Origin of the sequence: Burkholderia sp. BCC1644 (genome assembly GCF_902833225.1) — a bacterium.
GTDB lineage: Bacteria > Pseudomonadota > Gammaproteobacteria > Burkholderiales > Burkholderiaceae > Burkholderia.
In genome coordinates, this window is record NZ_CADFEI010000002.1 from 1 (window position 1) to 57671 (window position 57671).

Sequence of the window (57671 nt, forward strand, 5' to 3'; positions counted from 1 at the left end):
CCGGCCTCGGCCGTGATCAGCGCCGCGATCTCCGCCGTGCGCGAGCGCACGATGTCGGCCGCGCGGCGCAGGATCGCCGCGCGATCGTGGCGCGTGAGCGTCGGCCGGTAGGCACGCGCGACCGCTAACGCGCGGCGCACGTCGTCCAGCGTCGCCTTCGGCACGGTACCGACCAGCGAGCCGTCGTACGGGTTGCGTACGTCGATGACGGCATCGTGCCACACGCGCTGCCCGTCGATGCGCAACGCTTCGTGCCGCACGCCGGATGCGGGAACCGGCTTCAGGACCGTACTCATGTCGTCTCCGTCTTGGTGTTGCGTGATCGTGGCCACGCAATCGGGTGTCGCGGCGCGCACTAGCGCATCACGACCAGCCCTTCGTATTCGAGGCAGCGGCACAGCGTCGCCCATGCCGGCGAGTCGGGCCATTCACGCGCGCCTGCGTCGATGCGGATCGGTCGCCCGAACTCGCGCGACGCACACGCCAGCAGCGTGTGCGCGATACCGCTGCGCCGGTAGGCGGGTTCGACGTACAGCCGCGTGAGCGACGGCGATCGCGCGGCACCGCCGCCGTCGTCGATGCCGAGTTCGCCGATCGCCTGGTCGTCGCGATACGCGACCGCCGTCGCGCGTGCGTCGTCGAACACGATGCGAATCACGCGCTCGCAGCGATCCCTGAACACGACGACGTGCATGGCGCCCCTCCTTCGCGTCACGATGCCGGCGAACGCGATGCGCGCACGCCCTCCTGCGCCCGCGTACCGGGGAGTTATCCGGATCGTCCAGGGGCGACGAGTTGAGTATCGTCTTGCCACGTCGGCACGCAGTAGTGCCAGACGACACCTTTCATTGAGTCCACATCCGCGGCGCGACGCGCGTATTCTCGCGACACCGCGCCTCTCGCGGGCCTGCGCCCCCACCGCGCGCACCGCCTCGCGTTTCCCGTACCGATCACAGGAGGAAGCATGCCGAGTCGTACCCCGACCGCCTTATGGGCCCAGCAGTTCCGGCGGTCGTCGGCGTCGAGCCTGCAGGACCAGATCCGGCGCATGCTGGTGGCCGCGATCCTCGACGGCCAGCTCGCGCCCGATGCCGCGCTGCCGTCGAGCCGCGAGCTCGCCGACCAGCTCGGCGTCGCGCGCAACACCGTCGTGCTCGCGTACCAGATGCTCGTCGAAGAGGGCTACCTGATCTCGCGCGAACGCAGCGGGCACTTCGTGAACCCTAAGATGCTCGAAGGCGTGCCCGGCTTCGCAACCGCCAGGCCCGGCGAGAAGCCGCACGACAACGACATGCCGGACCGTCCCGCGTGGGAGAAGCGCATCGCGCATCCGCCGTCGAGGCAGCGCAACATCGTGAAGCCCGCGAACTGGCAGCACTATGAGTTCCCGTTCATCTACGGGCAGTTCGACCAGTCGCTGTTCCCGACCAACGACTGGCGCGAATGCTGCCTGAAGGCGCTGTCGGTGATGGAGATCCGCAACTGGGCGCCCGACCTGATCGAGCGCGACGACGAATCGCTGATCCAGCAGATCCGCACGCGCGTGCTGCCGCGACGCGGCGTGTTCGCGATGCCCGACGAGATCGTCGTCACGAACGGCTGCCAGCAGGCGCTGTACCTGATCGCGGACCTGCTGTGCGGCAAGCACACGACGGTCGGCTTCGAGAACCCCGGTTATCCCGACGCGCGCAACATTTTCGAGAACCGCAACGCACGGCTGCTGCCGCTGCCCGTCGACGGCCACGGGATCGCGCCCGATGCGCTCGGCGACACGCTGTCGCGCTGCGACTACGTGTACGTGACGCCGAGCCACCAGTGCCCGACCACCGTGACGATGCCGGTCGAGCGCCGCCGCGCGCTGCTCGATTGCGCGCAGCAGCACGACTTCGTGATCATCGAGGACGACTACGAGAGCGAGAACACGTTCTCCGGCACGCCGCATCCGGCGCTGAAGAGCCTCGATACGGCCGACCGCGTGATCTACGTCGGCAGCCTGTCGAAGACGTTCGCGCCGGGCCTGCGGCTCGGCTACGTGGTCGGGCCGCGCGAGCTGATCCGCGAGTTGCGCGCGCTGCGGCGGCTGATGGTCCGCCATCCGGTCGCGTACATCCAGCGCGCGTTCGCGACCTTTCTCGCGCTCGGCCATCACGACGCGCTGCTGCGCCGGCTTGCCCATGCGTACAGCGAGCGCTCGCAGGCGCTGATGGCCGCGCTCGATGCGCATCTGCCGGAAGCGCGCTACGTGCCCGTGACGGGTGGCGCGTCGTGCTGGGTCGAGGGGCCGCCGTGGCTCGACGCCACGCGCCTCGCGACCGACGCGCAGGAAGCCGGCATCCTCATCGAGCCAGGGAACGTGTTCTTCATGGACGACGCGGGCGACGCGCGCCGCTGCTTCCGGATGGGCTTCTCCGCGATTCCGCTCGAGCGGATCGAGCCCGGCGTGCGGGCGCTGGCGGAATGCATGCGGTTGCAAAAGCCGGGCGCCTGACCGGATGCGGACAGGTGTCGCGCAACGGATCGCGCGACGTCCCGCTCTCATCGACCACAATCACTCATCCGGCAACGATCTCGACTTTCGTTGCGCCGGAAGCATGACATCGGTGCCGCGCGCGTCGCTCCCATGCGACGCGCACGGATGCCCGTCGTAACGATCGATCGCGCTACCCGGAAGGACACGCCTGCGGGCCTCCGTTCAAGTACCCGCCGCCTTCACGCACGCAACACGCATCGACTCGATCGGCACGTTGTTGCCCGCGTTGTCGCAGGGCACTGCGTTCGCCACTCGCGCTCCGAATCCGTTTCACCCGCCGATACCACGCCGCTGCCCGTCATCGTTTCCATTCGTTTAGTAAATCTAATAAAAACATTACAAATCCGTTATTCGGATTGACAGCGAATTCATACGAATCCTAGTGTTACGACGCAACAAGACGGCAACAACCCACAGCGATTCCGGGATTCGATCGTCGGGATCGTCAAGGCAAAAAATGCATCTCCAACTGGAGGGGGCGATCATGAATCGATTCACGACGCTTGCGGCGTTGCTCGCCGCGGCGTGCGCGTTGAGCGGGTGCGGTGGCGGTGACGGCAGCGACGGAACAGCGGCGTCGATACTGGCCGCGCATCCGGCGGAATCCTCGGCCGATGCGGCCGACACGACGAATCTCGACGACAACCGCGGCCTGTCGCTGACGCAGTATGTCGACCCGCTGATCGGCACACTCGCGAGCAATTCGCCGAACCCGGTGCCGGCGGGACAGGCCGGCAGCGTCGTGCCGGCCGCCGGGCTGCCGTCGGGCATGGTGCAATGGGCGCCCGACACCAACACCACGCCGGCGCCGAACGACAGCCAGGAACCGAACTCGCCCGCCGGCTACTACTACGACATTCATTCGATCCAGGGTTTCAGCGTCACGCACATGCCGGGCGCCGGCTGCAGCGGCAACAACGGCGAATTCCCGGTCATGCCGACCACCGACGCGACGCAGCTCGCACCGACCTTCAGTCATGCGAACGAAACGGCACGCCCGGGCTACTATTCGGTCCTGCTCGATTCGCAGATCAAGGTGGAACTGACCGCCACCCTGCGCACCGGCTTCGGCCGGTTCACCTACCCGGCCGGCCAACCCGCGCTGCTGGTGCTCGACGCGACGCGCACCAATACCAAGACCTCGACCACCGGCGCGATCACGCAGGTTTCCGGCAGCGCGATCTCCGGCAGCACGATCGGCGGCGGCTTCTGCGGCAACTCGGTGCCGGTACCCGTCTACTTCTATGCCGCGTTCGACCAGGCCTTCACGTCGGCGTCGATTTCGCACGGCGTGGCGCAACTCGGCTTCCGCCCCGGCCAGGCGGTCGGGATGAAGATCGGCATTTCGTACGTCAGCGTCGCCAACGCAAAGGCCAACCTCGACGCGGAAAATCGCGGCTGGGATTTCGAAGGCGTGCGCACGCAGGCGGACCGCACGTGGAACGACCGCCTCAACGCGATCCGCGTGGCGGGCGGCACGCTCGACGCGAAGAAGAAGTTCTACACGGCGCTCTATCACGCGCTGTGGGCGCCCAGTACCTTCAGCGACGTGAACGGCCAGTACATCGGCTTCGACAACACCGTGCACCAGGTCGCCAAAGGCCAGAAGGCGCAGTATTCGTCGTTCTCGGGCTGGGACATCTACCGCTCGCTGATCCAGCTCAAGTCGATCCTCAACCCGTCCGAGACCAGCGACATGATCCAGTCGCTGGTCAACGACGCCGATCAGTGCGGCGCGATTCCGCACTGGGTCAACGACAACGTCGAGGACGGCGTGATGCCGGGCGATGCCGGCTCGCTGATCGTCGCGAGCGCCCATGCCTTCGGCGCACGGCGCTTCGATACCCGGTCCGCGCTGCAGCACATGGTGAAGATGGCGAACATCCCCGGCACCGCCTGCAACAACGTGACCACCAACGGCGGCCGCGCGAGCTACCTGCAGGGCGGCTACATCACCGGCGGCGAGTGGGGACAGGCTTCGTCGACGCTCGAATACACGAGCAGCGACTTCGCGATCTCGCGCTTTGCCGGCGCACTCGGCGATACCGCCACGCAGCGCATGCTGTTGAGCCGCTCGGCGTACTGGCAGAACCTGCTCAATACGGCGCTGACGCCGCCGCTGATCGCGGCGCGGCAATCGAACGGCGCATGGATACCCGAAACGCCGAGCAGCGGCGACAACTACGTGGAGGGCAACGCCGAACAGTACACGTGGATGGTGCCGTACAACGCGGCCGGCCTGTTCGCGCAACTGGGCGGCAATACAGCCGTGACGTCGCGGCTCGACCAGTTCTTCACGGTGCTCAATGCCGGCCTGAGCCTGCCGAATTTCTACATGGGCAACGAGCCGACCTTCGAGGTGCCGTGGCTCTACAACTGGGCCGCGCAACCGTCGGGCACGCAACGCGTGGTGCAGCAGATCATGGGCAGCGCGTTCGGCACCGGCCCCGACGGCCTGCCGGGCAACGACGACCTCGGCGCCGTGTCGGGCTGGTATGTGTGGGGCGCGCTGGGCCTGTACCCGCAGATTCCCGGCGTGGCGGGCCTGGCGATCGGCAGCCCGCAGTTCCCGCAGATCGACGTGCGGCTCGGCAACGGCCACACCTGGCGGATCCGCGCCGCAGGCGCGCCGGCCTCGAGCTATGTGCAGTCGCTGTCGATCAACGGCCGCGCCCACCCTGCCGCATGGGTCGCGTACGACGACATCGCCAACGGCGCGACGCTGCACTTCGCGATGGGCAGTGCGCCGTCGCAATGGGGCGCGCAGACGCAGCCGCCGTCGTTCGGCGTGCCGGTGGCGGTCAACGCGGCCGACAGCTACAACAACCGCGGCTTCAGCGTGGATGGCGCGACCAATACCGACGGCCAGGGCGCGGACTTCGACGGCAGCCTGTTCAGCTACTCGATCAATGCGCTGGGCGCGGCGGGCGTGCAGCCGGGCAAGCCGTTCGCGGTGGCCGGCGCCAGCGTGACGGTGGCGGGCGGGCCGCTCTCGCTCGACAACACCGTGACCGTCGGCCAGACCGTGATGCTGCCGCCGGGGTCGGCCGGCACCGGCGTCGTGGTGCTCGGTTCGGCCAACAACGGCCCGAGCAGCGGCACCGCGCAGCTGAACTTCGCGGACGGGTCGAGTCAGGCCGTCACACTGGCCTTCGACGACTGGACGCTGAACGGCGGCAGTGCGAGCCCGAACTCGACGGTGGCCGTTACGATGACCTACCGCAATGCCGGCAACGGTCAGCAGGACAACGTCAAGACCTACATCTTCGCGCAGAAGATTCCGGTGCCGCCCGGCAAGGCAGTGACGAGCATCGTGCTGCCGCGGCAGGTCAGCGCCGGCAAGATGCACGTGTTCGGCATCGGCATGACGGCTTCCTGATGCCCGCCTGACCCACGGGGGCGCATCGCACGCGACGATGCGCCCCCGGCTCCTCCTGCTTGCCCGCGTCGCGCGACGTGAAAACCGCCGGTTCGAAGCGGGTTCACTCCCGATGCCGGTCGAATCCCCCTTCCGTCACCGTCCGCGTACACCACGCGCTCCGACCTGATTCGCCGTCGCGTCATGCGAGACGGCACGAAATCGGATCAAGCTGCGCGTCCCGCCTCGTCGGGAAGGCCATGAACGGGCGAACGTGCCCCGCGTCCGCCGCTGGCCCAACCGAAACCCCCGAACTGGCGCTACCGCCAAAAACGAGCGCTCACTAACGTGTCGATACCGCGTGCCGCATGCGCGCCAGCGCCTTGCACACCGCCCACCATTCGACAGGAGACACGTTATGTCCGACACGCTCACCGCCCCCGCCACGGCCGCCACGCTCGCGGCGTTTTCCGACGCCTTCAACCGGCACGACGCCAATGCGCTGATGGGCTTCATGACCGAGGACTGCGTGTTCGACGCGGCCGGCGGCCCCGACATCCACGGTACGCGCTTTGTCGGTCGCGACGCCGTGCGCGCCGCGTTCGAGGCCGTGTTCAAGACCTTCCCCGACGCGCATTGGGGCCATGGCCGTCACTACGTCGCCAGCGAGCGCGGCGTATCCGAGTGGGTGTTCACGGGCACGCATGCCGAAGGCTGGCGCATCGAGGCCGAAGGCTGCGATCTCTTCGAATTCCGCGACGGGCTGATCGCCGTCAAGCGCGCCTTCCGCAAGGAACGGCCGAAGCAGCCGGCCTGAGCGCGCCCCTCGCGCGCCAATCACGTCACCCTGCCCGGCGCGCGTTTTGAAACGAATCGATTCATTTCATTCCACATTCCCCAACGACAGGCGGAATGGCTTGACCGGCTTTCCCCAGCAAATAGCATCTGGAACAAGACGTTCCATTAATTGAACAATCGGAGACAACCCATGAGCGAACAATCCACTTCCCTGCGTGCATCGACCAGCGGCCCGCAGGACATGACGCCGTCCGAAGCCTTCGTCGAGACCCTCGCGGCCAACGGCGTGACCGACATGTTCGGCATCATGGGCTCCGCGTTCATGGACGCGATGGACATCTTCGCGCCGGCCGGCATCCGCCTGATCCCGGTCGTGCACGAACAGGGCGCGGGCCACATGGCCGACGGTTATGCCCGCGTGTCGGGCCGCCACGGTGTCGTGATCGGCCAGAACGGCCCCGGCATCAGCAACTGCGTGACGGCCATCGCGGCCGCTTACTGGGCGCACAGCCCGGTCGTGATCGTCACGCCCGAAGCCGGCACGATGGGCATCGGCCTCGGCGGCTTCCAGGAAGCGAACCAGTTGCCGATGTTCCAGGAATTCACGAAGTACCAGGGCCACGTCACGCACCCGGCGCGGATGGCCGAATTCACCGCGCGCTGCTTCGACCGCGCGCAGGCCGAGATGGGCCCGACGCAGTTGAACATCCCGCGCGACTACTTCTACGGCAAGGTGAAGGTCGAGATCCCGCAACCGCGCCGGCTCGATCGCGGCGCCGGCGGCGAACAGAGCCTCGACGATGCGGCCGAACTGATCGCGCAGGCGAAGTTCCCGGTGATCATCTCGGGCGGCGGCGTCGTGATGGCCGACGCGATCGAGGAATGCAAGGCGCTCGCCGAGCGGCTCGGCGCGCCGGTCGTCAACAGCTACCTGCACAACGATTCGTTCCCGGCGAACCACCCGCTGTGGTGCGGCCCGCTCGGCTACCAGGGCTCGAAGGCCGCGATGAAGCTGCTGTCGCGCGCCGACGTCGTGATCGCGCTCGGCTCGCGCCTCGGGCCGTTCGGCACGCTGCCGCAGCACGGGATGGATTACTGGCCGAAGGACGCGAAGATTATCCAGATCGACGCGGACCACAAGATGCTCGGCCTCGTGAAGAAGATCTCGGTCGGCATCTGCGGCGACGCGAAGGCCGCGGCCGTCGCACTCACGCAGCGCCTCGAAGGCCGCACGCTCGCGAGCGACGGCTCGCGCGGCGACCGCGCCGACCAGATCGCGACCGAAAAGGCCGCATGGGAAAAGGAACTCGACGACTGGACGCACGAGCGCGACGCGTACAGCCTCGACATGATCGACGAGCAGAAGAACGAACAGACCTTCAACGGCGGCCGCTACCTGCATCCGCGCCAGGTGCTGCGCGAGCTTGAAAAAGCGATGCCCGAGGACGTGATGGTGTCGACCGACATCGGCAACATCAACTCGGTCGCGAACAGCTACCTGCGCTTCAACAAGCCGCGCAGCTTCTTCGCGGCGATGAGCTGGGGCAATTGCGGTTACGCGTTCCCGACCATCATCGGCGCGAAGGTCGCCGCACCGCACCGCCCGGCCGTGTCGTATGCGGGCGACGGCGCGTGGGGCATGAGCCTGATGGAGACGATGACCTGCGTGCGCCACAACATCCCGGTCACGGCCGTCGTGTTCCACAACCGCCAGTGGGGCGCGGAGAAGAAGAACCAGGTCGACTTCTATAACCGACGCTTCGTCGCCGGTGAACTCGACAACCAGAGCTTCGCGGCGATCGCGCGGGCGATGGGCGCCGAAGGCATTACGGTCGACCGTCTGGAGGATGTCGGCCCCGCGCTCAAGCGCGCGATCGACATGCAGATGAACGAAGGCAAGACGACCATCATCGAGATCATGTGCACGCGCGAGCTCGGCGATCCGTTCCGCCGCGATGCGCTGTCGAAGCCGGTGCGCATGCTCGACAAGTACAAGGACTACGTGTGATGCCGCGTCGCTGACGCAAGCGCTTCCGGCCGTGCCCTTCCCGCACGGCCGGCCCCCGGCCGGACGCCGTGCCCCGTGCGGGCCGCCGCATCCGGCCTTTTTTACTTCGAATTCCCGATGAAAGCCCTCGACCGCATTCTCGAATCCGCGCGCCGCCAGCCGATGCGCATCGCGCTGTGCGAAGCCGGCGATCCGCGTGTCCTGCAAGCCGCCGCACGCGCGACGCGCGACGGCATCGCCCGCATCGTGCTCGTCGGCGACCGTGCGGCCATCCACGCGGCGGCCGCGCGCGACGCGATCGACCTCGACGGCATGACGCTCGTCGATCCGGCCACCGCGCCGCAACGCGATGCGTATGCCGACGCGCTGCATGCGCTGCGCGCCAAAAAAGGCATGACCGCCGACGCGGCACGCGACGCAGTGCGCGACCCGTTGACCTGCGCGAACCTGATGGTACGGCTCGGCGACGCGGACGGTTCGGTCGCGGGCGCCGTGCATGCGACCGCCGACGTCGTGCGCGCGGCGATCCAGCTGATCGGCGTCGATCCGGCGTTCCGGATCGTGTCGAGCTTCTTCCTGATGATGCTGTGCGAGCCGTTCCATACGATCAAGGGCGGGCTGATCTTCTCCGACTGCGCGCTCGTCGTCGATCCGGATGCCGACCAGCTCGCCGAGATCGCGATGGCCGCCGCCGACAGCGCGCACGCGCTGCTCGGCGAGGCGCCGCGCGTCGCGATGCTGTCGTTCTCGACGAGCGGCAGCGCGCATCATGCGGCCGTCGACAAGGTGACGGCCGCGACGGCGCGCGTGCGCGCACTGCGCCCCGCCCTCGCGATCGACGGCGACGTGCAGCTCGACGCGGCGATCGTCGCCGAGATCGCCGAGCGCAAGATCGCGCATTCGCAGGTAGGCGGCCACGCGAACGTGCTCGTGTTCCCGAGCCTCGAAGCCGGCAACATCGGCTACAAGCTCGCCGAACGGATCGGCCGCGCGAAGGCCGTCGGGCCGCTGCTGCAGGGGTTGCGCCGGCCCGCGAACGACCTGTCGCGCGGCTGCGGCGCCGACGACGTGTATCGCGTGATCGCGGCGACCACCGTGCAGGCGCAGGCGGCCGCGCAACGCGCCGCGACCGGCGAGGCCGCGCACGCATGACGGCCGACAAACTGGCGATCCTGATCGCGGTGATCGGCGCCGGCAGCTATTTCCAGACCGTCACGGGCTTCGGCCTCGGAATGATCGTGATGGGCGTGACGAGCGGGTTCGGGCTCGCGCCGCTCGCCACCGTCGCCACGCTGATGAGCGTCGTGTCGCTCGCGAACGGTGCGACCGCGCTGCCCGGCCGGCTGCATCACATCGACTGGCGCGCGGTCGGCGCGGCGACGCTCGGCATCCTGCCGTCGGTCGTCGCCGGCGTGCTGCTGCTCGAATGCCTGAGCCGCTCGGCGGCCGACCTGCTGCAACTGATCCTCGGCGCGGTCGTGCTGTACGGCGGCCTGAGCGCGGCGCTGCGCCCGACGCCGCTCACGGCGCGTTCGGACAACCGCAGCTTCTTCGTCAGCGGCCTGTTCGGCGGGCTGCTGAGCGGGATGTTCGGCGTGTCGGGGCCGCCGCTGATCTTCCAGTTCTACCGGCAGCCCCTGACGCTCGTGCAGATCCGCTGCGCGCTGATCGTGCTGTTCACGACGACCTCGGCCACACGCGTGCTGTACAGCGCATGCGAAGGCCAGCTCGATCGCGACATCTGGCTGCTGGCCGCATTCGCGACGCCGGTCGTGATGCTGATGACGGTCGCCGGCCGCCATTACCCGCCGCCGCTGTCGCCGGTCGCGCTGCGCCGGCTCGCGTTCGGCGTGCTGATGGCGATCGGCGTCGGGCTGATCGCGACGTCGCTGCCTGCGCTGTTGCGCGGCGTGTAGTGCCGCGTGGTGCGCGCCGCATCGAACGGCCCGACGCGCGGCATCCGGCCGCGACGCGGACATGCTGCCCGCTTCACCGCCGCGCGCCGATCCAGCGCGCGATCTCGACGAGCCGTTTCATGTCGGGTGCCGACGCGAGGTCGATCGCGAGCCGGTGCCGGTAGTACGGGCCGAGATCGAGCCCGACGCCAAGCCCGAGGACTCCGACGCGGCCGGCCGCCTCCTGGCGCGCGACCACCTGTTTCAGATGGTTGTCGAGATAGAACGGATCGTTCGCGAGCGCCGTCGCGCCGTCCATCGGGCTGCCGTCCGAGATCACGACGAGGATCTTGCGCGCCTCCGGCCGCGCCGCAAGCCGCGCGCCGGCCCATTCGACCGCTTCGCCGTCGACGCCCTCACGGAACAGGTCGGCCTTGAACAGCGCGGCAATGCCCGTGCGCGCATGCCGCCAGCGCGTGTCCGCGTCCTTGAACACCAGGTGGCCGGTTTCGTTGAGCCTGCCCGGATGGCGCGGCTTGCCGCGTGCGAGCCAGTCCTGCCGCGCGCGGCCGCCGTTCCACGCGAGCGTCGTGAAACCGAGCACTTCGGTCGCGAGACCCGCGGCGTCGCCCGCGCGCGCCAGCGTGTCGACCATCAGCGCGACGCCGTCGATCCACGCCTTCATCGAACCCGAGCAGTCGATCAGGAACGTGAGCGCGCAATCGGCATGCGGCCGCACGCGTTCGAGCCGGAACAGCCGCCGTTCGGCCGGCGAGCTGACGAGCTGCGCGAGCCGGCGGCCATCGAGGCGGCCCTGCTCCTCGCCGAACGACCAGCCGTCGGCCTGCGGCACGACGAGCGCCGCGCGCAGCACGCGTGCGAGCCGCGTGACGTTGATCCGCTGCGCGGCGACCTGCGCATCGAGCCGCTCGCGGTACTCGCGCAGCAATGCCGCGCGGATCTGCGTGGCCGGCCGCCACTCGCGGTCGTAGCGCGTCGTGTACGCACGATAGATCGCGCCGCCGCCGTGCAGCACGACGCTGTCGCCCGTCTCCACCATTGCCGGCAGGTCGACGCCCGTCTCGTCGAAATCGACCCACAGCGAAAAATTCGTCAGCGCATCGTCCTGCTCGCGTGCGTCGTCCGTCTCCGTGTCGACGACAGCCGCGCGCGCGGCGCGGATCATCGACGCAATGCGTCGCGCCAGCGCCAGCGCATGTTCCGAGAATTCGCGCTGATCGTGCCGGCACCGCTTGAGCCCCGCGAGCGGCACGCCGATCTCGGGCACGATCGCCGCACGCGACGCTTCGATCAGGTCTTCCGTTTCTTCCAGCACGGGCCAGCCCGTCAGTCGCGACCATGCGATCTGCGCGACCGTGTAGACGAGGATCCCGACATGCGTATCGGCCTGCCCCGACCGATGAAACGTGCGTGACCAGGTTTCGAAGCGATGGCGCAGGTTCTGCACGATGCCTCGCATCGCGGGCGGTGCGAGCGATTCGCAGCGCAGTTGCTCGAGCATTTCGAACAGCACGCGCTCGACCGGATCGTCGCCCGACAGCGCGCGATGCAGGCCCGCGTCGGAATGCAGGATGCGCAGCGCCGCACCGTCGGCCGCGCCGCGCCACGACGCGAGATCGTCCTCGGCGGCCTGCGCGCGCACGTGCGGCGCATGGATCGGCAGCGGACGCAGGTCGCGGCACACGCGGCCCGCGCGGTAATGCAGCGCCGCGTCGCGCGTCAGCGCACGCACGGTCGACGCGCCGAGCGCCTCGCGCACCGACGCGCGGCGCGCCGCCTCCCGATCGGCGCTCACCGCCCCGCTCCGGGCTCGCCGCCGGCGCGCGACGCGACCGCCAGTTCCTCGCCGAAACAGCGCTGGTAATACTCGGCGACGACCGGCCGCTCGGCGTCGTCGCACTTGTTCAGGAACGTGAGCCGGAACGCGAGCGCCGGATCGCGGAAGATCTGGCAGTTCTCGGCCCAGTTGATGACCGTGCGCGGCGACATCAGCGTGGACAAATCACCGGTCGCGAAGCCGTTGCGCGTCAGCTCGGCGAGGCTCACCATCGATTCGAGCAGCGGGCGGCCGGCTTCGTCGGCGAGTTCCGGCACGCGCGCACGCACGATGCCGATCTCCTCGTCGCGCGGCAGGTAGTCGAGCGTCGCGACCACGTTCCAGCGGTCCATCTGCGCATGGTTGAGCATCTGCGTGCCGTGATAGAGCCCGTTCAGGTTGCCGAGCCCGACCGTGTTCGCGGTCGCGAACAGCCGGAACGACGGATGCGGATGGATCACGCGGTTCTGGTCGAGCAGCGTGAACTTGCCGTCGCGCTCCAGGATCCGCTGGATCACGAACATCACGTCGGGCCGCCCCGCGTCGTATTCGTCGAAGATCAGCGCGACAGGCCGCTGCAGCGCCCACGGCACGATGCCTTCCTGGAATTCGGTCACCTGCACGTCGTCGCGCACGACGATCGCATCCTTGCCGACGAGGTCGAGCCGGCTGATGTGGCCGTCGAGGTTCACGCGCACGCACGGCCAGTTCAGCCGCGCGGCGACCTGCTCGATATGCGTGGACTTGCCGGTGCCGTGCATTCCCTGCACGAGCACGCGGCGGTTGCGCGCGAAGCCCGCGAGGATCGCGAGCGTCACGTCCGGGTTGAAGCGGTACGCGTCGTCGACATCGGGCACGTGATCGTCGCGCGCGCTGAACGCCGGCACCATCAGGTCCGAATCGAAACCGAAGCGTTCGCGGACCGACACCATGCAGTCCGGCTTGTTCGTCACCCCATCCATTGCACTGCGCTCCTGTCTGATATTTGCGGAACGATTCGTTCCGTTGCCGAAAATGCGTGCCGGTTCGCCGCGCCCGCCGCCCCGCGCGGCCGGCCTGCCGGGCCGTTCGGTACAATGGCCGCAGTCCAGTTTCCGGAACGCCCGACATGCTGCCCGCGGATACGCCCACGCTGCGCGCCTTCGCGCTGCTCGAACATCTCGTCCAGGCCGGCGACGCCGTGTCGCTCGCCGATCTCGCGCGCAACGTCGACATCCCGAAGGCATCGCTGCACCGGATGCTCGCGTCGCTCGAAGCCGGCGGACTCGTGATCCGCGAGCCGGGCCGCAAGAACGCGTATGCAATCGGGCCGCGTCTCGCGCGGCTCGGCACCGGCGTGATGCTGCATGCGGGCGCGCGCCGGCTACGCCATGCGATCCTCGAACGGCTCGTCGCCGATCTCGGCGAAACCTGCAACCTGACCGCGCTGCACGATACGGACGTCGTTTATCTCGACCGCGTCGAGGCCGACTGGCCGCTGCGTCTCGACCTGAAGCCCGGCTCGCGCGTGCCCGCTTACTGCAGCGCCAGCGGCAAACTGCTGCTCGCGCTGCTGCCGCGCGACGAACGCGCGGCGCTGGTACGTGCGATGGCGCTGCCGCGCCACACGCCGAACACGATCTCCGACCCCGAGCTGCTCGAAGCCGAACTCGATCGCACCGCGCACAAGGGCGTCGCGATCGACAACGAGGAATTCGTCGCGGGCATCGTGTGCATCGCGGCACCGATCCTCGCCGACGACGGCACGTGCATTGCCGCCGTCGCCGTCCATGCGCCCGTGTCGCGCGCACCGCTGTCGCGGCTGCTCGACCACGTGCCGCGCCTGCAGGAAGCAGCCCGCGCGCTCGCGGACACCTTCTAGTCCGGCGCGGCCACGCTCATCCGGCGTCATGACGCGCGCTGGTAGTAGATGTTCTGCGGATGCCGCGCATCGGCGAAGAAGAACCAGCGTTCCGCGACCAGCCCCGCGTACTGGATCACGAATGCCGCGCCGAGCGCGACGGCTGCCGCGACCGACGTGGGTGCGAGCGCACCGGCCCCCGTCAGCACGAACGGCACCGCGAACGCGCCGATCAGGAAGCCGGCCTTCACCGCGCGCAGCGTACCGTTGCCCTGCCCGTGAAAGAACTCCCGCGTATTGAATGCGCTGGCCGTGAAACCGCGCGACTTCTGTTCGACCTTCTCATTGCGGATCCCCGTCGCGCTCTGCACGGTCGACTTCGGCCGCAGCCGCGCATTGCGCGCGAGCGACGCGAGCCGGGCCACGCCGCCCGCGAGCGTCAACACGCAGGCGGCCACCGCGAGCCGGCCCACCAGCGCCGGCGCGAGCCATGCGGCGCAGGCCGTCGCCAGCGTGCAGCCCGACGCGCAGCCGAGCAGCACGAAGTTCACGAGCGTCAGCGGGCTCGCCCACTCCTGCAGGAAGCGCAGGCACGCGTAGATCATCGCGGTGCACACGAACAGCGCGACGCTCGCGAGCGCACCGGCCGCACCGATCAGCAGCGTGCCGGGCCAGCCGAACAGGTGCGCCGCGCCATACGCGAACGCACATGCGAGAAACACCGGCAGCGCAATGCATTCGCGCGACAGCCACGACGTGCGCCACATCGCGATCGCGCGCCATGCGCGTTCGGGGTGGCCGAGATGGAAGAACGACGCGACCAGGCCGAGCACGCCGAGCGCGACCGACAGCGCGGCGCCGGTCACGTAGAACGACGCGGCCACGTCGACGCCGGCCAGCCGCGCCAGCGCCTCGACGATCACGAGCGTCAGCAGCAGGCCCTGTGCGGCGCCGCACAGCGTGGTGAGAAAAACGACCGAAAAGGCTGGGCGCATGGGGACTCCGTGTGGTTCTGAATGAAATGCGCGGCGCTCAGCGCGGCGTCGCCAGCGAAACGAGATCGATGTCGCCGCGCGCCGCGCGGGCCTCGAACGACTCGTCCTCATTGCGTCCGTCCGACGCGCTGCCGCATCCGCCGCTACTGCCACACGCGCACGACGCTTCGGTCTTCACGCGCGGCAGGTAATGATTCGACGGCCGCGTGTCCCATTCGGGCATCAACGTGTAGCCGCCGCGTTCGCGGATCGCGCGCGACACCTCCGATTCGGGATCGTGCACGTCGCCGAACAGCCGCGCCGAGGTCGGGCACGCGAGCACGCAGGCCGGCTTGCGGTCGCGCTCGGGCAGCGCCTCGTTGTCGATGCGGTCCGCGCACAGCGTGCACTTCGTCATCTCCTTGCGGCCTTCGTCGAGCTCGCGTGCGCCGTACGGGCACGCCCATGCGCAGTATTTGCAGCCGATGCACTTGTCGTAGTCGACCAGCACGATCCCGTCCGACTTGCGCTTGTAGCTCGCGCCGGTCGGACAGACGGGCACGCACGGCGGATCCTCGCAGTGCAGGCACGACTTCGGGAAGTGGATCGTGTTGGTCATCGGGAACACGCCGGCTTCGTATGTCTGCACGCGGTTGAAGAACGTGCCGGACGGATCGTCGTCGTACGGGCGCAGGTCGGCGAGGCTGCCGGCTTCGCCCGACGTGTTCCACTCCTTGCAACTCGTCACGCAGGCATGGCAGCCGACGCACACGTTCAGGTCGATGACGAGGGCCATCTGGGTCATGGTTGTGCTCCTTCGTTCAGCGATCGTCGGACGTCGGGCCGGCCGACGCCGCGCGCCGCAGCCGCGCGGCGAATGCGCCGGTTCCCGCGAAATACGCCTGCACGCGCTGCAGCACGCGCGGCGTGCCGGGCAGCGCCGGCATCGGCGCGAATTGCGGCAGCGTGGTCGCCGCATCGGCTTCGGCCGGATAGATCCGCACCTGCACGTCGTACCAGCCGGCCTGCCCCGTGACCGGATCGGAGTTCGATACGCGCGCACCGTCGCGCGCCGCATCCGGCAGTTCGTCGGTGATCACGTGATTGAGCAGGAAGCCGCGCTGCGACTCACCCGCTTGCGGCCCGAGATTCCACGCGCCGGACGCCTTGCCGATCGCGTTCCACGTCCACACGGTGCCCGGCTCCACGGCCTCGCTGTAGCGCGCGCGGCACCGCACCTTGCCCCACGGCGATTCGACGTAAATCCATGCGCCGTCGTCGATCTGCTGCGCGGCGGCCGTCACCGGGTTCACGAACAGGTGGTTCTCGCCGTGGATCTGCCGCAGCCACGCGTTCTGCGAATCCCACGAGTGGTACATCGCCATCGGCCGCTGCGTGATCGCCGCGAGCGGATAGCGGCTCGCATCGGTCAGCCCGCTTTCGAGCGACCGGTGCCAGAACGGCAGCGGGTCGAAGTAGCGCGCGATGCGCTCGCGCAGATGGTCGGGCGGCTGGCGGCCCGACGTGCGGCCCTGCGCGGCGAGCCGGAATTTCTGCATCACGTCCGAGTAGAGCTGGATCACGATCGGCACGCCGAACTTGCGCATCCCGTTGTCGACCGCCCACTGCATGTACGGGCCGTTGCAGTTGCGCATGTACTGCAACGGCTCCGGCAGCCGGTGGTGGTACACGCAATTGTTCCCCGCGTAACGCTTCCACTGGTCGGGGTTCGGCTCGCCGACGACGGCCTTGTCGCCGTCCTTGCCGCGCCAGCCGATCAGGAAGCCGGTGCCCGAATTCGGCGCGGTCTGGAAATTGATGACGAAATCGGGATAGTCGCGGTACTTGCGCTGCCCGTCCGCCGTCGTGAAAGCCGGAAACTTCAGCCGGCTCGCGAGCTCGATCAGCACTTCCTGGAACGGCTTGCATTCGCCCGTCGGCGGCACGACCGGCACGCGCACCGAGTCGACCGGCCCGTCGAATTCGGAGATCGGCCGGTCGAGCACCGACATCACGTCGTGCCGTTCGAGGTAGGTCGTGTCGGGCAGGATCAGGTCGGCGAACGCCGTCATCTCCGACGCGAACGCGTCGCACACGACGAGGAACGGGATCCGGTATTCGCCGTCGTCGCGCTTGTCGACCAGCATCTTGCGCACTTCCGTCGTGTTCATCGACGAATTCCACGCCATGTTGGCCATGAAGATCAGCAGCGTATCGATCGGATAGGGATCGCCGCGCCATGCATTGGTGATCACCGAATGCATGAGCCCGTGCACCGCGAGCGGGTACTCCCACGAGAACGCCTTGTCGAGCCGCGCGGGCGTGCCGTCCGGATGGACGAACAGATCCTCGGGGCCGGCCGGCCAGCCGAGCGGGCCGGTCGCGAGCGGCGTGTTCGGCCTGATCTGCGCCGGGTCGTTCGGCGGTTTCGCCGACGGCGGCACCGCGCGCGGATACGGCGCCTTGTGCCGGAAGCCGCCCGGCCGGTCGATCGTGCCGAGCAGCGACATCAGCACCGCCAGCCCGCGGATCGTCTGGAAACCGTTCGAATGCGCGGCGAGCCCGCGCATCGCATGGAACGCGATCGGCACGCCCCTCACCGTCGCGTGTTCCTTGCCCCATGAATCGGTCCAGCGCACCGGCAATTCGATCGCGTGCTCCCGCGCGACCGTCTCCATCTCGCGGGCGAGGCGGCGGATCGTGTCGGCCGCGATGCCGGTGATGTCGGCCGCCCATTCGGGCGTGCAGTCGGCCACCTGTTCGCGCAGCAGCGTGAACGACGGCGCGACGGGCGTGCCGTCGTCGAGCGTGTAGCGGCCGTCGAGCGCCGGCTCGGCGCCTTCCGTATGGTGCAGCACCGCGCGGTCCGTCTTCGTGTCCCACCACATCCGGTTCTGCGGATACAGCGCGTTGACCTCCGGCGCACCGGCATCGCGCACGAACAGCCCGGACGTATCGGCATCGGCGCGCAGGTCGATCAGTTCGCCGGCGTTCGTGAAGCGCGACACGAATTCCATGTCGAACGCGTCGCGCGCGATCAGCTCGTGCATCAGCGCCATGAACAGCGCGCCGTCGGTGCCGGGGCGGATCGGAATCCATTCGTCGGCGATCGCCGCGTAACCGGTACGCACCGGATTGATCGCGATGAAGCGGCCGCCCGCGCGCTTGAACTTGCCGAGCGCGATCTTCAGCGGATTCGAATGGTGATCCTCCGCGGTGCCGATCATGAAGAACAGCTTCGCGTTGTCGAGATCGGGCCCGCCGAATTCCCAGAATGAGCCGCCGATCGTGTAGATCATCCCCGCCGCCATGTTCGCCGAGCAGAACCCGCCGTGCGCCGCATAGTTCGGCGTGCCGAACTGTTTCGCGAACAGGCCCGTGAGCGCCTGCATCTGGTCGCGGCCCGTAAACAGCGCGAAGCGCTTCGGGTCGGTCGCGCGCAGGTGCGACAGGCGCTTTTCGAGCACGTCGAACGCGACCTCCCACGACACCGGCTCGAACTGCGCGTCGCCGCGCTCGGCGCCCGGCTTGCGCATCAGCGGCTGCGTGAGCCGCGCGGGCGAATACTGCTTCATGATTCCCGACGAACCTTTCGCGCAGATGACACCCTGGTTCAGCGGATGCTGCGGATTGCCGTCGATATAGCGCACTTCGCCGTCGCGCAGGTGTACGCGGATGCCGCAGCGGCATGCGCACATGTAGCACGTCGTCGTCTTGATCTCGGCCTGCTCGTCGCGCTCGCGTGCCCGATGTTCCATCGTCTGTCCTCGTTCGCGGATGACGGCGCGCCCCGCCGGGGCGCACCCGTGAATCGGTTCATCCATGCTATGCCGGCAGGCGGCCGACATAAAGTCGCATCCTCTGATCGGTCCTATCGGTCGGCCCGATAGTTGGCCCCGCCATCCATCGGATCGCCGCCGCGCCCGCACGCGCGAAGGCCCGGCGCGCGCACCGGGCCTTCGGCGTCGGGTATTACCGCCCGTTACCGCGGCGGATACGCGAGCAGCTCGCTTTCGTCCAGATGCTCGCGGCGGCTGCGGCGCGTCAGGCCGTACGCGACGACCAGCACGCCGAGGCTCGCGACGCCGAGCCACAGCGGCTTGCGCTGGTCCGGAATGAACGCCATCGCGACAAGGATGCCGACCATGCCGACGATCGCGACCCAGGTCAGGTACGGATACGCCCACATCTTGACGCGCAGCTTGCTGGCAGCGACCGGGTCGAGACGCTTGCGCAGGCGCAGTTGCGAGAACGCGATCAGCACGTACACGAACAGCGCGACGGTGCCGTACGAATTGACGAGGAACGCGAACACGGTGTCGGGCGACACGTACGACATCACGACCGACACGTAGCCGAACACCGTACCGAGCAGGATCGCCCGCACCGGCACGCCGCGCTTGTTGACCTTCGCGAGCGCTGCCGGCGCGTCGCCGTGGCGGGTCAGCGCGAACAGCATCCGCGATGCCGCGTACAGGCCCGAGTTCAGGGCGGACAGCACGGCCGTCAGCACGATCGCGTTCATCACGTTGGCGGCGGCCGGCAGGCCCATCACTTCGAGCGCGCTCACGTACGGCGTCGCCATCTGCGCGGAATTCCACGGCACCAGCGCGACGACCAGCGCGACCGACCCGACGTAGAACACCAGCACGCGCGTGATCACCGAGTTGGTTGCCTTCGCGACGGCCTTGGCCGGCTCCTTCGCCTCGGCCGCCGCGATCGTGACGATTTCGGCGCCGAAGTAGAAGCCGGTAGCCGCGACCGCCCCGCTCATCACCGGCCCGATGCCGAGCGGCATGAAGCCGCCGTGGCCGAGCAGCGTCGGCAGCACGGCCGTCGTGTGCATCGACGCGGGCCACAGGCCGAGCACGTAGAGGCCGCCGAGGAACAGGAACACGACGATCGCGCCGACCTTGATCGACGAGAACCAGAATTCGAACTCGCCATAGCTGCCGACCGAGATCAGGTTCGTGAGCGTCAGCACGACCAGCAGCGCGAGGCTGATGATCCACGCCGGTGTGTCGGGCAGCCAGAACTGGATCAGCTTCGCGCCCGCCACCGCTTCGAGCGCGACGACGATCACCCAGAAATACCAGTACATCCAGCCGGTCAGGAAGCCCGCCATCTTGCCGGGCCCGCGCCAGTTGCCGAACGCGAGCCGCGCGTATTCGTAGAACGAACCGACGGCCGGCATCGCGCACGCCATCTCGCCGAGCATCCGCATCACGAGCACGACCAGCCCGCCCGTGATCAGGAACGACAGGATCGCGGCCGGCCCGGTCTGCTGAATCACCACGCCGCTGCCGACGAACAGCCCGGCACCGATCACGCCGCCAAGCGCGATCATCGTCATGTGGCGCTGCTTGAGCCCACATTTCAGGTCACTCTGTTCCATCGAGGGTTGCATGTCTTCTCCATATCCAGTTGTCCGGCACCGCCCGCGCATCACCGTCGGGTGAACGCGAGCGCCGCCGGCGACGGCGCGTGCAGGGGCGCCTGCAGCCCCGGCCGCACGGATTTCTGTTGCTTTTCTTGTGTTGGACGCCCGGCGCGAGCGCGCTCGCGTCGGGCGCGATGCACCGCGTTCAGGGTTTCTCGTCGTTCCTGAAGTACGACACGTAGAGCATTCGCTGCCCGAGGCGCCGGAACGGCGCGAACGGGTGGCCCGGCAGCGGCGACGTGAAGATCGGCAGGGTCTGGCGTGCGGCCTTCCCCGCGATCTGCTCGGCGAGCCGGCGGCCGGCCTGCTGCGAGTACGACACGCCGTTGCCGCCATAGCCGAGCGCGTAGTACACCGACTGCCGCGGATCGGGCTGGCACACGCGCGGCATCATGTCGTGGCTCACGTCGACCCAGCCCCACCACGAATAATCGATCTCCACGCCGCGCAGCGCGGGAAACTTGCGCGCCATCCCTTCCTTCAGCAATTCGAAATGGCGCGGGTTCGGCGCATCGTCGCCGGTGATCGCGCTGCGGCTGCCGATCTGCAAGCGGCGATCGGGCAGGAAACGATAGTAGAAGCGCAGCGTGCGCGTATCGGTCAGCACCTGCGTCGTGCGGAAATTGCACGCGTCGATCTCGGCGTCGGTGAGCGGCCGCGTGACCATCGAATTCGACAGGATCGGCATCACCTTGCTGCGCAGCGACGGATGCAGCGTCTGCGCGGTGTATGCGCCGGTTGCGATACCCACCGCACGGGCCCGCACGACGCCGCCCGGCGTACGCAGATGATGCACGCCGTCGATCGTCTCGAAACCGAGCACGGGGCTGCTCGTATGCACCTTCGCGCCGGCTTCGCGCGCGAGGCGCAGGTAGCCGAACGCGAGCTTCAGCGCATGGATGCCGATGCCTTCGGGCTCGTGCAGCGCGCCGGCCGCCTCGTGGTCGTTGATGAATTCGCGGCGGAACGTCTCCGCGCTCAGCAGTTCGGACGGATAGCCGAACACGTCCTTCCACACCTTCGCCTCGGCCGCGAGCTTCGCCATGATGCGCGGGCGATGGGCGATCAGGAAATGGCCGCCCGGCTGCGGATCGCAGTCGATTTCCGACACGAGCGACTTGAAGTTTTCGAAGCCTTCGAGGATCTCGTCGTGCATCTTCAGCGCGACGTCCTTGCCCCAGCGCTCGATCCACTGCGAGCGCGACAGCCGGCCCGACGCGTTCTGCCCCTGCCCGCCGTTGCGGCTGCTGCAGCCCCAGCTCGTGCGGTTGGCTTCGAGCACGACAGCCTTGATGCCGTGGTCCCGCGCGAGGCACAGCGCGGTGGCGAGGCCCGTGTAGCCGGCGCCGATGATCGCGACGTCGACATCGAGATCGCGCGTGACGGGGCCGTCGTCGGGCGGCGGCGTGCCGGCCGTCGCGACCCAGTAGGTCGGCGCGTACTGCTTGCCGCACCCCGGGCCCGGCGACACCAGCGGATCGTAGGTCGGGTCGTAACGCGTATCGTTCGGCCGGCCGCCGACAAAGTCGCTCGCGGTGCGTTCGATGGAAGGCGTCGACATGATCAACCCTCCGACGCGGGCGAGCCTGTTGCGCCGCAACGGGCGCACGAGGCGATTCGACTGACTGATGCGGGGCGCGCGCATGCGGCGCGAGCGAATGCTGCCGACTGCCTGTAGGTCATGCCTGTCTCCTGATCGTGCTCTTCGGGTCGATCGTGTGCAGATGCTTCAATGCGGCGATCTGTCGAGGCAAGTGTAGGCAGGCCGATTTTTCGCAGGTAGGGCCAGTGGACCGGATTCGCTTGGACCAGCGCGCAGGGGTGCCGAACGGCGGCAGCCGGCGGTGTGCGACGATCGGCAGTGGTCGCCGCGCGGGCCTGACACCGCCGGGACGCCGAACGGCGGGCGGCACCGGACGACCGGCTGACGACAACGGTCAGCGGCACGGGCACGGTCGCGGCGCTCACCGACGACCACGCCGTCGATACGACCCCGCGCCGCGCCCCACCCGTCGTCACATCGCGCGCACCGCGACGCCCGCCATCGCGTCGCGCTTCTCGATCGCCCGCGCCGACACGATCGACAGGAGTGCAGACAACATCACGTAAGCCCCGACGAGCCACGGCGCCCCGCCGTTCACGCGCAACAGCGCGGTCGCGACGATCGGCGTGAGGCCGCTCGCGAAGATGCCCGACACCTGGTAGACGAACGAAATGCCCGTGTACCGCACGTTCGCATCGAACAGCTCCGCGAACAGCGCGGCCTCCGGCCCGTACGCCATCGCGTAGAAGATCCCGAACGGGATCACCAGCGCGAGCCACACGGCGAGCAGGTTCGTCGACTGCGTCTGCAGCAGCCAGAACGCGGGCAGCACCGACAGCCCGCACAGCGTCGCGCCCCACCGGTACACCCGCGCGCGGCCGAGCCGGTCCGACAGGCCGCCGAACACCGGGATGAACACGCACATCACGACCGCCGCGCTCATCACGCCGAGCAGCGCGTCGCCGCGCGAGATCGACAGGTTGCGCGTCATGTAGCCGATCGAGAACACCGCGAACACGTTGAAGAACACGCCATCGATATAGCGCGCGCCCATCCCGAGCAGGATGGCTTGCCGATAGTTGGCGAGCAGCTCGACGACCGGCAACTTCGTGTCGCGCCGCTGGCGCTTGAGCGCGACGAACTCGGGCGTGTCGGCCACGCGCGTGCGGATGTAGAAGCCGACCGCCACGAGCAGTAGCGACGCCGCGAAGGCGACGCGCCAGCCCCACGCGAGGAACGCGGCGTCCGGCAGCGCACGCGACAGCGCCGCGACGACGCCGGCCGCGAGGCACAGCCCGATCGCAAGGCCGATCTGCGGCAGGCTCGCATACAGCCCGCGCCGGTGCGGCGGCGCGTATTCGTACGCCATCAGCACCGCGCCGCCCCACTCGCCGCCGAGGCCGATGCCCTGCAGCACGCGCAGCGTCAGCAGCAGCACCGGCGCCCACATGCCGATCTGCGCGTAGGTCGGCAGGAACGCGACGCCGGCCGTCGACACGCCCATGATCAGCATCGTCAGGATCAGCGCGGACTTGCGCCCGACGCGGTCGCCGAGATGGCCGAACAGCAAGCCGCCCAGTGGCCGCGTGACGAAGCCGACCGCGAACGTCGCATAGGCGAGCATGGTCGACACGAATGCATCGCCGGCCGGAAAGTACTGCTTGTCGAACACGATGCCGGCAACCACGCCGTACAGGAAAAAGTCGTACCACTCGACGGTCGCGCCGATCACGCTGGCCGCGGCCACGCGTCGGACGACCCGGGAATCGATTGCCATGCGAGCTTCTCCAGGTAAGGATGCGCCGCAACCTGCCCCGGCGCCGTGCCGGCGGGGGCATCGATGAGCGCGCGGCGGCCGTCCGGGCGCAGGAGCACGGGCCGCGCGGGCGCCCCGTCCTACGCGACTGCCTCGGCGGCCGGCGCGACGCTGCGGCCGCGATCGGCCTCGCGCGCGTCCTCGAGAATCATGTCGGACGCCTTCTCGGCGACCATCACGATCGGCACGTTGGTATTGCCCGATACGAGCGTCGGCATGATCGAGCAGTCGACCACCCGCAGCCCGCGCGTGCCGTACACGCGCAGCCGCTCGTCGACGACCGCGAGCGGATCGCTCGCGACGCCCATTTTCGCGGTGCCGGACGGGTGGAAGATCGTCTGCCCGTATTCGCGGCAGAATTCGAGCAGCTCGTCGTCCGTCTGCGCGTCCGCGCCCGGCCGCACCTCGCGCTTCATCAGCGGCGCCATCGGCTCAGCGGCCGCGACGCGTCGCGCGAAGCGCACGCCGGCCACCGTCGTGCGGCGGTCGCGCTCGGTGTCGAGATAGTTCGGCTGGATCGACGGCGCGTCGCGCGCATCGTCGGTGCGAATCCGCACGGTACCGCGCGATTCGGGCCGAAGCTGGCAGATCGAATACGTGCAGCCCGGAAACGGATGCACGCTGCCGCCCGCCGAATCGGCCGACAGCGTCGAGAAATGGAACTGGATGTCGGGTGTCGCCGATTCGTCCGGCAACGCCCGGCAGAACATCCCGCCCTGGTTGATGCCGATCGCGAGCGGGCCGCCGCGGAACAGCGCCCATTGCAGCCCCATCTTCGCGCGGCCGACCCACGAATGCAGCTCGTCGTTGGTCGTGATCGGCTTCGTCACCTCGTAGATCAATCGCACCTGCAGATGATCCTGCAGGTTCTCGCCGACCCCCTTGCGATCGGCGACGACCGGAATCCCGTGCCGGTCCAGCAGCGCGGCCGGCCCGACACCCGACACCTGCAGCAGCTGCGGCGACTGCAACGCGCCGGCCGCGAGGATCACCTCGCGCAGCGCGCGCACCTCGTGCACCTTGCCGTGCTGCACGTAGCGCACGCCGGACGCCTGCGCGCCTTCGAACAGCACCTTCAGCGCCTGTGCGTCGGTTTCGACATGCAGGTTCGGCCGCCCGCGTGCGGGCTTCAGGTACGCGACGGCCGTCGAACAACGCAGCCCGTTGCGCGTCGTGAGCTGGTAATAGCCGACGCCTTCCTGGTCGCCCGTGTTGAAATCGTCGACCGTGCGCACGCCGAGCCGGTTCGACGCGGCGACGAACGCATCGACGAGTTCGTGCCGCTGGCGGATCGCCGACGCCCACAGCGGGCCGCCCGTGCCGCGCGTCGGCCCGTCGCCGAGCGTGTTGTGTTCGAGCCGCCGGAAATACGGCAGGCACTCGCGCCAGCTCCAGCCGCGATTGCCGAGCGCGGCCCAGTGATCGTAGTCCTGCTGCTGCCCGCGTACGTAGATCAGCCCGTTGATCGAGCTGCAGCCGCCGAGCGTGCGGCCGCGCGGCCAGTACAGGCGGCGGTTGTGCATGTTCGGGTCGGGATCGGTATGGAAGCCCCAGTTGTACACGGGATGGAACATCGTCTTGCCATAGCCGATCGGCACATGAATCCACATGGAGTTGTCGGCGGGGCCGGCTTCCAGCAAGCACACCGTATGGCGGCCGCCGTCGGACAGCCGGTTGGCGAGGACGCAACCGGCCGATCCTGCGCCGACCACGACATAGTCGAAGCTGCGTGTCATTCGTGTCTCCGTTCCGGGGTATGTGAAAAATCCGGTATGTTTCGTCCAAATTTATGGAGCACACGGCACGCGTACAAGCCGATTTATTGTCCGCACCGCGAATGTGGTACAAAAACCGTTCAATTCGTTTCATTTCTGCCGGACACAAGCATCCCGGGACGCACGCCGATCCCGACGGAGGAGACAGATGCGCGACACCGCCCCCGCGCCGCCCGACGGCGCGCCCGCCGACGACGCACGCGTGCTGCGTGCGCTTGCCGTGCTCGAAGCGCTGGCATCGGCCGGACAGCCGTACACGCTGTCGCAGCTTGCCGCACGGCTGCACATCCCGAAGGCGACGCTGCTACGCTTGATCGAGTCGCTCGAAGCGCGCGGCTACGTGATCCACATGCCCGACTCGCGCGGCCACGACCGCGGCATCGCGCTCGGCCCGCGCGCCGCGCAGTTTGCGCTCGCAGCGTTGTCGAACAACACCTTCACGCGCGGCTGCCGGTCGGTGTTGCGCGCGCTCGTCGACGTGCTCGGCGAGACCTGCAACCTCACCGCGCTCGACGGCGACACGGTGTTGTACGTCGAACGTGTCGAGACCACCGAGCCGCTGCGGCTCGAAATGCGGCCCGGCATGCGCGTGCCGCTGCATTGCACGGCGAGCGGCAAGCTGTTCCTGTCGCAGATGAATGCGCTGGAGCGCAACGCGATGCTCGCGCGGCTCACGCTGAAGAAGATGACCTACCGGACGCTGACCGATGCGCAATTGCTCGCCACCGAACTCGACCGGCTCGCCGCGCGCGGTGTCGGGATCGACAACGAGGAATTCGTGCGCGGGATGGTGGCCGTCGCGGTGCCGGTGAAGGATGCCGCGAGCGGCCGCGTGCTCGCGGCGCTCGCCGTGCACGCGCCGACCGCGCGCGCGACGCTCAACGATCTGCTGGAGAACGTGCCGAAAATGCGCGACGCGGCCACGCGCCTCGCGCCGCTGCTGCATGCGGCAGATGGTGCGCAGCCAAGTTGACGCGACTGCACGCGGTCATGCGGTCACGCAGTCATGCAGTCATGCAGTCATGCAGTCATGCAGTCATGCAAGGTGATAACGCAGCCAGAAGGTTTCGCGGCACGCGTTGTCGAACGTCAGCCGCGACGGGCTGATCGGCTGCGCATCGGGATGATGGAGCACGTCGTAGTCGATCCAGCATTCGGCGCACAGCAGGTCGGACGGTGCGCGGTCCTGCTCGACCGAGCGGCGCACGATCGCGCCGTTGTCGAAGCGGTATTCGGTTTCATCGCGCGTGACCTCGACATCGTCGTCGGTCCAGCGGTCGTGTGACGTTTCATGCGACACGATCTGCACCGGGCCGGCGAGCCCGTGGATCGCGGCGACATAGGAAATGAGCTTGTCCATGGCGAGGCGGCGAACTGGCGGATGGCCGTTTCGCGCAACGCATGCGGTGCGAAACGGCCCGAGCGGCGAGTATAGCCGCGCGCCGAAGACCTTGCCGCCGGCGGGGTTTCGCGCGCTACGCGTCGAGCGCGAGCAACGCGAACGTCGCGAGCCAGTGCTCGCCCATGTAGTCGCCGGCCACGTGCGCGAGCGCGCTCGCGAGATGCCGGTCGGCCGCGTCGAGCAGCTTCGCGCGCCGCGCATCGCCTTCCGGCAGCGCCCCGGCGAGCGCGCGCTGGCACCATGCGCGGCTCAGGTTCAGCCCGTCGAGGTGCGCGATCTTGCCGTCGCTGCGATCGCTGACCGTCGCCGGCTCGAACAGCGTCGCGGGTTCGCCGCGCGCGAGATCGGGCAGGAAGCGCGCGAACCAGCCGTCGAATTCCGCGGCCGGCAGCACGCGCCGCATCAGCTCGGCCTCCATCAGCGCGGGCGACAGGAATTCGTCGCCCGACGGCTCCCACGCCTGGCACGCGACATCGTTCAGGTGCCAGCGCTTCGCGGTATCGACGATCAGCGCCGCGAGCCCGTCGCGCTGCGTGTCGCGCGCGAAATCGAGCGTGAGCGCCAGCGCGAATGCGGTGTTGAAGTGCGTGCCCACGCGCAGCGGATAGGTCGCTTTCGGCAGGAAGGTCTCGAAGCGCGACACGAACAGGTCGGTGAGCGGCGCCATCGCCTTCGCCCAGCGCGCGGCCTGCGGCAGCGCGCCCTTCAGCGCGAGCCGCTCGAGCTGCGCGGATAGCGCGAGCAGCCACGCCCAGCCGTACGGCCGCTCGAAGCCGCCGTTGTGCGGCAGCGCGAGATACGCGCGCTCGCCGGCCACGTTCGCATCGGTGAAATGCGCATCGACGGTCGCGACGATGCGTTCGGCCTCCGGCAATGCCGGATAGCGTTCGAGCACGCTCAGCACGAGCCAGTAGCCGTGCACGCACGAGTGCCAGTCGTAGCTGCCGTAGAAGATCGGGTGCAGCGCGCGCGGCCCCTGCACGTCGTGCGGACCTTCGAGCGAATGGGTGAGCTTGTTCGGATATTCGCGGGTCAGGTGCGCGAGCGCGAGCGACGCGAATTTCGAGGCGAGTTCGGGGGTGAGTCGGTCGGTCATGGGCATCTCGTCAGAAGCGGAATACGAACGCATACATCAGCAGCGTGTTCACGGCGAGCAGCAGCACGGCTGTCGGCCACTGCGCCTTGATCACGCCGTTCTTGTCCTTCAGTTCGAGCAGCGCCGCCGGCACGATGTTGAAGTTCGCGGCCATCGGCGTCATCAGCGTACCGCAGAAGCCGCTCAGCATCCCGATCGCGCCCATGATTGCCGGGTTGCCGTGGAACTGGTGGACGATCAGCGGCAGGCCGATGCCGGCCGTCATCACGGGAAACGCGGCAAAGCCGTTGCCCATGATCATCGTGAACAGCGCCATGCCGACCGTGTAGGCCGCGACCACCGCGAACGGCGAATCGATCGGCACCCAGTCCCTCACGAGCCCCGATACCACGCCGCCGACGCCCGCGACCGCGAACAGCGCGCCGAGCGCCGCGAGCATCTGCGGCAGGATCGCGGCCCAGCCGACCGCGTCCATCGTGTGGCGCGCTTCCTTCAGCGCATGCACCGGCGAATCGCGCAGCATCGCGAGCGCGACGACGAACGCGACGATCGTGCCGAGCACGAGCGAGATCAGCGTCACGCTCTTCGGCTCGACGAACGGCACGAGCTTCAGCGCGAACGTGCCGATCAGCGTGACGACCGGAATCAGCAGCGCGGGCAGGAACAGCCGGTTGCCGAAGCGCTGCGCGAGCGTCTCGCGCCGCACCGCCGCCGCGTCGCCTGCTTCGTCGGACTTGCCGCGCCCGAGCTTGCCCGAGCCCGCGATCACCGCGAGCGCGATCGCCAGGCAGCCCGTCACGAAGTGCGGCAGCAGCGCGCCGAACAGGAACGTGACCGCGTAGATCGCCCAGAACGCGAAATTGACGACGCGGCGCGGGTTCGTGCGGTCCGTCAGGTTGAAGCACGCGAACGCGGCGAACATCAGCCCCGCGAGCGTGTACAGCGATTCGAGGCCGATCATCGCGCGCCCTCCTGCTTCACCAGGCCGAAGCCGCGCGTCAGCCGGCGGTCGAGCAGCGCGAGGCGCGTGCAGTGGATCAGCAGCGCGGCGATCGCGGTCGGGATCGCCCACACCGACAGGTGCAGCGGCTCGATCGAAATCCCGTTCTGCTCGAGAAAGCCCTTGATCAGCAGGATCGACTGGATCGCGATGAAGATGTCCTCGCCGAAGAACACGGCGACGTTGTCGGCGCCCGACGCATGCGCGCGGATCTGCTGGCGCACCGCCTCGGGCAGTTCGCCGTGCCGGCCGACGGCGGCGGCTTCGGCCATCGGCGCGATCAGCGGCCGCACCATCTGCGCGTGGCCGCCGAGCGACGTGAGGCCGAGCGCGGCCGTGGCCTGCCGCAGCACGAAGTACAGCATCAGCACGCGGCCCGTGGTGGCCGCCTGCACGCGCGAAATCATCCGCTTCGCCTGTTCCTTGAGCCCGTTGCGCTCGAGCAGCGCGATCACCGGCAGCGTCAGCCAGATCAGCCCCATGTAGCGGTTTTCGGTGAACGCCTTGCCGAACGCACTGACGATGTCGACGAGATTCAGCCCGCCCGCGAGCCCTGTCGCGAGCCCCGCGATCGTGACCACCAGCAGCGCATTGAAGCGCAGCGCGAAACCGATCACGACGATCGGCACCCCAATCAGCACCAGCATTTCCCCTCCTTGTGTCGGATGCGCGGCACCCAGGCAACGCGCTGCCTGCCCGGTTTCGACCGGGCTCGGACGGCGAAATCTAACACGAGACTTTATCGATAAAAAGTCGACAATTTGGTGCTTCGGGTAAACGTTGAAGCGCGCGGATACCGTGCCCGGGCCGTGTGTCGGCGGTGTTTCATCGGAGGAAACGGCGGCCGGCCGGTCGACCGGCCGGCGCGCGTGGCGGAGCCCATGGACGCCGACTAAACTGGAAAGCATCGGCAACGGACGGGAGAGCCGCCATGATTGACGTATTCCAGACCATCGGCAGCCGCGCGTTCTCCGCTCATCTGGCGAAGGACGGGATGGTGACGCTGATGGAGCAACGCCATGAAGTCGACCGCGTGACGCTCGCGACGGCCTATGCCGCGCTCGTCGAGGAGGCCGAGCAGGAAGGCGACCTGCTCGACGCGACGGTCGAAGGGATGATGCGCGCGCTGATCCAGGGCTACGCGCGCAGCCATTGACGACGCGGCCGCGCAGCCGCTGCGCGGCCGGCTCCAGGTTGAGCCCCGCTAGGGCCTGTTCACGCTAATAACGGGCTTGCGCTGGCCCTAGGCGGCCGGCGTGCCGGCGCCCATGCCGAACCACCTCCCCGCGCGCAGTTGCCGGTAGTCGGCCTGCGTGAAGATCCTCGGCAAGTTGGCGACGGCGCCGTTGCTGGCGCGGTCCAGTTCGCTCATGAAGGCTTCGACCTCGTCGCGGCCGGCAAGCAGGATGGTGCTGAAGTAACGTTCACGCTCCGCGTCGGACAGGTTCGTCACGCTCAGCTGGTACGGACGGTGAAGCGCCGCGAACAGGAAATAGTAGCGCTCGGCGTCGTCGCGCAGCACGCGCACCGCGTCCGGGTCGACCGGAAAATCGCGGTAGAACGACGCATGCCCGCTTTCGATGTAGATCCGGTACAGCAACCGGCCGTCGCGCTCGATCACGACCGGTGCGTGCGGGTCGCGGCTGACGAGTACGGTATCGGCCACGGTCATCCGGCTCTCCCCTTGCTTTTTTGTCGATGCCGGCACGGTAACATGCCGGCTTACGCGGGCTGCACCGGCACGGTCCGTTGGCCCGGCATGCGCCGGCGCACGGCCCCGCCACCCTTTGTCACCTGGAAACGCCGCGCCGTCATAGAGGAAACGCACTGAAACGGCACAATGCGCGAATTTTTCGATTGCCGCCGTCCGCGCCGCATGACAGCATTCGGGGCGTCGCCAACCAAAAAGAATGCCGTGCCGTCCGGCCGCCGATGCCGCTCGCCGGCGCCGAACAGGCAGCCCCTTCCATGAACCCGGCCAACCACCAATACTACGAACCGACCGGAGAATTCCGCTTGTGAACATCGGCATCGTCAACGACCTCCCGCTTGCCGTCGAGGCGATGCGCCGTGCGATCGCGCGACGGCCCGAGCACCGCGTGCTGTGGGTCGCGACCGACGGCGCGCAGGCCGTCGAACTATGCGCGGCGCAGCCGCCCGACGTCGTGCTGATGGACCTGGTCATGCCGAAATTCGACGGGATCGAAGCGACGCGGCGGATCATGCGATCCGAACGACCGTGCGCGATCCTGATCGTGACGAGCTGCATCGGCGCGAATGCGTGGCGCGTGTTCGAGGCAATGGGCGCCGGTGCGCTCGACGCGGTCGATACGCCGCGGCTCGGCGACGGCGCGGCCGGCGACACGACGAAACTGCTGCTCGCGAAGATCGACCAGATCGGCCGGCTGCTCGACGCGCCGGGCGGCACGCGCCTCGCCGGCACGGCCGCGCGCGCCGGCGGCGGCCCGCTGATCGCGATCGGTGCGTCGGCCGGCGGCCCCGGCGCGCTCGCGTCGATCCTCGGCGGCCTGCCGGCCGATTTCAGCGCACCGATCGTGATCGTGCAACACGTCGACCGCGCGTTCGCGGAAGGCATGGCGCAATGGCTCGACGGCCAGACGCCGCTTGCGGTGCGCGTCGCGCGCGAAGGCGACCGCCCGCAGCCGGGCGTCGCGCTGCTCGCCGCGACCGACGATCACCTGCGCATCACGCGCGCCGGCACGCTCGAATACACGCGCGAGCCGGCCGCCACGCCGTATCGCCCGTCGGTCGACGTGTTCTTCAACAGCCTGACCGAACACTGGCCCGGCCGCGTGATCGGCGTCCTGCTCACGGGCATGGGACGCGACGGCGCGATCGGCCTGAAGGCGCTGCGGATGAAGGGCTACCATACGATCGCGCAGGACGAGGCGACCAGCGCCGTGTACGGCATGCCGAAGGCGGCCGCGACGCTCGGCGCGGCGCGTGCGATCCTGCCGCTCGGACGCATCGCGGGCGAGCTGGCGGCGCTCGCGCGGATCTGAGCCCGATGAACATGCGCAACACCCATGCCCGCCCTCGCAACACACCGCATCGAACATGACTAGCGACCTGACCCGCCCGCCGGGCAGCCCGACCACGCCGAGCGCCGACGCGCCGGCCATGGTGCTGCTGGTCGACGACCAGACGATCGTCGCGGAAGCCATACGGCGCGCGCTCGTCGACGAGGAAGGCATCGACTTCCACTACTGCCCGCGCTCGGACGACGCGATGGCCACCGCGATCGACACGCGGCCGACCGTGATCCTGCAGGACCTCGTGATGCCCGGCACCGACGGGCTGAGCCTCGTGAAGTCGTATCGCGCGAACCCCGCGACACGCGACGTGCCGATCATCGTGCTGTCGACGCAGGAAGAGCCCGTGATCAAGAGCGCCGCATTCGCGGCCGGCGCGAACGACTACCTCGTGAAGCTGCCCGACCGCATCGAACTCGTCGCGCGCATCCGCTACCACTCGCGCTCGTACATGAACCTGCTGCAGCGCGACGAAGCCTATCGCGCGCTGCGGCAATCGCAACAGCAACTGCTCGAAGCCAATCTCGAACTGCGGCGCCTCACGCATTCCGACGGCCTGACCGGGCTGTCGAACCGGCGCTATCTCGACGAATACCTGGCCGCCGAATGGCGTCGCGGCACGCGCGAGCGCAGCGAGCTGTCGATGCTGATGATCGACGTCGACAATTTCAAGCTGTACAACGACACGTACGGACACGTGTCGGGCGACAGCGTGCTCAAGCAGATCGCCTCGACCATCGAGCGCTGTCTCGGGCAATCGGGCGATCTCGCCGCGCGCTTCGGCGGCGAGGAGTTCGCGGTCGTGATGCCGGCCACGTCGCCGGGCGCCGCGCGGTTGCTCGGCGAGAAGATCCGGCTCGCGGTCGAGGCGCTGCGGCTGCGGCACGCGCATTCGTCGACCGGCAACACCGTGACGATCAGCATCGGCGGCGCGAGCATCGTGCCCGCGCCCGGCCTGCCGACGACCGTGCTGATCGAAGCGGCCGACCGCGCGCTGTATCGCGCGAAGCACGAGGGCAAGAACCGCGTGGAGATCGAACCGTCGCCGACGCCGCCCGGCGCCGGCGGGTTCGGCGCGCCGCGCGACTGATCGCGCGCGCCGCTTACGCGGCGCCGAGCCGGCGCGCGTAGTCGTTCGGGTCCAGCGGGCGGCTGAACAGGTAGCCCTGCTGCATGTCGCAGCCGATCTGCTGCAGGAACCACGATTGCGCCTGCGTCTCGACGCCCTCCGCCGTCACCTTCATCCCGAGCGAATGCGCCATCGCGACGACGGCCTGCGTGATCGCGACCGAGTCGTGATGATCGGGCACGCCCGACACGAACGAGCGGTCGACCTTGAGGTTGTGCAGCGGAAAGCGCTTGAGGTAAGCGAGCGACGAATAGCCGGTGCCGAAATCGTCGACCGAGATCCGCACGTTCATGTCCGTGAGCGCCTCGAGCATCGGCAGCACGGTGTCCGTGTCGTTCATCAGCAGTCCTTCGGTGATCTCGAGTTCGAGCGCGGACGGATCGAGCCGCGTTTGCGCGAGGCAGCGGTCGACCGATTCGACGAGCCCTTCGTGGAACTGCCGCGGCGACAGGTTGACGGCCAGCATCAGGTCGGGCGCGATCGTGCGGCGCCACTCGGCCGCCTGCCGGCAGGCCGTTTCGAGCACCCACTGGCCGATCGCGACGATCAGCCCCGTATCCTCCGCGACCGGGATGAACTCCGCCGGCGACATCGGCCCGAGTTCGGGGCTGGTCCAGCGCAGCAGCGCTTCGGCGCCGACCGTGCGGCCGCTGCGCGCATCGACGACAGGCTGGTAGGCAAGCCGCAGCATGTCCGAGGTCAGCGCGCGCCGCAGCGACTGCTCGACCGCGAAGCGGCGCTGCAGCCGCAGGTTGAGCTGCGCGGTGAAGAACGTGAAATGGTTGCGGCCGCGCTGCTTCGCGTCGTACATCGCCGAATCGGCGTTGCGCATCAGCGTGACCGCATCGTCGCCGTCGCGCGGCGCGACGCTGATCCCGATCGACACGCCGAGCCAGTACTCGTTGTTCGCGATCGCGAACGGCTTCGCGATCGCGTCGATCACCTCGCGCGCGAGTACCGCGAGGCGGTCGGGATCGTCGCAGTCGTCGACGAGGATCACGAACTCGTCGCCGCCGACGCGCGTGAGCGCATAACGACCGCCCGCGCAGGCCGCGAGCCGCGCCGCGACGCTGCGCAGCAGCGCGTCGCCCGCGTCGTGGCCGGCCGTGTCGTTGACCTTCTTGAACCCGACGAGATCGATGAACAGGATCGCGACACGTGCGGGCCCGCCCGCCGCGCCGTGCCCGCCGAACAGCTCCCGCATGCGGTCGGCGAGCCAGCGGCGGTTGTAGAGGCCCGTCAGCGCATCGCGCGTCGCCAGGTAGCGCAGTTGCTGCTGCGCTTCGCGCACGGGGCCGATGTCGTTGAACGACACCAGCACCGAGTCGGCCTGCGTCTCGCCGGGCCTCACGATCGGCACCGCGTTGCCGCGTACCCAGATGATGTCGCCGTCCGCGAGGCCGAAGCCGAGCGTGTAGTCGAGCATCGGCGTGGCCGTCTCGAGCGCGAGCCGGCTCGGCCACGCGTCAGGCGCGATCGGCGTGCCGTCCTCGCGCAGCTTGTGCAGAATCACCGTGGACAGCCGCCGGCCGACGAGATCGCCCTTCACGCGCATCATCCGGTTCGCGCTCGGGTTGCTCGCGACCACGACGCCGTCGCGCGATACGACGAGGATCCCTTCGTTCAGGCTGTTGACGACGAGCCGGTGATGCTCCTCGCTGCGTGCGAGCTGCCGTGCGATCCGGTCCTGGTGCACGGCGAGGCCGACGCTGTTGCCGACATCGCGCAACAGTTCGGCTTCCTCATCGCTTGGCCGGCGCGGCGTGCGGTGATAGACGGCGAACGCGCCGAGCACGACGCCCGCTTCGTCGAGGAACGGCACCGACCAGCACGCGCGCAGGCCCAGCGGCAGCGCGACGGAACGGTAGTCGGCCCACAGCGGATCGGTTTCGATATCTTCGACGGCGACCATCCGGCGCTCGTACATCGCCGTGCCGCATGAGCCGGCCGCGGGCCCGATCGACGCGCCGTCGATCGCCGCGCTGTACTGCGCGGGCAGCGATGGCGCCGCGCCGACGCGCACGTGCACGCCGTCCGTATCGAGCAGCAGGATCGTGCACGATGCGCCGTCGCCGAGCAAAGCCTCGGCGCGCCGGCAGACCTCGACCAACAGTTCCGGCAGCGGTGTGTTGCGCGTAATCAGCCTCAGCACGCTTTGCTCGGACGCGAGCACTTCCGCCGCGAGCCCGAGGCTGTAACGAGAACTTTGCGGTTCGGTATTCAAGATGAATCCTGCCGTCTGTCCGATCGGGTCTGATGCGCCCGATTCGTTTTCGATCCTTCGTGCCGTTTTCGCTCCGGGTTTACGCCGATGCCCGGTGCGCCCCGTTTTGCGCGCCGAGCCGGGGCGCGCCGAAATACATTTAACACCAATCCGTGACACCCCGCGCGTCCGCGTGCATCAGGGGTTACGCGCGGTTGCCCCGCCGCCCGCGGCCCGGCGGTCAGCTTGCCGAAAGGCAGGCGGCCCTTCGCCGGCACCGGTTCGTCACATCGTGACGGCGCCCTGCCCGGTTCGCGCTCAGTCTCCCGCGCCGGGGGGCGGACGCGTCACGGCCGTCAGCGCATCGATCGCGGCCGCGACCGATACGCTCGCGGGCGCCGCGAACAGCGCGCCGACCGTGTCGGGCATCGTCGACAGCTTCAGCGGCAGCCGGCCGACGCGCTCGCCGGCCCGCTCGGCCATGCCGAACGCGCGAGCCGACTGGACGAACAGGCACGGCGACTGTTCGGCAACCGCGCGGTTGGTCTGCCATGACACCGATTCCATCAGCACGGACGGCGGCGCCAGGCCGGCCTTCGCGAACTCGGCGTCGAGCGCCGTGCGCGCGGGCGACCCGAGCGGCGGCGCGATCCACGGAAACGCGGCCGCATCGCGCCACCCGATCCGCGCGCGCCTGAGCAGCGGATGGCGCGGGCCGCAGACGACGATCATGTCGTCGCGGTACAGCGGCGCGACGTCGAGCCCCGCGCTCAGCGCCGACGCATCGAGCCGGCACACGAGCAGGTCGAGTTCGCGGCGCTGCGCCTGCGCGAGCATCCGGTCGAGCGTGTCCTCGCGCACGTTCAGCTGCACGGGGCGGCCGGCCTCCCGCAGCCACGCGAGCGCACCCGGAATCAGTTGCGGCGCCATGTTCGGCAGCAGGCCGATCGACACCGGGCGGCCGGCCCCCGTGCGCAGCGCGTCGAACGCGGGAGCGACGCCGCGCATGTCGGTCAGCACGCGGCCGATGCATTCGAGCAGCGCATCGCCGTATGCGGTCGGCGCGACACGCCGCGACGTGCGTTCGAACAGCGGCAGCCCGAGCGCCTCCTCCAGCTCGCGCAGCCATTTCGACAGCGCCGGCTGCGTGATCGACGCGGCCTCGGCCGTACGCGCGAAGCTGCGCGTCCGCCCGAGCGTGTCGAGCGTTTCCATGTCGCGCACGCGCAGCCGGCGCAGCGCCTGCGCGATGCGCAGCTCGTGGGGCGGCGCGGCCGGGCCGCGAGAATCGAGGGTCACGGGTGTCTCCGTCATTCATGTTCACCAGGTTATCGATCGATCCCGATCTTTCATCGATCGATACGCGATCCTGCCGCATAGTCGTCGACATGAAAACCCCCGGCACGAGCCGGCATGACCAGGAGACAGCCGACGTGAAAGACGATCAGGACACCCCCGCCGCCGAACCCACCGCCCGGCGCCAGTTCCTCAAGCTGGCCGGCGCGGCGGTTGCGTCGGCCGGCTTCGGCGCCGATGCGCTGGCCGCGAACCCGCCGCCGGCCACTCCGGCCGCCGCGGCAACCGTCGACCCCGCCCCCGCGTTCCACGGCGCCGCAACCGCGCCTGCCGCGCCGCCCGCCGGCTACAACATCCTGTTCATCCTGACCGACCAGGAACGCCACTTCGACCGCTGGCCGTTTCCGGTGCCGGGACGCGAAGCGCTGCGCCGCGACGGCATCACGTTCATGCATCACCAGATCGCGGCGTGCGTGTGCTCGCCGTCGCGCTCGACGGTCTACACCGGTCAGCACATCCAGCACACCGGCGTGCTCGACAACGCGGGCGTGCCCTGGCAGAAGGACATGTCGCCGGACGTGCGCACCGTCGGCCACATGCTGCGCGACGCCGGCTACTACGCCGCCTACCTCGGCAAGTGGCACCTGAGCGCGTCGATGCACGAAACCACGAGCCCGTACACGGCGCCCGTGGCCGACTACAACCGCACGATCCGCGCGTACGGCTTCGACGACTATTTCGGCGTGGGCGACCTGATCGGGATGGTGCGCGGCGGCTACCAGTACGACGGGATCACGTCCGAGGCCGCGGTGAGCTGGATGCGCAACCATGCGCCGCGCCTCGCGAAGGAAGGCAAGCCGTGGTTCCTCGCGGTGAATCTCGTGAACCCGCACGACGCGATGTTCGTGAACACCGACACGAACGGCTCGACGGTACAGGACGCGAACCACCCGATGCTCGGCAACGCGCCGCCGCCGAACGACGCGCTGTACCGCACGTCATGGCGCGACGTGCCGCTGGCCGCGTCGCGGCAGCAGCCGTACGACGAACCGGGGCGGCCGCCCGCGCACGGAATGTTCAACGCCGCGCATGCGAACCTCGTCGGCCGCTACCCGTTCACCGACGAACGCTTGCGCATCTATCAGGACAACTACTTCAACTGCGTGCGCGACTGCGACACGCACGTCGTGCGCCTGCTGCAGTCGCTGCAGTCGCTCGGTCTCGACGAGCGCACGATCGTCGTGATGACGGCCGATCACGGCGATCACATCGGCGCGCACCAGCTCGTCGGCAAGGGCGCGACCGCGTATCAGCCGCAGAACCACGTGCCGCTCGTGATCCGCCATCCCGCGTATCCGGGCGGCATGCAATGCGATGCGCTGACGTCGCACATCGACATCGCGCCGACGCTGCTCGGGCTCACCGGCCTCGACGACGCGCGCCTCGCGACGATCCGCGGCAGCGCGCTGAAGGGGCACGACCTCACGCGCTGGCTCGCGAAGCCCGCCGACGCGAAACGGCACGCGGCGCGCGACGCCACGCTGTTCAACTACGCGATGCTGCTGTACTACGACAGCGAATGGATGCTGAAGGAATTGGGCATGTTGCGGCAGAAAGGCATACCCGAGGACGAGCTGCTGCGCCGTGCGCTCGCGCAGCAGCCGGATTTCCGGCTGCGCGGCACGATCCGCAGCGTGTTCGACGGCCGCTACCGGTTCACGCGCTATTTCTCGCCGCTCGAATTCAACCGGCCGACGACGCTCGAGAACCTGTTCGCGCGCAACGACGTCGAGTTGTTCGACCTCGCGAGCGACCCGGGCGAGATGCACAATCTCGCGACCGACCGCCAGCGCAACGGCGAACTGCTGCTTGCGATGAACGGCCGCCTGAACGACCTGATCGCCAGCGAAGTCGGCGACGACAGCCCCGACGTGATGCCGATCCGCGACGGCAAGGTGCAGGTGCAGATCCGCAAGTGGCACTGACGGCCTGAACGCATCCAGGTGCGGCGTGCGGCGCGCCGCGCGTCAATCCTTCCGGATGTGTTCGGCCAGGAAGTCGATCAACAGCCGCACGCGCGGCAGCAGCCCGCGCCGCGACGGAAACACCGCGTGCACCACGCCGCCCTTCGGCGCCCAGCCGGGCAGCACGTCGACCAGCGTGCCGTCGCGCAGGTCGTCCTCGACGACCATGCACGGCAGCTGCACGATGCCGACGCCGTGAATCGCCGCGTCGCGCAGCGCGTGCATGTCGTCGGTCACGAAGCGCGGATGGTGGCGCAGCTGCGCGTGCTCGCCGTTCGGCCCCACCAGTTGCCAGACATGATGCCGCGCCGGCCCCCAGTCGAGACTCGGCGCACCGGTCAGCTCGGCCGGATCCGACAGCGCACCTCGCCCGTCCAGCCATTGCGGCGCCGCGACCAGCCGCTGCGGGCTGTCGGCAAGCACGCGCATCACGAGATCGCTGTCCTCCAGCGGCGGGAAGCGCACGCGCAGCGCGAGGTCGAATCCTTCGCTCAGCAGGTCGACGCGGCGGTTCGTCGCCTCGAGATGCACCTGCACCTGCGGATGAATCGCCATGAAGCGCGCGACCAGTTCGCTCACGCGGTATTCGAGCAGCGCGGTCGGGCAACTGACGCGGACGACGCCGCGCGGCTCGGCGTTCCGCCGCTCGATCACCTCGCGCGCGGCGTCGGCCTCGACCAGCACGGCGAGGCAGCGCTCGTAGAATTCGCGCCCGGTTTCCGTGACCGTGAAATGACGCGTCGTGCGTTGCAGCAGCCGCACGTCGTACCGCGCCTCCAGCGCCGCGATGCGCCGGCTCAGCGTCGATTTCGGCACATCCAGCGCGCGCCCCGCCTGCGTGAACCCGCCGTGCTCGACCACCTTCACGAAATAGTAGAGGTCGTTCAGGTCATCCATGATTGTTCCACCCATAGAACACTGACGGCATTTTAAGGGACTGGAACGCCGGTTGTTGCACGAATAGCATCCTGATTCAACGTGGATCGAGCGTGTCGCGGCGACCGGATATTTTCCGGCCGGCTCCGTCGGCCGACCCGGCGATTCACTAAGCTTGAAGTTCCCCCGTCACTTCCCGCACCGTCACTGGAGGCAACCATGGCAAGCGAACCGATTCGCGACCCCGCGAACGACCACCTGCTCACCCCGCAGAACGCGGCGTTCATCGTCATCGATTACCAGCCGGTCCAGGTGAACTCCATCGCGTCGATGGATCGCCAACTGCTGATCAACAACATCGTCGGCGCGTCGAAAGCGGCCGTCGCGTACGGCCTGCCGATCGTCCACTCGACCGTGAACGTGAAGACGGGCCTGAACAAGCCGCCGATCCCGCAACTGCGCAAGGCGCTCGAAGGTTATCCGACTTACGACCGCACGAGCATCAACTCGTGGGAAGACGTCGAATTCCGCAAGGCCGTCGAGGCGACCGGCCGCAAGAAACTGATCATGACCGCGCTGTGGACCGAAGCGTGCCTGACCTTCCCGGCGCTCGACGCGCTGAAGGCCGGTTACGAGGTGTACGTGGTCGTCGATGCGGTCGGCGGCACGTCGGTCGCCGCGCACGAAGCCGCGCTGCGCCGCATCGAGCAGGCCGGCGGCCAGATGATCAGCGTCGCGCAACTGTTCTGCGAATTGCAGCGCGACTGGGCGCGCAGCGCGACCGTGCCCGCGTTCATCGACCTGTTCATCGAAACCGGCGGCACGGCCGGCATCCAGTTCTCGTACGACAAGAGCTGACCGGCTCGGCACGCGCGGCGGCCGGTGTTTTCCGGCCGTCGGCGCGCGCCGTCTCCGCCCTCCTTCGTTCCGGCATGACCGGAGCGACATCGCGGCCGGCCAGGCCGCGTTTTCGTATCCGTGATTCAATGTCGATCGAACCGGCGTCGCGCAATCCGGCGGCACGGCGATGTGTGCCCTCATCGAACGACCTTCACTGGATCACCATGACGAACCCTGCCGAAATCAAGGCGCTCGTTTTCGATGTCTTCGGAACGATCGTCGACTGGAGAAGCGGTGTCGCACGCGGCGCCGCCGCGTTCCTCGATCGCCACGCGCCTGCGATCGACCCGTTCGAATTCGCCGATGCGTGGCGCGCCGAATATTCGCCGTCGATGGAAGAAATCCGCAGCGGACGCCGCCGCTACGTGCGGCTCGACGTGCTGCACCGCGAGAACCTCGTCCGCACGCTCGACCGTTTCGGCATCGACGACGTGCCCGACGCGGACATCGACGCGCTCAACCTCGCATGGCACAGCCTCGACCCGTGGCCCGACGCGGTCGCCGCGCTGCACCGGCTGAAGCGGCGCTTCATCATCGCGCCGCTGTCGAACGGCAACATCCGGCTGATGGTCGACGTCGCGAAACGCGCGGGGCTGCCGTGGGACGCGATTCTCGGCGCGGAAGTCGTCCGCGCGTACAAGCCGTCGCCACAGGTGTACAGCGACACCGTCGAGATTCTCGGCCTCGCGCCGGCCGAGCTGTGCCTGGTCGCCGCGCACAACGGCGATCTCGCGGCCGCGCGCCGGCAAGGGCTGTCGACCGCGTTCGTGCTGCGGCCGACCGAACACGGGCCCGGCCAGACGACCGACCTGAAAGCCGACGATGCGTGGGACTTCGACGTCAGGGACCTGAACGAACTCGCGGACCGGCTGGGCTGCCCGGGTTGAATTCGGGGTTCGGAGGTGCGCGCGTGGAAATCGGGCACATCCAGTACGCGCCCAGGCCCTAGCGCGCCGGCGCCATCGCCCCCGCCTGCCCCTGCGCGGCCATCGCGAGACGCCGCCAGTTGCGGGCCGCATACCGGTGCGCCTGCAGCAGCGCGATCCACAAGCCGATCTGCCGCACCGGCTTGAAGAAACCGCGCGCGCTGAACACGGTGCGCCGCTCGACGCGTGTCGTGCCGTCGTCGACGGGGGTCAGCGTGAATTCGTCCTCCAGCAGGCCGACCCAGTCGCGGCACCAGACCGTCGACGCCACCATCCGGTAGCGCAGCCGGCGATGCTCGTCGAGCACGAGAATCCGCTGGTCGATCGTGCCGCGATCGGTCGTGCACTGCCGCGTGTTGCCGACGGCCGGCGTGCCTTCGAGCACGCGGCAGCTGACCGGCTTCGGCACGCCGAGACGGAACAGCAACGGCCGCGTGTCGTCCATCCGGGCATGGAGAAAATGCGGCCAGACATGCTCGGGCCGGCAATCGAACGTCCACTGCGAATGAATTTCCACGACCGTCTCCTGGCGGGTACCGGTGCGCACATGATGGCACAACCGCCGTACCGCCTCCGTCACTTCACCACCGCGCGCCATGCGGTCCGCGCATAGATCAGCAGCAACGGCAGCAGCGCCAGCGCGAACAGCATGCAAAGCGCCAGCACCCACATCGGCCATTGTTCCGGGTTCCCGTGCGCCCAGTAGCGGTAAGGCACGCTCAGCAACCCGATTTCCATCAGCAGCGCGCCGAGCGGCACGAGCCCGTTCATCACCGCGGCCACGCCGAAGCGGGCCGCGCCGTCGATGTTCTTCCCCGCGCCGTACGCGGCGATCAGGTAGACGAAATATCCGATGATCGCGACCATCAGCGCGCCACCGGCCAGCAGGCCGACACTGCGCACACTGCGTTCATGCAGCTGAGCGGCGCCGGCCGGCAACACGACATCGATCTTCTCGCCGATCTCCGGCACGCCGCCGGATCGAATGTTGCCCGGCAGCACGACCCGCCTGCCATCCGGCATCACGACTTCCAGGATCGACGTGTACTTGATGCACCGGTAGCGCTCGGTGCGCCCGCTGCTGTCGTGCTGCTCGCAGGTGTCCCACTCGGACTGGTAGGACACGACGGTCGCCTCGTATTTCGGCGACACCGCCAGCTCGTAGAATTCGTCGCCGATCCAGTACGCGAACGGGAAAAACAGCGACACGAGACAAAAACACACGAGCCACCAGAACGCGACCGCGCCGCCGGTCCTGCCCTTGCCGCCGGTCTGGCGGCGCACCATGCGCGATGCGAGCCAGTACGCGGTCACGCCGAATACGACCACACAGACCACGAACACCTTGCCCGCATGCGTCAAAGCCATCTGCGTTCCTCCCGATAAGCGACCGGATCGTCACCGGTCGTGTTTTCATCCGCGTCGATCGCGTCCCCAGCGCCCGCACCTCGACGAGCACGCGCCCCGCTATTCCGTCTCACCGACGAAGCGCAGCGTCCCCGATTCGCCCGACAGCAGCGCGCGATTCGCGTCCGCCGCCGCGCGCAGGTAATCCCACAGCGCGGTCACGCGCCGCAGCTTGCGCAGATCCTCGCGGCACGTCAGCCAGAAACACCGCGTGACGACCACGTCGTTCGGCAGCACGGGCACCAGCGCCGGCTGCGTCGCCGCCATGAAGCACGGCAGGATCGCAAGCCCGCCGCCCTGCAGCGCAGCGAAATACTGCGCGATCACGCTCGTCGTGCGCAACCCGGCCGTCGCCCCCGGCACCGCGCGGTCCAGGTACAGCAGCTCGTTGCTGAACGCGAGATCGTCGACGTAGCTGATGAACGTGTGCTGCGCGAGATCGTCCGTGGACGTGATCGGCGCGTGGCGCGCGAGATAGTCGCGCGTCGCGTAGAGCCGCAACTGGTAATCGCACAGCTTCGTGACCACGTAAGGCCCGCGCTCGGGCCGCTCGAGCGTGATCGCGAGGTCGGCCTCGCGCTTCGGCAGGTTGACGAAATGGGGCACCGGCAGCAGGTCGACCGTCACGTGCGGATGCTCGGCGCGAAACTGCGCGAGCTGCGGCGCGAGGAAAAAGCAGCCGAACCCCTCCGTCGACCCGATCCGCACATGGCCCGAGAGCGCCGCGCCCGTGTTCGCGACCTGGTCGCACGCGGACTGCACGGTCGTCTCCATTGCGTCCGCATAGGCCACGAGCCGCTGCCCCTCGGCCGTCAGCGTGAAGCCGCCGGAGCGCGACTTGTCGAACAGCAGCGTGCCCATCGCGGCCTCGAGCGCGCGGATGCGCCGAGCGACGGTCGTGTAGTCGACGCCCAGCCGCTTCGCGGCGCCGCTCGCGCGCTGCGTGCGCGCGACTTCGAGGAAAAAGCGCAGGTCGTCCCAGTTCAGGTTGCCGGAAACCGGCTCGGTGGCATGTCGCATCGGCGAGGGAAAAAGGGGCTTGAGTCTCCGGGCCGGCCGTCGATATGCATAAATGCACATCCAACCGGTTTCTTTATCGGTACATGATGAATCTGCGCATAACTATACTCGACCGTGACCTGCGGACCACGAGCCGCGGCACCCACCACGGAGACACCATGCAGACGCGATCCACCCTCGATGAGCATGCGACAGTCGCGGCGCCGGCGCCCGAGCGCACCGCGAAGCACCACCTGCTGGCCGGCTGGGCCAGCATGGCCGGCACCACGATCGAGTGGTACGACTTCTTCCTCTACGGCACGGCCGCCGCGCTCGTGTTCAACCGCATCTTCTTCCCGTCGCTGGATCCCGTCGTCGGCACGCTCGCCGCGTTCGGCACGTTCGCGGTCGGCTTCATCGGGCGGCCGATGGGCGGCATCGTGTTCGGCCACTTCGGCGACCGGATCGGCCGCAAGTCGATGCTGATGATCACGCTGCTGCTGATGGGGGTGCCGAGCATGATCATCGGGTTGATCCCGTCGTACGACAGCATCGGCTACTGGGCCGCCGCGCTCCTGATCGCGATGCGCTTCCTGCAAGGGATGGCCGTCGGCGGCGAATGGGGCGGCGCGGTGCTGATGGCCGTCGAACACGCGCCGAAGGGCCGCAAGGGGCTGTTCGGCAGCCTGCCGCAGACGGGCGTCGGGCTCGGCCTGATCCTGTCGTCGGTCGCGATGGCCGCGGTCGCCGCGCTGCCGGAAGCCGACATGCTGTCGTGGGGCTGGCGCGTGCCGTTCCTCGCGAGCATCGCGCTCGTCGGCCTCGGCTGGTTCATCCGCGCGAAGGTGCCCGAATCGCCCGACTTCGAGAAGATGCAGCGCCAGGGCAAGGCCGAGAAATCGCCGGTGACGGCCGCGCTGCGCCGCCATCCGCGCGAGGTGCTGACGATCGTCGGCGCACGCGCCGCCGAGAACACGTGGTTCTACATGGTCGTCACGTTCGCGCTCGCCTATGCGACGCAGCAACTGCATCTGCCGAAGGCCGAGATGCTGCACGCGATCACGGCCGGCGCCGCGCTGTCGCTCGTCACGATGCCGCTGTGCGGCCACCTGAGCGACAAGATCGGCCAGCGCCGGATGTTCGCGATCGGCCTCGTGCTGATGTGCGCGTTCGCCGCGCCGTTCTTCATGATGCTCGGCACGCAGCAGACGTCGTACGCGTGGTGGGCGATCGTGCTCGGCCTCGGCGTCGTGTTCCCGATCCTCTATGCGCCGGAGTCGCTGCTGTTCGCGCAGCAGTTCCCGGCGGAAATCCGCTACAGCGGCATCTCGCTGTCGGTGCAGCTGGCCGGCGTGATCGGCGGCGGCTTCGCGCCGATGATCGCGACGTCGCTGCTCAAGGCCGGCGGCGGCCAGCCGCACTACGTGATCGCGTACCTCGTCGGCTTCGGCGTGTTCGCGCTCGTGTGTACCGCACTGATGCGTCCGGCGCGCGCGTGAGCGCGCCGCCGGCATCCGATCGATCTCAGTTCGTCCTGCTGCCCGCCGTGCACGCATGCGTGGCGGCCGATACGGGGCCCCTTTTTTGTCGTCACATCGTTTTCCGGAGAGTTCCATGAACGCCGCAGTTCCCCAGACCACCCTCGCCCTGCCCACCGCCAAGCTGCTGATCGACGGCGCGTTCGTCGAATCGCAAAGCGCCGAATGGGGCGACATCGTCAACCCCGCGACGCAGGAAACGATCGGCCGCGTGCCGTATGCGACGCTCGACGAGGTCGACGCCGCGATCGCGTCCGCACAGCGCGCGTTCCAGACCTGGAAGACGACGCCGATCGGCGCACGGCTGCGCATCATGCTGAAGTTCCAGGATCTCGTGCGCCGCAATCTCGAACGGATCGCGCACACGCTGACGGCCGAGCAAGGCAAGACGCTGCCCGACGCGCAGGGCGACATCTTCCGCGGTCTCGAAGTCGTCGAGCACGCGTGCTCGATCGGCACGCTGCAACAGGGCGAATTCGCGGAGAACGTCGCGGGCGGCGTCGATACCTACACGCTGCGCCAGCCGATCGGCGTATGCGCGGGCATCACGCCGTTCAACTTCCCCGGCATGATTCCGCTGTGGATGTTCCCGATGGCGATCGTGTGCGGCAACACGTTCGTGCTGAAGCCGTCGGAGCAGGATCCGCTGTCGACGATGCAACTGGTCGAACTCGCGATCGAGGCCGGCGTGCCGCAAGGCGTGCTGAACGTCGTGCATGGCGGCAAGACGGTGGTCGACCGCCTGTGCACGCATCCGGACATCAAGGCGATCTCGTTCGTCGGCTCGACGCGCGTCGGCACGCACGTGTACAACCTCGGCAGCCAGCACGGCAAGCGCGTGCAGTCGATGATGGGCGCGAAGAACCACGCGGTCGTCCTGCCCGATGCGCACCGCGAGCAGTCGATCAACGCACTCGTCGGCGCGGGCTTCGGCGCGGCCGGCCAGCGCTGCATGGCGACCTCGGTCGTCGTGCTGGTCGGCAAGGCGCGCGACTGGCTGCCCGAGCTCGTCGAGAAGGCGAAGGCGCTGAAGATCAACGCGGGCCACGAGCCGGGCACCGATGTCGGCCCCGTCGTGTCGAAGGCCGCGCATGCACGCATCACCGCGCTGATCGACGAAGGCGTGAAGGCCGGCGCGAAGCTCGAACTCGACGGCCGCGACGTGAAGGTGCCCGGCTACGAGCGTGGCAACTTCGTCGGCCCGACGATCTTCTCGGGCGTGACGACCGACATGTCGATCTATACGGAAGAAATCTTCGGGCCGGTGGTGGTCGTGCTCGAAGCCGACACGCTCGATGAAGCGATCGCGCTCGTCAACCGCAACCCGATGGGCAACGGCGTGGGCCTGTTCACGCAGAGCGGCGCGGCCGCACGCAAGTTCCAGAGCGAAATCGACATCGGCCAGGTCGGCATCAACATCCCGATTCCGGTGCCGGTGCCCTACTTCAGCTTCACGGGCTCGCGCGGCTCGAAGCTCGGCGATCTCGGCCCGTACGGCAAGCAGGTCGTGCAGTTCTACACGCAGACGAAAACGGTCACCGCACGCTGGTTCGATGACGACGCGACGGCCGGTGGCGTGAACACGACGATCGCGCTGCGCTGATCCACGGAGCCCGACCATGGAAATCGCATTCATCGGACTCGGCAACATGGGCGGCCCCATGGCCGCCAACCTGCTCAAGGCCGGCCACGCGCTGACGGTGTTCGACCTCGACGCGCATGCGGTCGACGCCGCGGTGCGCGCAGGCGCGACGGCGGCCGGCTCGCCGCGCGAAGCCGCCGCACACGGCGCCGTCGTGATCACGATGCTGCCGGCCGCGCAACACGTGCGCGCGGTCTACCTCGGCGACGACGGTGTGCTGGCCGGCGTGCGGGCGGGCACGACGCTGATCGACTGCAGCACGATCGATCCCGGCACCGTGCGCGCGGTGGCCGACGCAGCGGCACAACGCGGCTTCCCGCTCGCCGACGCGCCCGTGTCGGGCGGCACCGGCGGCGCGCAGGCCGGCACGCTGACCTTCATGGTCGGCGCGGACGCCGCGCTGTTCGAGCACATCCGCCCCGTGCTGCTCGACATGGGCAAAAACGTCGTGCATTGCGGCGGCACGGGCACCGGGCAGATCGCGAAGATCTGCAACAACCTGCTGCTCGGGATCTCGATGATGGGCGTGTCGGAAGCGATGGCGCTCGGCGCCGCGCTCGGCATCGATCCGGCCGTGCTGGCCGGCATCATCAACACGTCGACCGGCCGCTGCTGGAGCTCGGACACGTACAACCCGTATCCGGGCGTGAGCGATGCGGCGCCGGCCGCGCGCGGCTATGCGGGCGGCTTCGCGGCGAACCTGATGCTGAAGGATCTCGGGCTCGCGACCGAAGCGGCACGCAGCGCGCACCAGCCGGTGTGGATGGGCGCACTCGCGCAGCAGCTCTATCAGTCGATGAGCCAGCAAGGGCTCGGCACGCTCGACTTCTCCGCATGCGTCAAGCTGTACGAGGCGCAGCCGGCCTGACCCGAGCCGCCGACGCCGGACGTGCGCCGACCCGCGATGTGCCTGCACGGCATCGCGGGTCGGTTTGCATCGGGGGAAGGAAAACGCGGATGGCGACGGCGCGTCAACGCCGCCGTTCGTTCAACCGCGCGGGTTCGATGCCGTCTCGAAGGTCGGATGGCACTCGAACGCGAGTTCGGCGCGCGCGTCGACACGGCTGCCGCCGGTCAGCGATTCCGTCTTCATGCTCGCGCGCATGCCGCGCTGCGTGCAGTAGTTGGTGGCTTCGTCGATGGCCTTCGTATGAGCGTCGGCCCACGTCGTCGACACGCCGACCGTGCGCGTCGTCACGGTGTACACGTTCGGGTTCGACGTCGCGGTCACGTCGGAAGCGGTCGAACACGCGGCGAGCAAGCATGCAGCCGCCGCGACGGTCAACCATCGCAGGGATCGATAAGAGACTGGAATGGACATGGGGGGCAAGCGCACGCCGTTCGGCGCGCATTGAGCAACATAGGCGACAGTATGCCTGCTCGATCGCCGGAGATCATGCCCCTTTCAGTGAACACATTGTTTCGAATGGTTAAACGATGGCCGGTTCAGGCAAGATTTACAGCCGTCGCCGGCAACCGTTTTCGCCGGGCAGGTCATTTCGCCCTGCCCGCACGCCGTTCCGGGCGCCCAGGCCCGCGCGACGGTCAATGCACACCCGCCTGCCGGATCCTCGCCGACGCTTCCGCCAGGTTTCGCCACGCCGGCTGTCCCGGCGCGTAGCGCGCGCGGATGTAGGCGGCCAGCTCGGCCATCTGGCGGTCGTCGAACGCGTCGCCGAAGCCCGGCATGTAGCCGAGTTCGCCGGTGGCCGGCTGGTCGATCCCGTGATGCAGCACGCGCAGCAGGTTGTCCGGCGTCGACTGGCTGACGCTTGTGTTGAGCCCCATCAGCGGGCGCACGCCGAAATGGCCGACACCGCCCGACTCGGCATGACAGACCGCGCATGCCGCGTCGAACGCGCGGCGGCCGTTCTCGAGGCCGAGCGTCGCGACGGATTCCGCGCCGCGCGCCTGGCGGATCGCCGCGGCCGCGGCGGCCGCGGCATCGACAGGCGGCGACAGCGACGCCAGATAGTGCGCGACTGCCCGGACGTCGGACTCGGGCAGCGCCGCGAGCCCCGCGACGACCGGCGCCATCGGCCCGGCCGCAACGCCGTGCTGCGCGGAAAAGCCCGTGCGCAGGTAGTCGAACAACGCGCCTTCGGTCCACGGCACGGGCGAAGCCGGCGACGCGACGAGCGGCGGCGCGACCCATCCTTCCGCTTCGCCGCCCGACAGGTAGGCCAGGCCGCCCTTCTCCGCCCCGAGTGCGTTGCGCGGCGTGTGGCATGCGCCGCAGTGCCCCGCGCCATCGACCAGATACTTGCCGCGATTCCACTGCGCGGAGCGCGCCGGATCCGGCGCAAACGGCCGCGTGTCGTGATACAGCCAGTTCCAGCCCGCAACGAGACGCCGCTGGTCGAGCGGGAACGGCAGTTTCGTCTTCGGCGGCACGTGCTTCACCGGCGGCTGCGACATCAGGTACGCATAGAGCGCGAGCAGGTCGGGCTCGCTCAGCTTCGCGAACGCCGTGTACGGGAACGCCGGATACAGGTGCGTGCCGTCGCGCGAGATGCCTTCGCGCATCGCGCGTGCGAACGCCGGATACGACCACGCGCCGATGCCGGTTGCCGGATCGGGCGTGAGGTTCGTCGTGTAGATCGTGCCGAACGGCGTATCGAGCGCGAGGCCGCCCGCGTTGGTCGCGCCGCCGGGCGCCGTGTGGCACACCGCGCAATCGCCGGCGAGGGCGACCTGGCGGCCGCGTTCGAGCGTCGCGGCGCTCCACATCGCGCCGTCCGCGCCGCCGGCCACGATCGGCGCAATCGTCGCGGGCCCCGGCAGGATCGCGCACGCAAGCCCGATCAGCCCGCCGACCACGCCGCCCGCGCCGCCGCCGGCCAGCCAGCGGCGCCAGCGCGATGCGCGGCGCGGGGCCGCATGCAGTCCGTCGCCGGCATCGATCCGCACCGGTTGCGCAAGCGCCGCGCGAATGTGTGCGGCATCGAACGGCGGTGCACGAAAACGCACGCCCGTCGCGTCGTACAGCGCGTTCGCGATCGCCGCCGCGGCCGGCGCCGCCGCCTGCTCGATCCGGCGCGCATCGTGCACGGACAACTCGCCGTGCGCGTGGTGCGCCGCTGTATCGGATGCGGCCAGCTCGAATGCGATCGCGTCCGGTTGCGTGTCGACACCGGTTTCGTCGTGCGCGGGCCGCGCGGACAGCCGCGCCCCCATCACGCGCGAAATCGCGGCCTCGATCTGCCATGCGGGCAAGCCGGCCATCGACGCGTGGCCCGGCTCGCCTGCGCCCTGCCCGGCCACGACGCGCCGCACCGCGACGTCGCCCGTCGCGCGGTCGACATCGAGATCGACGACCCACGCGGACCAGCGCGGGTCGCCGTCATCGTGCGCATCGCCCGCTTCGGCTGCGGGCGCGCCATCGAATGCGAAGCCGCGACCGCTGACCCGCGAACGCGCATTCGCACGGGACTCGACCGGCGCCCCCCATGCGGCGCGTTCGCTGACCATCCGGATGGTCTCGCGCGGTCCCGCATCCTTCGCGACATCGAGGTGCTGCAGCCGCAGCGCGACCGGGTCGCGTTGCAACGCGCTGGCGAGTTCGTCGACGAAGGATTCGCGGGCAAATGCGTGCGCGAGACCGGGAATCGTGCCGTCGGCATCGGCCAGCTCGATCGACGTCCGCGCGTGCCGGTAGACGAACGGCGACACCTGGCCCGGTTCCGCTCGCGCCCCTTCAGCCCCGCGAGAATCGTGCGTGCCTGTGCCCGCCGCCTGCGCGCGATAGCGCCAGGCCATCATCCGCCCATCGGGTGCGGTCCGCGTTTCGATATCGAACGACGCCTGCGCGCGCGCGTCGCCGAGCGGCCATTCGTAACGCGCACGGTGCGCGTGCGATGCGTCGGCGGCCGTTTCATCGCGCGTGTCGGGCGCCGCAACGCGCTCCGGCTGCGCGGGCAGGCTCGCGTCATGCTTCATCGCCGCCTCGCAGATAGCGTGCGGCGCGCTGCACCGCACGGATGATCTCCAGATGCGTGCCGCAGCGACACAGGTTGAAGCGCAACGCGTCGCGGATCGCCGCGTCGTCCGGCGCGGGGTTGCGGTCGAGCAGCGCCTTCGTGCTCATGATCATCCCGTTCAGGCAATAACCGCATTGCGCGGCCTGCTCGTCGACGAATGCGCGCTGGATCGGATGCGGCGCGTCGCGCGACCCGAGCCCTTCGAGCGTCGTGACGTCGCGCCCGTTCGCGGCGGCGGCCGGGACGACGCACGAACGCGTGGCCTGCCCGTCGACGAGCACCGTGCACGCACCGCACTGCCCGAGCCCGCAGCCGTATTTCGGGCCGTTGAGCGCGCAGTCGTTGCGCAGGACCAGCAGCAGCGGCGCGTCGGGCGCGGCCTCGTCGAAGGTGTGCGGCGTGCCGTTCACGCGAAACGTCAGCGGCCGCGACTCAGATGCGGGATGGGACATGAATGGATCCGGAATGCGGAGTGCGGCGCGCGGACGGCCGGCGGCGGGCACTGCCGCCGGCCGGCACCCGCCGGCGCGCGCCTGACATATAACACGCCGAAATGCGTGCGTATCCGCGCGCATCGATCCCCGCGACGGCGAAATGGCGACCGGCGCGGGCACCGCGAACGCGTCAGGCCGCGGCCGCCTCGTTGCTGCGCGACGGCGCCTCGAGCGGGACGTCGAACACGTCGTAGCCGAACACCCACGACGGATCCTCGTTGGTGCGCAGCCAGGTGTTGTTGTGCGACACGAGCTGCACCTTCGACGCGCGTGCCGCGCGGTTCGCCTCGTACAGCGCGAACGCGCCCGCATGGTCGCCGACGCCGACTTCGTCGAGACAGCGCGCGAGCATGGCCGCATCCTCGATCGCCATCGCCGCGCCCTGCGCCATGTGCGGCTTCATCGGATGGCACGCGTCGCCGAGCAGCACGAGACGGCCGCGGCTCCACAACGGCAGCGGATCGCGCTCGAGCAGCGGCCACTTGGTGATCGACGGCGAAACGTCGATCAGATGCTGGATGTCGGCGTGAAAACCCGCGAACGCCTCGCGCATCTCGTCGCGGCTGCTGTCGACCATCGACACGCCCTCCGGCCACTCGGCCTGCGGCACGCCTGTCACGTAGTAATACTCGTCGCGCTTCTCGGTCACGTAGTAGACCATCATGTGGCGATCCTCCGACCACCACTTCACGCACATGTCGTACGACTTGTTGCCGAGCAGCGACGCCGGGAACACCGCGCGGTGCGCGACATAGCCCGTGTAGCGCGGCGGCTCCGCGCCGAGCAGGTGCTCGCGGATCCGCGAATTCACGCCGTCCGCGCCGATCACGATGTCGGCCGTCTCGACGCTGCCGTCGGCAAACGTCAGGCGCACCGCGTCGCCGGTGTCCTCGACCGCCGCGAGCCGCTTGCCGAAGCGGATCGTGCCGGGCGTCACTGCCTGCGTCATCAAGGCATGGAAATCGCCGCGATGCACGGTCAGGTAGCTCGCGCCGTAGGTCTTGCGCGCGTAATCGCCGAGCGGAATCTGCGACAGCACGTCGGCCGTCCGCCAGTCGCGGCTGTACCAGAAATCCGGATGCGAACCCATCGTCTCCAGCGCAGCCTCGCAGCCGATGCGCCGCATGATCTTCATCACGTTCGGGCCGAGATGGATGCCCGCGCCCAGGCGCGAAAACGCGGGCGCCTGCTCGTACAGCGCGACGTCGTAGCCGCCGCGCTGCAGCAGCGCAGCCGCGGCCGTGCCGCCGAGACCGGCGCCGATGATTGCGATACGGGGTTTGCTCATGCGGATCTCCTGATCGTGGGCCCGCTGCCGAACGCGGCACGGATACGGGCGGATTGAATGGCGTTTATGTAGCGTACACACTCAATTTATTCAGGACAAGGGGATTGTTGAGCGTTACCGCGACATTCGGGAAAACACCAATAATTACTCGAATATCGGCCACCATAAACAACCAATCAACATCCGGCATCATTTTGATCCATTGCCATTTTCAAATGTACACACTAGACTTTGCTCGACATCCGGCGATCCCGCACCTGCGTGCCGCCCCACCCTTACCGACACGGAGCCTCCCGTCATGAGCAAGACCTACCGCATCGGCCAGATCGTGCCGAGTTCCAACACGACGATGGAAACCGAGATCCCAGCGATGCTGCGGTTGCGCGAAGCGATCCGTCCCGAGCGCTTCACGTATCACTCGAGCCGGATGCGGATGAAGAAGGTCGTCAAGGAAGAACTCGCGGCGATGGATGCCGAATCCGACCGCTGCGCGGTGGAACTGAGCGATGCGCGCGTCGACGTGCTCGGCTACGCATGCCTCGTCGCGATCATGGCGATGGGCCACGGCTACCACCGCGTGTCGCAGGCGCGCCTCACGAAGCACACGGCCGACAACGGCGCGCAAGCGCCCGTGCTGACGAGCGCGGGCGCGCTCGTCGATGCGCTGAAGGTGATCGGCGCGAAGCGCATCGTCGTCGTCGCGCCGTACATGCTGCCGCTCACCGAGCTCGTGGTCGACTACATCCGCAACGAAGGCTTCGACGTACTCGCCTACCGCGCGCTGGAGATTCCCGACAACCTCGACGTCGGCCGCCACGATCCGGCGCGCCTGCCCGACATCGTGAAGACGCTGCCGTACCAGGACGCCGATGCGATCGTGCTGTCCGCGTGCGTGCAGATGCCGTCGCTGCCGGCCGTCGCGAAGGTCGAGGCGATGACGGGCAAGCCGGTGATCACCGCCGCGATCGCGACCACCTACGCAATGCTGCGCGAGCTCGATCTCGAGCCTGTCGTGCCCGGCGCCGGCGCACTGCTGTCCGGCGCGTACTGAGCGCGGCCTTTCCGACGGAGCCCCTTCATGTCCTCGACTTTCCTGACCGGCGCGAACATCCGCGCGAACGGCATCCGCCAGCACTACCTGCGCTATGGCGGCGCGACCGGCGCGCGCGCGTCGCGCCCGGCGATCGTGCTGATTCCCGGCATCACGAGCCCCGCGATCACGTGGGGCTTCGTCGGCGAAGTGTTCGGCGCGGCGTTCGACACCTACGTGCTCGACGTGCGCGGCCGCGGGCTGTCCGACGCGTCGCCGTCGCTCGACTACAGCCTCGATGCGCAGGCGGACGACATCGCGGCGCTCGTCGCGGCGCTCGGCCTGCCGCGCACGAGCCTCGTCGGCCATTCGATGGGTGCGCGGATCGCCGCGCGCGCGGCCCGGCGCGGTATCCGCGGGCTCGAATCCGTCGTGCTCGTCGACCCGCCCGTATCGGGCCCGAACCGCCGCGACTATCCGGGCAAGCTGCCGTGGTACATCGATTCGATGGCGCTCGCACGGGCGGGCACCGACGCCGAAGGCATGCGCGCGTTCTGCCCGACCTGGACCGATGCGGAGCTGCAGTTGCGCGCCGAATGGCTGCATACGTGCGACGAGCGCGCGGTGCGCGCGACGTACGAAGGCTTTCATACCGACGATTTCCACGCGGATGCCGCGCAATTGGCCGTGCCGTCGCTGCTGATCACGGCCGAGCGCGGCGACGTGGTGCGCGACGACGATGTCGCCGAGCTGCAGCGCGCGACGCCGTCGATGCGGCACGTGCGCGTGCCCGACGCCGGCCACATGATTCCGTGGGACAACGCGGCGGGTTTCTACGCGGCGTTCGGCGACTTCCTCGGCGCGCCGCTCGCGGCCTGATCGCGCGGCGCCCGCCCCTTTTCCTTCACGCCATTACCGGAGCCGACGATGCCAGTCAGCGATACCCAACTGATCGACGCGTGGAAGCAGGTGCTCACGCTGTCGCGCCTCGAACCGGGCCAGACCGTCACGATCCTGACGAGCGCGGCCACCCACCCGCAGACACTGTCGTGCGCGCTGATCGCGACGCAATCGATGGGCGCGATCGTCAACCGGCTCGACCTGCCGCCGGTGAACGGCGACAAGGCATTCAGCCGCGACCCGCTCGCGTATCTCGGCACGACGCCGTTGACCGGCAACCGGGCCGCGATCGCCGCGCTGCGCGAGAGCGACCTCGTGCTCGACCTGATGACGCTGCTGTTCTCGCCCGAACAGCACGACATCCTGAAGTCGGGCACGAAGATCCTGCTCGCGGTCGAGCCGCCCGAAGTGCTCGTGCGGATGGTGCCGACGCTGGCCGACCGCACGCGCGTGCTCGCCGCCGCGAAGCAGATCGCCGCCGCCCGCGAGATGCGCGTGACCTCGGCGGCCGGCACCGCGCTCGTGTGCCCGCTCGGCGAATTCCCGCCGACCGCCGAGTACGGCTTCGTCGACGCACCGGGCCGCTGGGACCACTGGCCGAGCGGCTTCGCGCTGACCTACCCGAACGACCGCACCGCACGCGGCACGATCGTGATCGATCGCGGCGACATCCTGCTGCCGCAGAAACACTACGTGAGCGAGCCGATCGCACTGACCGTCGAAGGCGGTTACGCGACGCGCATCGAAGGCGGCGTCGACGCCGACCTGCTGCGCGACTACATGGAGACCTTCGCCGACCCCGAAGGCTATGCGATCTCGCATATCGGCTGGGGGCTGCAGCCGCGCGCGCGCTGGTCGACGCTCGGGCTGTACGACCGCGAGGCGACGATCGGGATGGATGCGCGCGCATTCGAGGGCAACTTCCTGTTCTCGCTCGGCCCGAACAACGAAGGCGGCGGCAACCGCACGACCACCTGCCACATCGACATCCCGCTGCGCCGCTGCACCGTCGAACTCGACGGCGAAACCGTCGTGCGCGACGGCCGCGTGACCGACCAACCCGCCTGACCGACGAGCACCCGACACCATGAACGATCTTTCCCGTCACGCCGAAGCGAACGTGTATCGCCAGCAGGGTTTCGGCACGCCGCTGCCGCCGCACGGCAACATCGGCCTGCTGATCGTCGATTTCGTGGTCGGCTTCGCCGATCCCGCGACGTTCGGCGGCGGCAACATCGCGCCGGCGATCGCGCGCACGACGCGTGCGCTCGCGCTGGCGCGCGAACGCGGCTGGCCCGTCGCGCACAGCCGCATCGTGTATGCGGACGACGGCAGCGACGACAACGTGTTCTCGCTGAAGGTGCCCGGCATGGCGACGCTGACCGAGCACCATCCGAACAGCGCGATCGTGCCCGAACTCACGCCCGCGCATGGCGAACTCGTCGTGCGCAAGACCGTGCCGTCGGCGTTCTTCGGCACGCAGCTGGCGCCGTGGCTCGCGCAGCGCGCGGTGCAGACGCTGCTCGTCGCCGGTGCCGTGACGAGCGGCTGCGTGCGCGCGAGCGTCGTCGACGCGATGTCGCACGGGTTCCGCCCGCTCGTGCTCGCCGATTGCGTCGGCGATCGCGCGATCGCGCCGCACGACGCGAACCTGTTCGACATGCAGCAGAAATATGCGGCCGTGATGCCGCTCGACGATGCGATCGCGGCGATCGATGCCGTGCAGGCCCGCGCGCGCTGAGTCGCGACGGCTCGCGGGCGGCGCATGCGTCGCCCGCGATTGACGCTGCGCTTTTGGCGGCCTAGATTGGCTGCACGCGCGCCGCCGCCCGAACGCGCCCCGACGCCGCCAACCGCCGGCCGCGCCGCTCCCGACAGGACCTCTCCCCCGTGAACCGCTCCGAACTGCTCGCGCGCAACGGCTGCCTGACCGTCATCCGGCCGCCCGCGCCGCCCGTCAAACCGGCGCCCGGCCAGCCGGGCAGCCTGTCGTCCTATGTGCCGGCGCTGCCGGAAGTCTTCGTCGCGATTCTCGACGACGGCCGCATCCTCGCGTTCAACGGTCACGTCGATCTCGGCACCGGCATCCGCACGTCGCTCGCGCAGATCGTCGCCGAGGAGCTCGACGTGCCGGCCACGCGCGTGACGATGGTGCTCGGCGACACGGCCGCGACACCGAACCAGGGCCCGACCATCGCGAGCGCGACGATCCAGATTTCCGCGACGCCGCTGCGCTGCGCGGCCGCGCAGGCGCGTCACGCGCTGCTGGCGCTCGCGGCCGAACACTTCGGTGTCGACGCGGCGCAACTGCAAATCAACGATGCGACGATCTCGGCGAACGGGCAAACGGCAACGTTCGCCGCGCTCGTCGCCGCGCACCGGATCGCGCTGACGCTCGACCTGAACACCCGCACGAAGGACCCCGCGCACTACCGGATCGTCGGCCGGTCATCGCCGCGCGTCGACCTGCCCGCGAAGGCGACCGGCCAGCTCACGTTCGTGCACGACATGCGCGTGCCGGGCATGCTGCACGGCCGCGTCGTGCGGCCGCCGTATGCGGGCCACGACAGCGGCGCATTCGTCGGCACGTCGCTCGTCGACGTCGATCGCGCGTCGGTGGCCGATGTGCCGGGGCTCGTGGCCGTCGTCGCGCTCGGCGATTTCGTCGGCGTCG

General features: G+C 68.8%; 48 protein-coding genes (1 of these 48 running past the window's edge). 22 read left to right on the forward strand and 26 right to left on the reverse strand.

What is annotated here, in order from left to right; all coding sequences use genetic code 11:
• Positions 1-296: aldehyde dehydrogenase family protein (locus tag HWX87_RS03395; RefSeq protein WP_176045746.1), on the reverse strand; the 296-nt coding region annotated here is incomplete at its 3' end.
• A 59-nt stretch (positions 297-355) separates the two neighbouring features.
• On the reverse strand, positions 356-694 hold the full coding sequence (locus HWX87_RS03400; protein WP_176045748.1) for a GNAT family N-acetyltransferase: 339 nt from the start codon (positions 692-694) through the stop codon (positions 356-358).
• A gap of 270 nt (positions 695-964) precedes the next feature.
• On the opposite strand from HWX87_RS03400, the gene HWX87_RS03405 reads away from it, so the two are divergent.
• The 6 genes from HWX87_RS03405 (at position 965) to HWX87_RS03430 (ending at position 10610) form a co-directional block, all read left to right on the forward strand.
• On the forward strand, positions 965-2488 hold the full coding sequence (locus HWX87_RS03405; RefSeq protein WP_176045750.1) for a PLP-dependent aminotransferase family protein: 1524 nt from the start codon (positions 965-967) through the stop codon (positions 2486-2488).
• A gap of 526 nt (positions 2489-3014) precedes the next feature.
• Positions 3015-5909: a GH92 family glycosyl hydrolase gene (locus tag HWX87_RS03410; protein ID WP_244137588.1), complete on the forward strand. Its 2895-nt coding sequence runs from the start codon at positions 3015-3017 to the stop codon at positions 5907-5909.
• A 397-nt stretch (positions 5910-6306) separates the two neighbouring features.
• Entirely contained in the window at positions 6307-6705 is a 399-nt protein-coding gene (locus tag HWX87_RS03415) for a nuclear transport factor 2 family protein (RefSeq protein WP_165581979.1), read from the forward strand.
• A gap of 171 nt (positions 6706-6876) precedes the next feature.
• Positions 6877-8694, forward strand: a complete 1818-nt coding sequence (xsc, locus tag HWX87_RS03420; RefSeq protein ID WP_176045753.1) for a sulfoacetaldehyde acetyltransferase — start codon at positions 6877-6879, stop codon at positions 8692-8694.
• 117 nt (positions 8695-8811) lie between these two features.
• A complete protein-coding gene (gene pta / locus HWX87_RS03425; RefSeq protein WP_176045754.1) occupies positions 8812-9846 on the forward strand; it encodes a phosphate acetyltransferase in 1035 nt (344 codons plus the stop codon).
• Complete coding sequence (locus HWX87_RS03430) at positions 9843-10610, forward strand: sulfite exporter TauE/SafE family protein (protein WP_176045756.1); 768 nt, start codon at positions 9843-9845, stop codon at positions 10608-10610. Before pta ends, HWX87_RS03430 begins: the two co-directional genes overlap by 4 nt.
• Positions 10611-10683: 73 nt before the next feature.
• On the opposite strand, the gene HWX87_RS03435 is transcribed toward HWX87_RS03430, so the two are convergent.
• Both HWX87_RS03435 and HWX87_RS03440 read right to left on the reverse strand, forming a co-directional pair.
• Entirely contained in the window at positions 10684-12405 is a 1722-nt protein-coding gene (locus tag HWX87_RS03435; protein WP_176045758.1) for a cobalt chelatase, read from the reverse strand.
• Positions 12402-13388 carry an AAA family ATPase gene (locus tag HWX87_RS03440; protein ID WP_176045759.1) on the reverse strand — a complete coding sequence of 329 codons (987 nt, stop codon included), beginning with the start codon at positions 13386-13388 and terminating at the stop codon, positions 12402-12404. The genes HWX87_RS03435 and HWX87_RS03440 overlap by 4 nt, the downstream gene beginning before the upstream one ends.
• 146 nt (positions 13389-13534) lie before the next feature.
• On the opposite strand from HWX87_RS03440, the gene HWX87_RS03445 reads away from it, so the two are divergent.
• On the forward strand, positions 13535-14287 hold the full coding sequence (locus HWX87_RS03445; protein ID WP_176045761.1) for an IclR family transcriptional regulator: 753 nt from the start codon (positions 13535-13537) through the stop codon (positions 14285-14287).
• 26 nt (positions 14288-14313) lie between these two features.
• On the opposite strand, the gene HWX87_RS03450 is transcribed toward HWX87_RS03445, so the two are convergent.
• From HWX87_RS03450 to HWX87_RS03480, 7 genes are all read right to left on the reverse strand, one after another.
• Entirely contained in the window at positions 14314-15261 is a 948-nt protein-coding gene (locus HWX87_RS03450) for a DmsC/YnfH family molybdoenzyme membrane anchor subunit (RefSeq protein ID WP_176045762.1), read from the reverse strand.
• 37 nt (positions 15262-15298) lie between these two features.
• Entirely contained in the window at positions 15299-16045 is a 747-nt protein-coding gene (locus tag HWX87_RS03455; RefSeq protein WP_176045764.1) for a 4Fe-4S dicluster domain-containing protein, read from the reverse strand.
• 16 nt (positions 16046-16061) lie between these two features.
• A complete protein-coding gene (locus tag HWX87_RS03460; protein WP_176045766.1) occupies positions 16062-18998 on the reverse strand; it encodes a molybdopterin oxidoreductase family protein in 2937 nt (978 codons plus the stop codon).
• Positions 18999-19222: 224 nt separating this feature from the next.
• Entirely contained in the window at positions 19223-20647 is a 1425-nt protein-coding gene (locus HWX87_RS03465) for an amino acid permease (protein ID WP_176045767.1), read from the reverse strand.
• 178 nt (positions 20648-20825) lie between these two features.
• The gene (locus HWX87_RS03470) at positions 20826-22241 is read right to left on the reverse strand and encodes an FAD-binding oxidoreductase (RefSeq protein WP_176045769.1); all 1416 of its coding nucleotides are present in this window, start codon (positions 22239-22241) and stop codon (positions 20826-20828) included.
• A gap of 454 nt (positions 22242-22695) precedes the next feature.
• On the reverse strand, positions 22696-24000 hold the full coding sequence (locus tag HWX87_RS03475) for an MFS transporter (protein ID WP_176045771.1): 1305 nt from the start codon (positions 23998-24000) through the stop codon (positions 22696-22698).
• A gap of 119 nt (positions 24001-24119) precedes the next feature.
• On the reverse strand, positions 24120-25775 hold the full coding sequence (locus HWX87_RS03480; protein WP_176045774.1) for a choline dehydrogenase: 1656 nt from the start codon (positions 25773-25775) through the stop codon (positions 24120-24122).
• Positions 25776-25962: 187 nt separating this feature from the next.
• Here HWX87_RS03480 and HWX87_RS03485 point away from each other — a divergent pair, with 187 nt between their 5' ends.
• On the forward strand, positions 25963-26787 hold the full coding sequence (locus HWX87_RS03485) for an IclR family transcriptional regulator (protein WP_176045776.1): 825 nt from the start codon (positions 25963-25965) through the stop codon (positions 26785-26787).
• Positions 26788-26850: 63 nt separating this feature from the next.
• Here HWX87_RS03485 and HWX87_RS03490 read toward each other — a convergent pair whose 3' ends face one another.
• From HWX87_RS03490 to HWX87_RS03505, 4 genes are all read right to left on the reverse strand, one after another.
• Entirely contained in the window at positions 26851-27174 is a 324-nt protein-coding gene (locus HWX87_RS03490; RefSeq protein ID WP_176045777.1) for a hypothetical protein, read from the reverse strand.
• 115 nt (positions 27175-27289) lie between these two features.
• Complete coding sequence (locus HWX87_RS03495) at positions 27290-28312, reverse strand: DUF2891 domain-containing protein (protein ID WP_176045779.1); 1023 nt, start codon at positions 28310-28312, stop codon at positions 27290-27292.
• A 10-nt stretch (positions 28313-28322) separates the two neighbouring features.
• The gene (locus tag HWX87_RS03500; protein ID WP_176045781.1) at positions 28323-29273 is read right to left on the reverse strand and encodes a DUF979 domain-containing protein; all 951 of its coding nucleotides are present in this window, start codon (positions 29271-29273) and stop codon (positions 28323-28325) included.
• Positions 29270-29959 carry a DUF969 domain-containing protein gene (locus tag HWX87_RS03505; RefSeq protein ID WP_176045783.1) on the reverse strand — a complete coding sequence of 230 codons (690 nt, stop codon included), beginning with the start codon at positions 29957-29959 and terminating at the stop codon, positions 29270-29272. Before HWX87_RS03505 ends, HWX87_RS03500 begins: the two co-directional genes overlap by 4 nt.
• 284 nt (positions 29960-30243) lie before the next feature.
• Here HWX87_RS03505 and HWX87_RS03510 point away from each other — a divergent pair, with 284 nt between their 5' ends.
• Positions 30244-30468, forward strand: a complete 225-nt coding sequence (locus tag HWX87_RS03510; protein WP_059529934.1) for a hypothetical protein — start codon at positions 30244-30246, stop codon at positions 30466-30468.
• Positions 30469-30555: 87 nt separating this feature from the next.
• Here HWX87_RS03510 and HWX87_RS03515 read toward each other — a convergent pair whose 3' ends face one another.
• Entirely contained in the window at positions 30556-30984 is a 429-nt protein-coding gene (locus tag HWX87_RS03515) for a hypothetical protein (protein WP_176045785.1), read from the reverse strand.
• Positions 30985-31330: 346 nt separating this feature from the next.
• On the opposite strand from HWX87_RS03515, the gene HWX87_RS03520 reads away from it, so the two are divergent.
• Complete coding sequence (locus HWX87_RS03520; RefSeq protein WP_176045786.1) at positions 31331-32335, forward strand: chemotaxis response regulator protein-glutamate methylesterase; 1005 nt, start codon at positions 31331-31333, stop codon at positions 32333-32335.
• Positions 32336-32390: 55 nt separating this feature from the next.
• Positions 32391-33455, forward strand: coding sequence for a diguanylate cyclase (locus HWX87_RS03525; protein WP_176045794.1), 1065 nt, complete (start codon positions 32391-32393; stop codon positions 33453-33455).
• Between the two features lie 13 nt (positions 33456-33468).
• Here HWX87_RS03525 and HWX87_RS03530 read toward each other — a convergent pair whose 3' ends face one another.
• Positions 33469-35718 carry an EAL domain-containing protein gene (locus tag HWX87_RS03530; protein WP_176045796.1) on the reverse strand — a complete coding sequence of 750 codons (2250 nt, stop codon included), beginning with the start codon at positions 35716-35718 and terminating at the stop codon, positions 33469-33471.
• 297 nt (positions 35719-36015) lie between these two features.
• Positions 36016-36996 carry a LysR substrate-binding domain-containing protein gene (locus HWX87_RS03535; protein ID WP_244137589.1) on the reverse strand — a complete coding sequence of 327 codons (981 nt, stop codon included), beginning with the start codon at positions 36994-36996 and terminating at the stop codon, positions 36016-36018.
• A gap of 134 nt (positions 36997-37130) precedes the next feature.
• Between HWX87_RS03535 and HWX87_RS03540 the strand changes: the two genes are divergently transcribed.
• The gene (locus tag HWX87_RS03540) at positions 37131-38978 is read left to right on the forward strand and encodes a sulfatase-like hydrolase/transferase (RefSeq protein ID WP_176045800.1); all 1848 of its coding nucleotides are present in this window, start codon (positions 37131-37133) and stop codon (positions 38976-38978) included.
• A 42-nt stretch (positions 38979-39020) separates the two neighbouring features.
• Here HWX87_RS03540 and HWX87_RS03545 read toward each other — a convergent pair whose 3' ends face one another.
• Entirely contained in the window at positions 39021-39914 is an 894-nt protein-coding gene (locus HWX87_RS03545; protein WP_176045802.1) for a LysR substrate-binding domain-containing protein, read from the reverse strand.
• A 198-nt stretch (positions 39915-40112) separates the two neighbouring features.
• Between HWX87_RS03545 and HWX87_RS03550 the strand changes: the two genes are divergently transcribed.
• Together HWX87_RS03550 and HWX87_RS03555 are read left to right on the forward strand one after the other, a co-directional pair.
• Positions 40113-40751 carry a hydrolase gene (locus tag HWX87_RS03550; protein WP_176045804.1) on the forward strand — a complete coding sequence of 213 codons (639 nt, stop codon included), beginning with the start codon at positions 40113-40115 and terminating at the stop codon, positions 40749-40751.
• A gap of 206 nt (positions 40752-40957) precedes the next feature.
• Positions 40958-41680 carry a haloacid dehalogenase type II gene (locus tag HWX87_RS03555; RefSeq protein ID WP_176045812.1) on the forward strand — a complete coding sequence of 241 codons (723 nt, stop codon included), beginning with the start codon at positions 40958-40960 and terminating at the stop codon, positions 41678-41680.
• A 58-nt stretch (positions 41681-41738) separates the two neighbouring features.
• Here the strand turns inward: HWX87_RS03555 and HWX87_RS03560 are convergent, their stop codons facing one another.
• From HWX87_RS03560 to HWX87_RS03570, 3 genes are all read right to left on the reverse strand, one after another.
• Positions 41739-42236: an SRPBCC family protein gene (locus HWX87_RS03560; protein WP_176045814.1), complete on the reverse strand. Its 498-nt coding sequence runs from the start codon at positions 42234-42236 to the stop codon at positions 41739-41741.
• A 59-nt stretch (positions 42237-42295) separates the two neighbouring features.
• Positions 42296-43087 carry a uracil permease gene (locus tag HWX87_RS03565; RefSeq protein ID WP_176045816.1) on the reverse strand — a complete coding sequence of 264 codons (792 nt, stop codon included), beginning with the start codon at positions 43085-43087 and terminating at the stop codon, positions 42296-42298.
• 99 nt (positions 43088-43186) lie between these two features.
• Positions 43187-44146 (reverse strand): LysR family transcriptional regulator, encoded by a 960-nt coding sequence (locus tag HWX87_RS03570; protein ID WP_176045818.1) that lies wholly within the window; start codon positions 44144-44146, stop codon positions 43187-43189.
• A 158-nt stretch (positions 44147-44304) separates the two neighbouring features.
• On the opposite strand from HWX87_RS03570, the gene HWX87_RS03575 reads away from it, so the two are divergent.
• The 3 genes from HWX87_RS03575 to mmsB all read left to right on the forward strand — a co-directional run bounded on the left by HWX87_RS03575 (position 44305) and on the right by mmsB (position 48173).
• Positions 44305-45624, forward strand: coding sequence for an MFS transporter (locus tag HWX87_RS03575; RefSeq protein ID WP_176045820.1), 1320 nt, complete (start codon positions 44305-44307; stop codon positions 45622-45624).
• A 115-nt stretch (positions 45625-45739) separates the two neighbouring features.
• Entirely contained in the window at positions 45740-47266 is a 1527-nt protein-coding gene (locus HWX87_RS03580) for a CoA-acylating methylmalonate-semialdehyde dehydrogenase (RefSeq protein WP_176045822.1), read from the forward strand.
• A gap of 16 nt (positions 47267-47282) precedes the next feature.
• Positions 47283-48173 carry a 3-hydroxyisobutyrate dehydrogenase gene (gene mmsB / locus HWX87_RS03585; protein WP_176045824.1) on the forward strand — a complete coding sequence of 297 codons (891 nt, stop codon included), beginning with the start codon at positions 47283-47285 and terminating at the stop codon, positions 48171-48173.
• 120 nt (positions 48174-48293) lie between these two features.
• On the opposite strand, the gene HWX87_RS03590 is transcribed toward mmsB, so the two are convergent.
• From HWX87_RS03590 to HWX87_RS03605, 4 genes are all read right to left on the reverse strand, one after another.
• Complete coding sequence (locus HWX87_RS03590; RefSeq protein WP_176045826.1) at positions 48294-48626, reverse strand: hypothetical protein; 333 nt, start codon at positions 48624-48626, stop codon at positions 48294-48296.
• Positions 48627-48850: 224 nt separating this feature from the next.
• Positions 48851-51244: a c-type cytochrome gene (locus HWX87_RS03595; protein ID WP_176045828.1), complete on the reverse strand. Its 2394-nt coding sequence runs from the start codon at positions 51242-51244 to the stop codon at positions 48851-48853.
• On the reverse strand, positions 51234-51737 hold the full coding sequence (locus tag HWX87_RS03600; protein WP_176045830.1) for a (2Fe-2S)-binding protein: 504 nt from the start codon (positions 51735-51737) through the stop codon (positions 51234-51236). Before HWX87_RS03600 ends, HWX87_RS03595 begins: the two co-directional genes overlap by 11 nt.
• 172 nt (positions 51738-51909) lie before the next feature.
• Positions 51910-53067 carry an FAD-dependent monooxygenase gene (locus tag HWX87_RS03605; RefSeq protein ID WP_176045832.1) on the reverse strand — a complete coding sequence of 386 codons (1158 nt, stop codon included), beginning with the start codon at positions 53065-53067 and terminating at the stop codon, positions 51910-51912.
• A 298-nt stretch (positions 53068-53365) separates the two neighbouring features.
• Between HWX87_RS03605 and HWX87_RS03610 the strand changes: the two genes are divergently transcribed.
• From HWX87_RS03610 to HWX87_RS03630, 5 genes are all read left to right on the forward strand, one after another.
• The gene (locus HWX87_RS03610; RefSeq protein WP_006483547.1) at positions 53366-54118 is read left to right on the forward strand and encodes an Asp/Glu racemase; all 753 of its coding nucleotides are present in this window, start codon (positions 53366-53368) and stop codon (positions 54116-54118) included.
• A 27-nt stretch (positions 54119-54145) separates the two neighbouring features.
• Positions 54146-54976, forward strand: a complete 831-nt coding sequence (locus HWX87_RS03615; RefSeq protein WP_176045834.1) for an alpha/beta hydrolase — start codon at positions 54146-54148, stop codon at positions 54974-54976.
• 48 nt (positions 54977-55024) lie between these two features.
• The gene (locus HWX87_RS03620; protein ID WP_176045835.1) at positions 55025-56065 is read left to right on the forward strand and encodes a 2,5-dihydroxypyridine 5,6-dioxygenase; all 1041 of its coding nucleotides are present in this window, start codon (positions 55025-55027) and stop codon (positions 56063-56065) included.
• Positions 56066-56084: 19 nt separating this feature from the next.
• A complete protein-coding gene (locus HWX87_RS03625) occupies positions 56085-56738 on the forward strand; it encodes an isochorismatase family protein (protein WP_176045836.1) in 654 nt (217 codons plus the stop codon).
• Positions 56739-56887: 149 nt separating this feature from the next.
• Positions 56888-57671: the 5' end (the start) of a molybdopterin cofactor-binding domain-containing protein gene (locus tag HWX87_RS03630; protein WP_176045837.1), read on the forward strand. 1502 nt of this gene lie beyond the right edge of the window; 784 of the gene's 2286 nt are visible here — the first part of the coding sequence; it begins with the start codon at positions 56888-56890; its stop codon lies off the right edge, out of view.

Bases quoted from the DNA above. Each gene is read 5' to 3' on its own strand.
- HWX87_RS03400 (WP_176045748.1), bottom strand. From the start codon at position 694: ATGCACGTCGTCGTGTTCAGGGATCGCTGCGAGCGCGTGATTCGCATC.
- HWX87_RS03405 (WP_176045750.1), top strand. From the start codon at position 965: ATGCCGAGTCGTACCCCGACCGCCTTATGGGCCCAGCAGTTCCGGCGG.
- HWX87_RS03410 (WP_244137588.1), top strand. From the start codon at position 3,015: ATGAATCGATTCACGACGCTTGCGGCGTTGCTCGCCGCGGCGTGCGCG.
- HWX87_RS03415 (WP_165581979.1), top strand. From the start codon at position 6,307: ATGTCCGACACGCTCACCGCCCCCGCCACGGCCGCCACGCTCGCGGCG.
- xsc (WP_176045753.1), top strand. From the start codon at position 6,877: ATGAGCGAACAATCCACTTCCCTGCGTGCATCGACCAGCGGCCCGCAG.
- pta (WP_176045754.1), top strand. From the start codon at position 8,812: ATGAAAGCCCTCGACCGCATTCTCGAATCCGCGCGCCGCCAGCCGATG.
- HWX87_RS03430 (WP_176045756.1), top strand. From the start codon at position 9,843: ATGACGGCCGACAAACTGGCGATCCTGATCGCGGTGATCGGCGCCGGC.
- HWX87_RS03440 (WP_176045759.1), bottom strand. From the start codon at position 13,388: ATGGATGGGGTGACGAACAAGCCGGACTGCATGGTGTCGGTCCGCGAA.
- HWX87_RS03445 (WP_176045761.1), top strand. From the start codon at position 13,535: ATGCTGCCCGCGGATACGCCCACGCTGCGCGCCTTCGCGCTGCTCGAA.
- HWX87_RS03450 (WP_176045762.1), bottom strand. From the start codon at position 15,261: ATGCGCCCAGCCTTTTCGGTCGTTTTTCTCACCACGCTGTGCGGCGCC.
- HWX87_RS03455 (WP_176045764.1), bottom strand. From the start codon at position 16,045: ATGACCCAGATGGCCCTCGTCATCGACCTGAACGTGTGCGTCGGCTGC.
- HWX87_RS03460 (WP_176045766.1), bottom strand. From the start codon at position 18,998: ATGGAACATCGGGCACGCGAGCGCGACGAGCAGGCCGAGATCAAGACG.
- HWX87_RS03465 (WP_176045767.1), bottom strand. From the start codon at position 20,647: ATGCAACCCTCGATGGAACAGAGTGACCTGAAATGTGGGCTCAAGCAG.
- HWX87_RS03470 (WP_176045769.1), bottom strand. From the start codon at position 22,241: ATGTCGACGCCTTCCATCGAACGCACCGCGAGCGACTTTGTCGGCGGC.
- HWX87_RS03475 (WP_176045771.1), bottom strand. From the start codon at position 24,000: ATGGCAATCGATTCCCGGGTCGTCCGACGCGTGGCCGCGGCCAGCGTG.
- HWX87_RS03480 (WP_176045774.1), bottom strand. From the start codon at position 25,775: ATGACACGCAGCTTCGACTATGTCGTGGTCGGCGCAGGATCGGCCGGT.
- HWX87_RS03485 (WP_176045776.1), top strand. From the start codon at position 25,963: ATGCGCGACACCGCCCCCGCGCCGCCCGACGGCGCGCCCGCCGACGAC.
- HWX87_RS03490 (WP_176045777.1), bottom strand. From the start codon at position 27,174: ATGGACAAGCTCATTTCCTATGTCGCCGCGATCCACGGGCTCGCCGGC.
- HWX87_RS03495 (WP_176045779.1), bottom strand. From the start codon at position 28,312: ATGACCGACCGACTCACCCCCGAACTCGCCTCGAAATTCGCGTCGCTC.
- HWX87_RS03500 (WP_176045781.1), bottom strand. From the start codon at position 29,273: ATGATCGGCCTCGAATCGCTGTACACGCTCGCGGGGCTGATGTTCGCC.
- HWX87_RS03505 (WP_176045783.1), bottom strand. From the start codon at position 29,959: ATGCTGGTGCTGATTGGGGTGCCGATCGTCGTGATCGGTTTCGCGCTG.
- HWX87_RS03510 (WP_059529934.1), top strand. From the start codon at position 30,244: ATGATTGACGTATTCCAGACCATCGGCAGCCGCGCGTTCTCCGCTCAT.
- HWX87_RS03515 (WP_176045785.1), bottom strand. From the start codon at position 30,984: ATGACCGTGGCCGATACCGTACTCGTCAGCCGCGACCCGCACGCACCG.
- HWX87_RS03525 (WP_176045794.1), top strand. From the start codon at position 32,391: ATGACTAGCGACCTGACCCGCCCGCCGGGCAGCCCGACCACGCCGAGC.
- HWX87_RS03545 (WP_176045802.1), bottom strand. From the start codon at position 39,914: ATGGATGACCTGAACGACCTCTACTATTTCGTGAAGGTGGTCGAGCAC.
- HWX87_RS03550 (WP_176045804.1), top strand. From the start codon at position 40,113: ATGGCAAGCGAACCGATTCGCGACCCCGCGAACGACCACCTGCTCACC.
- HWX87_RS03555 (WP_176045812.1), top strand. From the start codon at position 40,958: ATGACGAACCCTGCCGAAATCAAGGCGCTCGTTTTCGATGTCTTCGGA.
- HWX87_RS03565 (WP_176045816.1), bottom strand. From the start codon at position 43,087: ATGGCTTTGACGCATGCGGGCAAGGTGTTCGTGGTCTGTGTGGTCGTA.
- HWX87_RS03570 (WP_176045818.1), bottom strand. From the start codon at position 44,146: ATGCGACATGCCACCGAGCCGGTTTCCGGCAACCTGAACTGGGACGAC.
- HWX87_RS03575 (WP_176045820.1), top strand. From the start codon at position 44,305: ATGCAGACGCGATCCACCCTCGATGAGCATGCGACAGTCGCGGCGCCG.
- HWX87_RS03580 (WP_176045822.1), top strand. From the start codon at position 45,740: ATGAACGCCGCAGTTCCCCAGACCACCCTCGCCCTGCCCACCGCCAAG.
- mmsB (WP_176045824.1), top strand. From the start codon at position 47,283: ATGGAAATCGCATTCATCGGACTCGGCAACATGGGCGGCCCCATGGCC.
- HWX87_RS03590 (WP_176045826.1), bottom strand. From the start codon at position 48,626: ATGTCCATTCCAGTCTCTTATCGATCCCTGCGATGGTTGACCGTCGCG.
- HWX87_RS03595 (WP_176045828.1), bottom strand. From the start codon at position 51,244: ATGAAGCATGACGCGAGCCTGCCCGCGCAGCCGGAGCGCGTTGCGGCG.
- HWX87_RS03600 (WP_176045830.1), bottom strand. From the start codon at position 51,737: ATGTCCCATCCCGCATCTGAGTCGCGGCCGCTGACGTTTCGCGTGAAC.
- HWX87_RS03605 (WP_176045832.1), bottom strand. From the start codon at position 53,067: ATGAGCAAACCCCGTATCGCAATCATCGGCGCCGGTCTCGGCGGCACG.
- HWX87_RS03610 (WP_006483547.1), top strand. From the start codon at position 53,366: ATGAGCAAGACCTACCGCATCGGCCAGATCGTGCCGAGTTCCAACACG.
- HWX87_RS03615 (WP_176045834.1), top strand. From the start codon at position 54,146: ATGTCCTCGACTTTCCTGACCGGCGCGAACATCCGCGCGAACGGCATC.
- HWX87_RS03620 (WP_176045835.1), top strand. From the start codon at position 55,025: ATGCCAGTCAGCGATACCCAACTGATCGACGCGTGGAAGCAGGTGCTC.
- HWX87_RS03625 (WP_176045836.1), top strand. From the start codon at position 56,085: ATGAACGATCTTTCCCGTCACGCCGAAGCGAACGTGTATCGCCAGCAG.